The 52,093-nt window shown below is 71.1% G+C and carries 51 protein-coding genes, 3 tRNA genes and 2 pseudogenes; 27 read left to right on the top strand and 29 right to left on the bottom strand.

Translation table 11 applies throughout. The features are described from left to right. On the top strand, nt 1-394 hold a 394-nt coding region (locus ACIPXC_RS30535; RefSeq protein ID WP_401624513.1), incomplete at its 5' end, for a hypothetical protein. Between the two features lie 88 nt (nt 395-482). Here the strand turns inward: ACIPXC_RS30535 and ACIPXC_RS30530 are convergent. The 7 genes from ACIPXC_RS30530 to ACIPXC_RS30500 all read right to left on the bottom strand — a co-directional run bounded on the left by ACIPXC_RS30530 (nt 483) and on the right by ACIPXC_RS30500 (nt 6,589). Continuing rightward, nucleotides 483-1,886 (bottom strand): tyrosine-type recombinase/integrase, encoded by a 1,404-nt coding sequence (locus ACIPXC_RS30530; protein ID WP_401444578.1) that lies wholly within the window; start codon nt 1,884-1,886, stop codon nt 483-485. Next, complete coding sequence (locus ACIPXC_RS30525; RefSeq protein WP_150261958.1) at nt 1,880-2,053, bottom strand: AlpA family transcriptional regulator; 174 nt, start codon at nt 2,051-2,053, stop codon at nt 1,880-1,882. Before ACIPXC_RS30525 ends, ACIPXC_RS30530 begins: the two co-directional genes overlap by 7 nt. 20 nt (nt 2,054-2,073) lie before the next feature. Next, entirely contained in the window at nt 2,074-3,543 is a 1,470-nt protein-coding gene (locus ACIPXC_RS30520) for a replication initiator (protein WP_401624511.1), read from the bottom strand. A 134-nt stretch (nt 3,544-3,677) separates the two neighbouring features. Continuing rightward, nucleotides 3,678-4,436, bottom strand: a complete 759-nt coding sequence (locus ACIPXC_RS30515; protein WP_401444576.1) for a DUF2637 domain-containing protein — start codon at nt 4,434-4,436, stop codon at nt 3,678-3,680. A gap of 47 nt (nt 4,437-4,483) precedes the next feature. Then, nucleotides 4,484-4,669 carry a hypothetical protein gene (locus ACIPXC_RS30510; RefSeq protein ID WP_401444574.1) on the bottom strand — a complete coding sequence of 62 codons (186 nt, stop codon included), beginning with the start codon at nt 4,667-4,669 and terminating at the stop codon, nt 4,484-4,486. Nucleotide 4,670: 1 nt separating this feature from the next. Further along, complete coding sequence (locus ACIPXC_RS30505; RefSeq protein ID WP_401624509.1) at nt 4,671-6,095, bottom strand: cell division protein FtsK; 1,425 nt, start codon at nt 6,093-6,095, stop codon at nt 4,671-4,673. A gap of 125 nt (nt 6,096-6,220) precedes the next feature. After that, nucleotides 6,221-6,589, bottom strand: a complete 369-nt coding sequence (locus ACIPXC_RS30500; protein WP_401444570.1) for a hypothetical protein — start codon at nt 6,587-6,589, stop codon at nt 6,221-6,223. 186 nt (nt 6,590-6,775) lie between these two features. On the opposite strand from ACIPXC_RS30500, the gene ACIPXC_RS30495 reads away from it, so the two are divergent. Further along, complete coding sequence (locus tag ACIPXC_RS30495; protein ID WP_401444568.1) at nt 6,776-7,252, top strand: GntR family transcriptional regulator; 477 nt, start codon at nt 6,776-6,778, stop codon at nt 7,250-7,252. A gap of 1,584 nt (nt 7,253-8,836) precedes the next feature. Here the strand turns inward: ACIPXC_RS30495 and ACIPXC_RS30490 are convergent. The 4 genes from ACIPXC_RS30490 to ACIPXC_RS30475 are packed head-to-tail and all read right to left on the bottom strand — an operon-like array spanning nt 8,837 to nt 11,900. Beyond that, the gene (locus ACIPXC_RS30490; protein WP_401624507.1) at nt 8,837-9,694 is read right to left on the bottom strand and encodes a hypothetical protein; all 858 of its coding nucleotides are present in this window, start codon (nt 9,692-9,694) and stop codon (nt 8,837-8,839) included. Further along, nucleotides 9,675-10,568 (bottom strand): aldo/keto reductase, encoded by an 894-nt coding sequence (locus tag ACIPXC_RS30485; protein ID WP_401624505.1) that lies wholly within the window; start codon nt 10,566-10,568, stop codon nt 9,675-9,677. Before ACIPXC_RS30485 ends, ACIPXC_RS30490 begins: the two co-directional genes overlap by 20 nt. Then, nucleotides 10,565-11,749 (bottom strand): cupin domain-containing protein, encoded by a 1,185-nt coding sequence (locus tag ACIPXC_RS30480; protein ID WP_401444560.1) that lies wholly within the window; start codon nt 11,747-11,749, stop codon nt 10,565-10,567. Before ACIPXC_RS30480 ends, ACIPXC_RS30485 begins: the two co-directional genes overlap by 4 nt. A 19-nt stretch (nt 11,750-11,768) precedes the next feature. Beyond that, entirely contained in the window at nt 11,769-11,900 is a 132-nt protein-coding gene (locus ACIPXC_RS30475) for a hypothetical protein (RefSeq protein WP_008740613.1), read from the bottom strand. Nucleotides 11,901-12,571: 671 nt separating this feature from the next. On the opposite strand from ACIPXC_RS30475, the gene ACIPXC_RS30470 reads away from it, so the two are divergent. Then, on the top strand, nt 12,572-13,930 hold the full coding sequence (locus ACIPXC_RS30470; protein WP_401444557.1) for a hypothetical protein: 1,359 nt from the start codon (nt 12,572-12,574) through the stop codon (nt 13,928-13,930). Here the strand turns inward: ACIPXC_RS30470 and ACIPXC_RS30465 are convergent. Next, entirely contained in the window at nt 13,900-14,433 is a 534-nt protein-coding gene (locus ACIPXC_RS30465) for an NUDIX hydrolase (protein ID WP_401444556.1), read from the bottom strand. The genes ACIPXC_RS30470 and ACIPXC_RS30465 overlap by 31 nt on opposite strands. A gap of 1,099 nt (nt 14,434-15,532) precedes the next feature. Continuing rightward, complete coding sequence (locus ACIPXC_RS30460; protein WP_401624503.1) at nt 15,533-15,991, bottom strand: SCO4225 family membrane protein; 459 nt, start codon at nt 15,989-15,991, stop codon at nt 15,533-15,535. A gap of 577 nt (nt 15,992-16,568) precedes the next feature. Between ACIPXC_RS30460 and ACIPXC_RS30455 the strand changes: the two genes are divergently transcribed. The 9 genes from ACIPXC_RS30455 (at nt 16,569) to ACIPXC_RS30415 (ending at nt 25,279) form a co-directional block, all read left to right on the top strand. Continuing rightward, on the top strand, nt 16,569-16,997 hold the full coding sequence (locus ACIPXC_RS30455; protein WP_401624501.1) for a DUF6344 domain-containing protein: 429 nt from the start codon (nt 16,569-16,571) through the stop codon (nt 16,995-16,997). Nucleotides 16,998-17,626: 629 nt separating this feature from the next. Then, nucleotides 17,627-17,938, top strand: a complete 312-nt coding sequence (locus ACIPXC_RS30450; RefSeq protein ID WP_401624499.1) for a hypothetical protein — start codon at nt 17,627-17,629, stop codon at nt 17,936-17,938. 177 nt (nt 17,939-18,115) lie between these two features. Further along, nucleotides 18,116-19,267: an acyl-CoA dehydrogenase family protein gene (locus tag ACIPXC_RS30445; RefSeq protein ID WP_401624497.1), complete on the top strand. Its 1,152-nt coding sequence runs from the start codon at nt 18,116-18,118 to the stop codon at nt 19,265-19,267. Continuing rightward, nucleotides 19,264-20,211 carry a bifunctional MaoC family dehydratase N-terminal/OB-fold nucleic acid binding domain-containing protein gene (locus ACIPXC_RS30440; protein ID WP_401624495.1) on the top strand — a complete coding sequence of 316 codons (948 nt, stop codon included), beginning with the start codon at nt 19,264-19,266 and terminating at the stop codon, nt 20,209-20,211. The genes ACIPXC_RS30445 and ACIPXC_RS30440 overlap by 4 nt, the downstream gene beginning before the upstream one ends. Continuing rightward, on the top strand, nt 20,211-21,242 hold the full coding sequence (locus tag ACIPXC_RS30435; protein ID WP_401624493.1) for an acyl-CoA dehydrogenase family protein: 1,032 nt from the start codon (nt 20,211-20,213) through the stop codon (nt 21,240-21,242). The genes ACIPXC_RS30440 and ACIPXC_RS30435 overlap by 1 nt, the downstream gene beginning before the upstream one ends. Further along, nucleotides 21,239-21,622, top strand: coding sequence for an acyl dehydratase (locus ACIPXC_RS30430; RefSeq protein ID WP_401624491.1), 384 nt, complete (start codon nt 21,239-21,241; stop codon nt 21,620-21,622). The genes ACIPXC_RS30435 and ACIPXC_RS30430 overlap by 4 nt, the downstream gene beginning before the upstream one ends. Next, nucleotides 21,619-22,785 carry a lipid-transfer protein gene (locus ACIPXC_RS30425; RefSeq protein WP_401624489.1) on the top strand — a complete coding sequence of 389 codons (1,167 nt, stop codon included), beginning with the start codon at nt 21,619-21,621 and terminating at the stop codon, nt 22,783-22,785. The genes ACIPXC_RS30430 and ACIPXC_RS30425 overlap by 4 nt, the downstream gene beginning before the upstream one ends. 158 nt (nt 22,786-22,943) lie before the next feature. After that, nucleotides 22,944-23,477, top strand: coding sequence for a SigE family RNA polymerase sigma factor (locus ACIPXC_RS30420; protein ID WP_401624487.1), 534 nt, complete (start codon nt 22,944-22,946; stop codon nt 23,475-23,477). 152 nt (nt 23,478-23,629) lie between these two features. After that, nucleotides 23,630-25,279 carry a long-chain fatty acid--CoA ligase gene (locus ACIPXC_RS30415; protein ID WP_401624485.1) on the top strand — a complete coding sequence of 550 codons (1,650 nt, stop codon included), beginning with the start codon at nt 23,630-23,632 and terminating at the stop codon, nt 25,277-25,279. 19 nt (nt 25,280-25,298) lie between these two features. Here the strand turns inward: ACIPXC_RS30415 and ACIPXC_RS30410 are convergent, their stop codons facing one another. The 3 genes from ACIPXC_RS30410 to ACIPXC_RS30400 form a co-directional block, all read right to left on the bottom strand. After that, nucleotides 25,299-25,874, bottom strand: a complete 576-nt coding sequence (locus ACIPXC_RS30410; protein ID WP_401624483.1) for an antibiotic biosynthesis monooxygenase — start codon at nt 25,872-25,874, stop codon at nt 25,299-25,301. A 13-nt stretch (nt 25,875-25,887) separates the two neighbouring features. After that, on the bottom strand, nt 25,888-29,283 hold the full coding sequence (locus ACIPXC_RS30405) for a PAS domain-containing protein (protein WP_401624481.1): 3,396 nt from the start codon (nt 29,281-29,283) through the stop codon (nt 25,888-25,890). A 120-nt stretch (nt 29,284-29,403) separates the two neighbouring features. Continuing rightward, nucleotides 29,404-29,829, bottom strand: coding sequence for an SSI family serine proteinase inhibitor (locus ACIPXC_RS30400; RefSeq protein ID WP_401624479.1), 426 nt, complete (start codon nt 29,827-29,829; stop codon nt 29,404-29,406). Between the two features lie 186 nt (nt 29,830-30,015). Here ACIPXC_RS30400 and ACIPXC_RS30395 point away from each other — a divergent pair. From ACIPXC_RS30395 to ACIPXC_RS30385, 3 genes are all read left to right on the top strand, one after another. Then, a tRNA-Ser gene (locus tag ACIPXC_RS30395) sits at nt 30,016-30,106 on the top strand. Between the two features lie 258 nt (nt 30,107-30,364). Continuing rightward, nucleotides 30,365-30,437: transfer RNA gene (locus ACIPXC_RS30390), tRNA-Arg, on the top strand. A gap of 235 nt (nt 30,438-30,672) precedes the next feature. Next, nucleotides 30,673-31,038, top strand: a complete 366-nt coding sequence (locus tag ACIPXC_RS30385; protein ID WP_030956977.1) for a PH domain-containing protein — start codon at nt 30,673-30,675, stop codon at nt 31,036-31,038. An 18-nt stretch (nt 31,039-31,056) separates the two neighbouring features. Here the strand turns inward: ACIPXC_RS30385 and ACIPXC_RS30380 are convergent, their stop codons facing one another. Continuing rightward, on the bottom strand, nt 31,057-31,944 hold the full coding sequence (locus ACIPXC_RS30380) for an SMP-30/gluconolactonase/LRE family protein (protein ID WP_401624476.1): 888 nt from the start codon (nt 31,942-31,944) through the stop codon (nt 31,057-31,059). A 131-nt stretch (nt 31,945-32,075) separates the two neighbouring features. Between ACIPXC_RS30380 and ACIPXC_RS30375 the strand changes: the two genes are divergently transcribed. The 10 genes and pseudogenes from ACIPXC_RS30375 to ACIPXC_RS30330 all read left to right on the top strand — a co-directional run bounded on the left by ACIPXC_RS30375 (nt 32,076) and on the right by ACIPXC_RS30330 (nt 41,636). Next, a complete protein-coding gene (locus ACIPXC_RS30375; RefSeq protein WP_401624474.1) occupies nt 32,076-32,510 on the top strand; it encodes an Lrp/AsnC family transcriptional regulator in 435 nt (144 codons plus the stop codon). Further along, entirely contained in the window at nt 32,507-33,400 is an 894-nt protein-coding gene (locus tag ACIPXC_RS30370) for a DUF2797 domain-containing protein (RefSeq protein WP_401624472.1), read from the top strand. Before ACIPXC_RS30375 ends, ACIPXC_RS30370 begins: the two co-directional genes overlap by 4 nt. Before the next feature lie 157 nt (nt 33,401-33,557). Continuing rightward, nucleotides 33,558-33,896, top strand: a complete 339-nt coding sequence (locus tag ACIPXC_RS30365) for an antibiotic biosynthesis monooxygenase family protein (protein WP_401624470.1) — start codon at nt 33,558-33,560, stop codon at nt 33,894-33,896. Further along, nucleotides 33,880-34,761 carry an amidohydrolase family protein gene (locus ACIPXC_RS30360; RefSeq protein ID WP_401624468.1) on the top strand — a complete coding sequence of 294 codons (882 nt, stop codon included), beginning with the start codon at nt 33,880-33,882 and terminating at the stop codon, nt 34,759-34,761. Before ACIPXC_RS30365 ends, ACIPXC_RS30360 begins: the two co-directional genes overlap by 17 nt. A 138-nt stretch (nt 34,762-34,899) precedes the next feature. Further along, nucleotides 34,900-35,667, top strand: a complete 768-nt coding sequence (locus ACIPXC_RS30355; protein WP_401624466.1) for a response regulator transcription factor — start codon at nt 34,900-34,902, stop codon at nt 35,665-35,667. After that, nucleotides 35,667-37,259, top strand: coding sequence for a sensor histidine kinase (locus tag ACIPXC_RS30350; RefSeq protein ID WP_401624464.1), 1,593 nt, complete (start codon nt 35,667-35,669; stop codon nt 37,257-37,259). Before ACIPXC_RS30355 ends, ACIPXC_RS30350 begins: the two co-directional genes overlap by 1 nt. Nucleotides 37,260-37,284: 25 nt before the next feature. Continuing rightward, nucleotides 37,285-38,610: a glycosyltransferase gene (locus tag ACIPXC_RS30345; RefSeq protein ID WP_401624462.1), complete on the top strand. Its 1,326-nt coding sequence runs from the start codon at nt 37,285-37,287 to the stop codon at nt 38,608-38,610. Next, nucleotides 38,607-40,805, top strand: coding sequence for an ArnT family glycosyltransferase (locus ACIPXC_RS30340; RefSeq protein ID WP_401624460.1), 2,199 nt, complete (start codon nt 38,607-38,609; stop codon nt 40,803-40,805). Before ACIPXC_RS30345 ends, ACIPXC_RS30340 begins: the two co-directional genes overlap by 4 nt. Before the next feature lie 179 nt (nt 40,806-40,984). Beyond that, nucleotides 40,985-41,173: pseudogene (locus ACIPXC_RS30335) on the top strand (TetR/AcrR family transcriptional regulator); the annotation flags it as partial. A gap of 172 nt (nt 41,174-41,345) precedes the next feature. Continuing rightward, nucleotides 41,346-41,636 carry a hypothetical protein gene (locus ACIPXC_RS30330; RefSeq protein WP_401624458.1) on the top strand — a complete coding sequence of 97 codons (291 nt, stop codon included), beginning with the start codon at nt 41,346-41,348 and terminating at the stop codon, nt 41,634-41,636. A gap of 47 nt (nt 41,637-41,683) precedes the next feature. Here ACIPXC_RS30330 and ACIPXC_RS30325 read toward each other — a convergent pair whose 3' ends face one another. After that, entirely contained in the window at nt 41,684-43,279 is a 1,596-nt protein-coding gene (locus ACIPXC_RS30325; protein WP_401624517.1) for an MDR family MFS transporter, read from the bottom strand. An 85-nt stretch (nt 43,280-43,364) separates the two neighbouring features. Further along, nucleotides 43,365-43,805, bottom strand: a complete 441-nt coding sequence (locus ACIPXC_RS30320; RefSeq protein WP_401624456.1) for a MarR family winged helix-turn-helix transcriptional regulator — start codon at nt 43,803-43,805, stop codon at nt 43,365-43,367. Between the two features lie 117 nt (nt 43,806-43,922). Here ACIPXC_RS30320 and ACIPXC_RS30315 point away from each other — a divergent pair, with 117 nt between their 5' ends. Further along, the gene (locus ACIPXC_RS30315; protein ID WP_401624454.1) at nt 43,923-44,162 is read left to right on the top strand and encodes a hypothetical protein; all 240 of its coding nucleotides are present in this window, start codon (nt 43,923-43,925) and stop codon (nt 44,160-44,162) included. Between the two features lie 77 nt (nt 44,163-44,239). Here the strand turns inward: ACIPXC_RS30315 and ACIPXC_RS30310 are convergent, their stop codons facing one another. From ACIPXC_RS30310 to ACIPXC_RS30265, 10 genes and pseudogenes are all read right to left on the bottom strand, one after another. Beyond that, the gene (locus tag ACIPXC_RS30310) at nt 44,240-45,037 is read right to left on the bottom strand and encodes a hypothetical protein (RefSeq protein ID WP_401624452.1); all 798 of its coding nucleotides are present in this window, start codon (nt 45,035-45,037) and stop codon (nt 44,240-44,242) included. Nucleotides 45,038-45,247: 210 nt separating this feature from the next. After that, nucleotides 45,248-46,090 carry an RNA polymerase sigma factor SigF gene (locus ACIPXC_RS30305; protein WP_030956999.1) on the bottom strand — a complete coding sequence of 281 codons (843 nt, stop codon included), beginning with the start codon at nt 46,088-46,090 and terminating at the stop codon, nt 45,248-45,250. Nucleotides 46,091-46,320: 230 nt separating this feature from the next. Next, nucleotides 46,321-47,091: pseudogene (locus tag ACIPXC_RS30300) on the bottom strand (RNA polymerase sigma factor SigF); the annotation flags it as partial. 446 nt (nt 47,092-47,537) lie between these two features. Continuing rightward, entirely contained in the window at nt 47,538-47,699 is a 162-nt protein-coding gene (locus ACIPXC_RS30295) for a hypothetical protein (RefSeq protein WP_360865104.1), read from the bottom strand. Between the two features lie 362 nt (nt 47,700-48,061). Further along, nucleotides 48,062-48,391 (bottom strand): hypothetical protein, encoded by a 330-nt coding sequence (locus ACIPXC_RS30290; RefSeq protein WP_401624449.1) that lies wholly within the window; start codon nt 48,389-48,391, stop codon nt 48,062-48,064. A 106-nt stretch (nt 48,392-48,497) separates the two neighbouring features. Further along, nucleotides 48,498-48,582: transfer RNA gene (locus ACIPXC_RS30285), tRNA-Ser, on the bottom strand. A gap of 92 nt (nt 48,583-48,674) precedes the next feature. Then, on the bottom strand, nt 48,675-49,103 hold the full coding sequence (gene tadA / locus ACIPXC_RS30280) for a tRNA adenosine(34) deaminase TadA (RefSeq protein ID WP_401624515.1): 429 nt from the start codon (nt 49,101-49,103) through the stop codon (nt 48,675-48,677). A gap of 59 nt (nt 49,104-49,162) precedes the next feature. Continuing rightward, nucleotides 49,163-49,711, bottom strand: a complete 549-nt coding sequence (locus tag ACIPXC_RS30275; RefSeq protein WP_401624447.1) for a hypothetical protein — start codon at nt 49,709-49,711, stop codon at nt 49,163-49,165. Between the two features lie 272 nt (nt 49,712-49,983). Next, on the bottom strand, nt 49,984-50,163 hold the full coding sequence (locus ACIPXC_RS30270) for a hypothetical protein (RefSeq protein WP_401624445.1): 180 nt from the start codon (nt 50,161-50,163) through the stop codon (nt 49,984-49,986). 84 nt (nt 50,164-50,247) lie between these two features. Beyond that, nucleotides 50,248-51,192 carry a universal stress protein gene (locus tag ACIPXC_RS30265; RefSeq protein WP_401624443.1) on the bottom strand — a complete coding sequence of 315 codons (945 nt, stop codon included), beginning with the start codon at nt 51,190-51,192 and terminating at the stop codon, nt 50,248-50,250. 163 nt (nt 51,193-51,355) lie between these two features. Between ACIPXC_RS30265 and upp the strand changes: the two genes are divergently transcribed. Beyond that, nucleotides 51,356-51,991, top strand: coding sequence for a uracil phosphoribosyltransferase (gene upp / locus ACIPXC_RS30260; RefSeq protein ID WP_401624441.1), 636 nt, complete (start codon nt 51,356-51,358; stop codon nt 51,989-51,991). Nucleotides 51,992-52,093: the final 102 nt, after the last annotated feature.

The raw sequence follows: 52,093 nt of genomic DNA, 5'->3' as shown, positions 1-52,093 counted from the left end.
CCAACCAGGCAGCGACCGAACAAGTGAACCTGAAACCACGTCAACCCGCCATGACCAGCTAGTCAGCCACTCCCGCACAGCGGGGGAACTTCAGATCGAGGCGTGCTTCGTCTCTCAGCGCAGCCCGGGTGACCTGTATCTGTTCAAGGGCAGCGAAGTCGCCGAGGTGGACTCCGGGGGCGACAAGCTGCGCTGGGGCCCGACCAGCATCGCCGAATGGCGGCCCGCGTACCCGTTCGACAGCAACATCAACGCGTGCTTCGTGGACCTGCGCAGTCCGGGAGACCTGTACATGTTCAGGGGCAAGTACGTATGCCTTGTGGACGCGGACGGGGACGGGGTTCGCAAGGGGCGTCAGACGGTGGCCAGCTGGCGGTCGCAGTACCTGTTCTGAGCGAGGCGTGATCGCTCGGCCGCGTTGATGCCAGGGCCTGTCCGGCGGGTCTCACGCGCAACCCATCGGACAAGCCCTGGAGGTCGGTCTACGCGTTTTCGGAGCAGTCGGAGTCGTTGAGGGCCCGTTCGATCTGCTGGTTCGCGTGGTGCTGGTTGCGGCGGATTGCCTTGGCGTAGAAGCGGAACAGTACGGCGATGCTGTGGCCGGCGCGGCGGGCGACCTCGGCCGGGGAGACCCCCGACTCCAGCCACAGGGAGACGCCGGCGGCCCGGAGGCCGTAGGGCACCTTTGCGAGAGGAGTCTTGATTTCGTGCGGGGTGAGGACGGCGAGGCGAGCGGCCTTCCAGATGTCGCCGTACTCCTTGCTGAGCAGGCTGCCGCCAAGGGCCGCTCGGAAGAGTCGGCCGTCCTCGGCCGTGCCGAACTCCGCGATGTGGGCGCGGATCAGACGGACCAGGACGGGCGGGATCGGTACCTCGCGGGTGGCCTTCCGGGCGCGCTTCTTGAGGCCCCGGGAGTCGTAGGACTCCCCCGAATCGGTCCAGCCGGATCCGACGCGCGGGGAACTGGACGAGAGAACGACTTGGCCCCAGCCTTCCTCGGGCAGGGTGAAGTCCGATTCGCGCAGGCTCACGGCTTCGCCGGGGCGGGTGGCCGCGTAGTAGAGGCACCCGAAGAACGCCTTGAGGTGGCGGCCGCGGTCTCCCCGCTCGCCCATGGCGTTGATGAGCCTGCGGGCCAGGGCCGGGCCGGGGACGTATCGGAAGTCGATCTCGTCGTCCGTCTCGGGTGCCGTCCAGTCCACCTTGGTCAGGGGCAGGGAGGACAGGCGGTTCAGCTCGACGGCGTAGCGCAGGCAGTTGCTGAACACGGGCACCTTGCGGTTCACCGTGTTGTCCGCCGCAGCAGTCCCGTCCATCTTGCGGGCCAGCGCGTCCAGGGCGGACCGTACGACCGTCGGTGTGTTCAGGGCCGAGATGTCCACGGACTTCCGGCCGATCCAGTCGAGGGCCGCCACGATGGCTTCGGGTGCTTCCTCGGCATCGATGCGGGCCACGAGTTCGCCGTCCTGGTCGAGGACGAGGCGGAAGGCCCAGGAGTAGAGGGCGGTCCGCAGAACCCGGGGAGCGGGGGCGCCGCGGTTGTCCTTCACCAGGCGCGGGGTGACCGTGGCGAGGGCGTCCGCGATGCTCGCGCGGTGCTTGGCCGAGGCGTTCGGCCACTTCATCGCCACGTACTCCCGGGCGTGTGCGAACCAGGTGGGGGACTGGGCCGCCTGCACCTCCGAGGCCGGCAGGCCGGTCTCGGTGTCGAACTGTTCGCGCTTGCGGAGCGCGGCCAGCAGCTCGGAGCGTCGGCCGTCCGCCTGAGCCTTGATCTTGTAGCTCTTCGAGAACGGCTGAATGCCGACCCGCCAGCGGAGTTGGTAGGCCGCAGCGCGGTCGGGGCGCTTGCGGATGCCCCAGATCTGTACGTCGTACGTCAGCACGCGGGCACCTCGCAGCCTTCGAACCACGCGTCGAGGTCGGCCCGGCGGATGCGGATCTGCCCGTTGGGGAGCTTGAGGCAGCGGGGCGCATTCCCGCGAGCGCGGAGCCGGTAGAAGGCGGCCCGAGACATGCGCAGCTCGGCCAGTGCTTCGACCATGGTCAGCATGCGGGTGGTCGGTGCGGCGGTCACTGCCAGACCTCCCCTTCGGTCTTGGCCCGTTCCTTGTCGGCACGGGTCTGGTTGATGTCGTGGCGGGTCTGGGCGGCGAGGAGTTCTTCGCCGGGGCGGTAGCCGGAGGCGAGGTAGGCCCAGGAGGACTCGGTGACGAGCACGGTGTCCGGGCCGGGCGCGGGGTGGCCGGCGCGGGCACGGGCGGCATCGGCCTGGGCGAGGCGCCAGGCGCGGCGGACGTCGCGGAGGGCTCCGAGGGTGGTGGAGTAGGCGCGGGACTTGGTGGAGAAGTGGCCGCGGAAGCCGAGCATGTGGGCCCACTTGCAGAGCTTGAGGTCTGCGAATTCAGGCAGGCCGCCGAGGTCCCAGGCGGTGCGGATCATCTGCCGGACGTGCCGGTGCACGGGCAGGTCCCGCAAGGGTTCGGCCTGACGGGTGCCTTCGCAGTCGGGGCAGAGATCCTTGACCCGGCCCCCGACAGTCCCCCGACCGGAACAGGTCCGGCAGACCAAGGAGCGGTCCACGGTGCCGGATTCCTCGGCGCTCTTGGTGGCGTACTTGGCGACGTACCCAGCCACGGCCGCGTCGGTGAGTTCGCCGTCCCCCAGCGCGGTGATCTCCCGTACGTCGAGCATGGCGCCCCAGCGGATCTCGTGGTCTCCGACGGTGTCGGAGGTGACGGTGAGGGCGGTGCGGGGTACGGCGGTGCGGATGGCGTGGGTGAGGTCGTCCACGGTCGCCCAGGGTGGCGGGGCGCTGGTGTGGCCGTCGGGCCCGTCGATGCGGACGACGGCGTGGAAGTGGACCAGGCCGCGCTTTTGGTACTCAGCGACCTTGGCGAAGGAGACCCGCAGGGCGGCCTTCATCTCCTTCTGGGTGATGCCGAAGTGGGCGGCCAGGGCCCGGCGGAGGTTGAGCGTGAAGCGTGCCCAGAGGGCTCCGGCGTGGGCGTTCCAGAGCACGGCGCCGGTGTAGTCGTACGTCTTGGGGGCCAGGGGCGTGCCGAGTTCGGGGGCGTCCTCCGGGTGGTGGTTGCCGCAGCGGCAGGCGCGGGGCTTGCCGTCCTTGTTGGTGGGGCGGTTGTGGACGGGGCCGAAGGAGGGGGCGGTGAGGGTGAGGAAGACGCGGGGGTGCGTGCGGACGGATTCGGGGACGTCCTTGCCGCCGCAGAGTCCGGCGCGGACGAGGTGGAAGGTGTCGGCGGCGTAGGTGCGGGAGCAGGCGGGGCAGCGGGAGGCGCGGCGGTTTCCGCAGGTGGTCAGGAGGCGCCCGGTGGATTCGTGGTCGGTCGAGTACGAGCGGATCGTTTCGCCGGTGGTGGCGTTGCGGGTGTGGGTGTGGCCGACGAGGTTGACGGGGCGGGTGCAGCCGCGCAGGCGGGTGATCTGATCGCGGGCGCGGTCGAAGTCTTCGAGGTTGGCCAGTTCGATCAGGTCCCGGACAGCGGGGCTGATCACGTGCCGCAGGTCGAGGTTGCGGGGCATCGGCAGGAGGATCCTTTCCGCTGGTGGAGGGGGCCCCGGGCAGCACCACAAGATGGGTGTGGTGCTGCCCGAGGGCATGGAGGACCAGGCCCAGGGGCCAGGAGGGGAGAGACGGAAGGCCGGCGGAGGGTGGGTCAGGCCGTCAGCGCGGCATGTGCGGCGGTGGCCAGCGGGAGGCCAACGCCGAGACGAGCCTTGAGCTGGGGCACGGTGATCGCCTGACCGTGTGCCGTGTGGTGGGCATCGGCGATCTCACGGGCGGCGTCCAACAGGGCCGGAGGCACCTGGACCACCGGAGCCGGAGCAGGAGCAAGAGCCGCCGGGGCGAGGGCCGGGGGTGCCGCTGGTTCAGAGACCGGCTCCGGGGCGGGGTCAGGCTCCGGGGCGGGCTCGGGCGTGGCTTCGGCCGTGATGTCCTGCGGCACCGGTTCCGGGGTGGGCTCGGGGGCCGGAGCCGGGAGCACAGCCGAGACCGGTACGGGGGCCGGGATGGCGACGGCGTGGAAGTGGCGCAGGAGGGCGGGGCCGACAGCGCCCCAGCCGAGGAGGAGCAGGGGAGCCACAGCGTCCACGCAGGCGCGGCCGTAGTGCCCGGCGATGATCGGTTCGGCGACGTTGAGAGCGAGGGTGAAGAAGCCGGAGGCGTGCATCAGGCGCGTTGCCGCGGTGAGGTCTTCGGCGGGTACGCCGCGCAGGGAGAGGTAGCGCAGGGCGACGAGGAGGCCGAGGACGGACAGGTCCACCATCGGGGCGATCAGGGGTGCGATCGGGTCGGGGATGCCCAGGCGCAGGGCCAGGCTCCAGACGTTGCCGAAGGAGAACACAAAGGCCAGCAGGGCGATGACCGCCATGACCACGGTCACGGTGCGCTGTGTCATCCGGTCTTCTGACATGAGGGTTTTCACCTCCTTTCAAGGGGAGTTGGAGCCGGTGGCAGTGGTCAGTTATTGACGCCACGGCCGGGCAGGCGGGTGATATGGCGGCCGAGGGAGAACGCCAGGACTCGGCGTTCGTGGATATCGGCGAGGGGGTAGACGGCGGTAGCGATTCGTATGGCCCTATCGATGTCTTCGCGAGCGATGCACGAGCGAACGGCGTCGATGTAGATGGCGATGTTGTTGCCCATGTCAGGCCGCCATCAGTTCCGGGCCGTCCTCGTCGTCGCCGTGCTGGGCGAGGTCTTCGACTGTGCGGCCGGTGAGGGTTTCCAGGAGCTTGAAGGGGTCGCGTACCAGGTGCGCGGTCTTGGCGGCGATGTCACCGGCGTATTCGTCGGGGACGTAGGGGGTGCGGATACGGACGAAGCCGGGACGCCCCTGCGCGGACATGACCGCCACGCCGACATAGGCGGGATCCTGGAGGTTGATGGGGTTGGCGTCGGGCCACTGGCGGATGTCCTCGCCGAGGGCGGCCACCGCGGCTTCGGCGGTCTTCTGCGCGAAGGACAGACCGACGGGGCACACGTCCCGGATGAAGGTGGGGATCGCATCCCCGGTGGTCTTCTGCGTGGTGAGGATCGTCAGGATGCCGAACGCGCGGCCCTTCTTGACGAGGTCTTCCGCCAGCCGGGCGTTCTCCGCAGCGAGGGCGGCCAGGCGCTTGGTCGCGGGGTCGGATCCCTTGTGGTCGCGGAAGTAGGTGTGGGCCTCGTCAATGTTGACGACGATCAGCGGCCACTTCTGCGAGGGGCCGACGTGCCACATGTTCTTCACGCCCAGGACGCTGGTCATGCACGCCGAGCGGGCACGGCGCAGCTGAACGAGACGCTTAAGCTGCTTGTTCGCCGACTCAAGGTCGTCACCGGCGAAGGCGAACATGCGCTGGACGAGTTCGGCGTAGTCGCCTTCCCGGGCATGGGTCACCTTGCCGTCGAGGGTGACGAACTGGATGGCCGGCGAGGGCGCCCAGTCGCAGATGAGCCGGTGGGTCAGAGAGGTCTTCCCGAAGCCGGGCAGGCCGCCGACCGTGACCCCGGGCACGTCCTTGAGTGAGACCGACACGGGCATGCCGAACTCATCCACGCCCAGTTCCCACCGGGCAAGTTCCTTCGGCGGGCGGCCGGTGGGTACGTGTTCAGTCCCGGTGATCAGCGGGTCCACGCGGACGCCACGGATCAGAACCTGTCCCGGCTTGTCCCCGGGCAGGGCGGAGACACGGGTCATGCCCCAGGCGTCCGCGAGGTAGGGGGCCGCCTTCTGGAACTCGACCAGGCTCACCTTCGGCAGGCAGTTCGCCCACGCCATCACACCGAACTCGTCCGGCGTGACCTTCAGCGCCGGGGTCAGCACCCGGGGCTTGTGCTGCTTGGTGCCGTCCGTGTTCGCGAGTTCGGCCATAAGGGTGGGCATCTTGTCCGTGACGGACAGTCCGGCCATCTGCGCCAGGCGCCTCCAGCCCCGGCGAATACGCACCGCCTGCCGGATACTGACCCGCATCATCGGGGACGCCTTGAGGTAGCGGACCACCCACACCACGGTCCACAGGGCGATCAGCCCGAGCCCGAGCCCCATCACGGCGCTGAGCCAGCGTGAGGCTTCGTTCATTTCTTCCATCAGTAACTTCCTTCAGCAGAGACGGGATTCCTGCGGGGCGGGGAGATCCCGCCTGGACCACAACGGCGGCCACCAACGCCACGGGGAGCGGGGGAAGCGGTAGCCGCCGTTGCGGTCGGGTCGGTTCACGCGGCGATGTTCTCCGGGATCGCCGGGGCGTCGGCCAGCGTCAGGGCCTCGCAGCGGTAGGCCACGCCGTCCTGGAGCTGGTCGTTGAAGATCCGCGCCCACGGGGTCGCGAAGAGGTTGACCGGACGGACGAACCGGCCCGGGTGCAGACCGTTCGGCAGACCCGAGCGCGGGACGGTCACCTTCATCGTCTCGGCGCGCTCGTCCTCCATCAGGAAGAGCGTCAGCGTGAACAGCGGCTCACCGGTCTCCCGGTCCACCGCACGCTCGCCGGTCTCCTGGTTCTTCCACTTCGGCACCGGCGGCGTACCGGTCATGACGTTCGTGGTGTCGAGCACGTGCACGCGGAGAGTGGTCCTGGCCATGGGTGATCAAACCTTTCGTCGTGGCCGCTGAGGTGCGGCGCTGAAACCATTGATGCATAGCACTGCTAGCAGTGTCAAGTGCGTCTGATGGGTTGGATGTGCAGATGGGGGTCGATGGGGCCAGGAGTGGTGCCGGAAATGTCAGTCCGGTGTGCTAGGCGTGCTAGAGGTGGCTACCCTGGAGGCATGACCCCTGCCCGCACTGCCAAGCCCGATCGTCGGCCGCCGTATCAGCACGCAGCCGACGAGCTCCGGCGCGAGATCAAGGCAGGCCGGTTCAAGCCGGGCGAACAGCTCCCCTCGTATCGCGAGCTGCAAGACCGCTTCGGCATCGCGAGCATGACCGCCCGCAGCGCCGTGAACGTCCTGCGTGATGAGGGACTCGTCTACACCGTCCAGGGGCGCGGCAGTTTCGTTGCCGACGCTCCGGAACTGGCCCACGACATCCCCGCCGACTACGAGGCCCCCGCTTGGTACCTGGCATCCAAGCGAAGCGAGGCCCCGGTAGGGGTTCCCAGCGGTGAGGTGATTCCCACCGAGGCCCTTACCGAGATCCTTCGGTCGCTGAGGGACGAGATCCGCGCGCTGAGTGCGGACCATCAGCAGCTAAAGCGGGAAGTCGCCGAACTCAAGGCCGAGCGGCAGGCTGCGGAGCGGGAATAGCGGTACGCCGCAGTTCCGCCACGTCGTCGATGAGCACCGCGGCTTCCAGGCGCATCCGCCTGACCGTCGCCAGCATCTCCGCGACCATGGCCTGAGCTGAATCCCCCTGCGTACCCATCGACTTCACATTCCCCCGCTTCGAAATCTGCCCTGCCATGCTGCCCCCGTTCAGCCCGTCATCCTCGCGTGCCTGCACCACCGATCGTTCAGGCGGGCCGTTCATCCGCCCTTGGCTCAATGGGCCATGAAGCGGCGCTGCGCCGCTAGATGAGTGCCCGTCAGGCGGGATGAGCTCAGAAGATACATCCCGGAATCCCGCCCCCCGGGTGGTCGTGCAAGTGCCCCGTACCGCCTGGCGGGCCGCCGAGAAGGGTGCGACGCCACCGGTATCGCTGCATGCCATCGGTCCCACCTCCACACGGTCGTGCGCAGCCCTGATCCAAGACTCCGGAGAATCCGTGAATTCGGAAATCACGGATCGCGTGCTAAGCGTCGCCCACGTTTCGGCGGGTGAAAAAATCGGCTCCCGTGTGACAGTCGCACCGGTGATATGCATCCCATTCCTCCTCTCCTTCGGGTGCCGGCCGCACGCGGGTCGGTGAGGACAAGGATCCGGAGAATCCCCGGTTGGGCTAACCGGGGATCGTCGGATATATTGCGCGCTGCCATTTGCTGGCCCGGGTGGAAATTCGATGTACTCCACCCCGATAAGTACCCTTTGTGTCGTGCCCTGGGTCACATTCCCCGCCTTCCTGGCGCATGGCCACCGGACGCTCCGGCGCGGGCCACACGCAACCAGCGAAAGCGGACACCCCCTCAGAGCGCCCATCGCCAACCCCTCCCCAAGACCTGTGGACAACTTCGCCGCCCATCAGACACGGCGCAGCCTGTGGATAAAGTCCGGCGATCCCGCGAACGGACCAGGTCAAGGCAGGGTGAAACGGAGAGTTACGGCGAAAGCGTGCCAGACATGCCAAAACAGCCCATCACCTACCGGCCGAAGCGGCCGAAGGGATGAGCTGTCCAAAGTTTCTTTACTGGATCAAGGCGGCCCGCTGGCGCGGGCCGCGCGGCGCGGCGGCCCCAGGCCGCCGCTGGCTCCATGTCTCCGCCACCGCCCGCGACGGCCCCCGCCCACTCGCGCCGCAAAAGCCCGAGAAGCGGTCGAGCCAGACCCCGGAAGAACCCCGACCCGCTACCCCACGGCAAGCACGGCCAACAGGAACGGGACGCACCCCAAGCCCGCACAGGTCACCGTGGATCGCCGCTAAACCAGCAGTGGCCGGGGCGGCCGGCCTCCACGGCTTTACCCACCTGTTCGGCTCGGGGCCCGCGTCGGGCAAGTCCAGGGGGCCACTCGTTCAAATTCCGGGCAGGATCAAAGCCTGCCCGAGTTGCCGGACAGCGTACGGCCCCCTGAACATGCCCGACCCCAACCCGAACAGGACACCGGCCAAAGCCGCTCCGGCCGACCGCGATGCCAGGTGCGGCAGTCATCGTCAAACGCCAAAGACGGGACGGGAGTTGACGCACGCGAGCCCCAGCGCGGAGGGGGTGCGCTGGGGCTCGTGCAGGAGGCGCCGATCAGTCGGTCGGATGGGCGGGGGACGGGACTGGAGGACGGACCCCCGTCAGGTGTTCCGCGCGTCGGCGCAAGAGCGGCGCCAGCTCGACGTACCAGCCGCGCCCCACGGCCTGAAGCATCTCGGCGAGGGCGATCTGTTCGCCGATCCGGCCGGCGGGCGTGTCGAGTACGTGGGCGAACTCGGCACGGATGCGGTCGGCGACGGCGGGGACGCGGAGGCTGTTGACGTAGAGCATCGCCGGGTCGTAGCCGACGGGGACGGCGCCCCACCGCTCCCAGTCCAGGATGACGAGCGGGTCATGGGTGAGGTTGGCCCACTGAAGGTCTGCGTGTCCGGTGACCCGTTCGGTGATGGCCGGGGCGGGGATCCCCAGGAACTCGGGGAACACCCGGTCAGCCCAGGACTGGCGGATGACCTCGCGGGGCGGTTCGGCGGCGCTGAGGGCGTCCAGACTCTCCCGCAGGGTCGTCCACCAGGAGTCCGGCAGCCCCGGATCCTCGGTGAGGTCGGGAGTTTCCGGCGAGATGACGGGCTGGGCGATGTAGTCGATCAGTTCCGCTTCGAAGACGTACTCGCCGCCGTCCCAGCGGTACAGGTCGTGGAGGTGAGGGCGGGAGACCTTGTCGGACACCCGTTCCTCGGCGAGGGCGATCCCCTCGTTCCGGGTGGCGGGGGTCTTGGCTGCCTCGCCGCAGTGGACTCGGAGCCAGTGGCCGCCCCCGGTGCGACTGCCGATGGTGCGGCCGAGCCAGCCCCAGGCAGGCGGCCCCGTCGTCGTGGCGGCGAGGTGGGCAGCGGCGTGGGCCAGGGCGTCCTCCATGCGTGCCCTGGTGGTCTCATCCTTGGGCGAGTACATCGGTGACCTTCCTGAGGTGGCCCGGATCGAGCGGGGCGGCAACGGTGGCCTTTGCGGCGGCCCAATGAGGGGCGGTGCCAGCAGACAGCAGTACCACGTCCAGGCTCGGGCAGGAGGCCGCAGCGAGGAGACAGGCGGTGCCCGGCGAGGCCCCCGGGCGGATGAACTCGGCGAGTTCGGGCGTGACGAGGCCGGGCAGTTCGCCGCCGTGCAGAGGCGAGGAGCCGAAGGTGATCAGGCCCGCCGCACGGGCCAGGACGAGAGGGCCCCGGCCGTCGAGGGCGAGGGCGATCGGCCTTGCCATGACGAGGCTGACCGGCTGTTGGACGGCCCGGAGGTGATGTTCACCCGAACCAGCGGCTTCGATGGCCAGGCTCAGGAGTTCGGACACGGAGAAGGCGTCGTGGAGGAACCCCGACCAGGTGGCCACGCCGTATCCGCCGATCCTTCCTGCGGCAGCGAACTCCTCCAGCACCGCGAACACACCACGAAGCGCCGGATGAAGCTCCGAGTGACAGAGGCCGGCGTGCTCCGGGTTGTGTACGAACACGAGGTCGATCCGGCCGAGAGCGGCCAGGGACCTTTCCGTCTGCCAGCGGACGAAGCCGGGGTCGAGGCTGTGTCCAGCCCGTACCTGGGCGGCAGTGAGGAGCCCGGCTCGAAGAGCAGCCGCGCCTTCATCCGGGCCGAAGAAGCCTGTCTTCGTCGCCACCATGGCGCGCGGATGGTCGGCGATGACGGGGCCGAGCGCCTGGTGGGCGCTGCCGTAGTTGGGGGCGGTGTCGATCCACACGAGCCCGTCGCCGCACGCGGTTCGAGCCGCCGGTTCAACGGCGCGCACCCGGTACGTTCCCAGTCCCAGGGAAGCGGTCACGAGGAGCCCCCGACCACGGCGACGGCCTGACCGGCAACGAGCGCGGAGACGACCTCCGCCACCTGGGCGAGGGTGAGATCGGACTCGGCGGCCAGGTCCGCGAGGGTGGCCGGCGGACCACCCGCAAGGAGGCGGAGGACCGGTGCGACGGGGAGAGCGAAGGTCCACTCCTTCCCCGCCCCGACGAAGGTCACGGCCTGGTCGTCCTGGTCGATCCGGGCACGCGGCACCGTGGCCTGCACCGTGATGCCCGGTTCGGCGGGCACGGCGGTGAGGTGTGGCAGTGACAGGCGCGGGCGCCCGGGGTGCGTCGCGTCCAGAGACCTTTCCCAGCGGTCCAGAACCGCAGGGTCGTCCAAGGCGGCCAACACCTCCTTCCGTACGGCAGCCAGGTAGTCCGCCCGCTCCTCCGAGGTGCCGAAACGCGGTACGTCTGCCCGGACGGTCGCGCTCGCTCGGAGGTCATCGCACAGCCAGCCCAAGAACTCGGCGCCAGTCTGCGTGGCGAGCCCGAACGTGAGGTGGAGTGAAGCGGTGCCCTGGTCGGCGCTCACGGCGTGCCACCAACCGCGCGGCAGATAGAGCACGTCGCCGGGCGTCAGGACGATGTCCGCGATCGGGTCGCCCGTCGGGGTCTCGGGTGCTTCCACGTCGCGCCAGGCGGGGGCCTGGCGGGTGGGGCCGTAGATCTTCCACCGCTTGGAGCCTTCGAGCTGGAGTACCACCACGTCGTGGTCGTCCCAGTGGGTGCCGAAGCCTTCCTCGGCGGTCCACGAGGCGTACGCGTTGACCTGCACGGGGGTGCGGAAGAACCGTTCGAGGCCGGCCGCAGCTTCCCGGACGGGCGGGTGGATCTGGTCGATCGCGTCGATGACCAGGGACGCGCCCTCAGCGAGCCGGGCGTGGAACTCGGCAGGCTGGGGCTGGTACCAGGACACCCCGCGTCGGTTCGTACGGAGGATGGAGTATGCCGTGGCGGGGACGGCTTCCCCGGCGCGGGAGAGCCGCATCCGAGGCGGTTCGAGCCGGTGAGCGGCCACGATCTCGTTGAGGTCGTCCCAGGTCAGCGGTGCGGGAAAGCTGGTGCCGTTGGAGCGGATCACTGTGTGGGCACGGAAGCACGTCTGGGCGAGGAACGTGTCCCCGCCCAGACGCTCCGCCCACGATGCGGAATCAATCACCGTGGGTCTCCTCGGTCGATCAGGTGTCGTTCATGTCCGACTTGCCGCCCGTGTTGTCCGAGGCTTCCTCGGCACGCGAGCGGGCCGCGGCGATGCGGCGGACACCGATCAGCAGACCGCTGTTCTGCTCGGTGGGAGCGTTCTCGTTCATCCCGTACTCCTTCCTGACTTGATGGGCCCCACCGGGGTTCCGGCGAGGGATCTTGCGGGTGGTGCATCCGCCCCGGGATGTGCTCAGGAAGTTCAGGGCGGAGATCTGTGGGTCAGCGGCCGGGATCCCCGGCGAGGGCCAGGGCGACCACCAGGACGCTGACGACGGCGACGTACAGGAGGACGGCGAGCTGTTGGCGCCAGCCCCAGGGGTCGCGCATTCTCAGTCGGGCTTGAGGTAAGGCGTCCACTACGCGGCCCCCGGCTTGACCGCCACCGGGCGCAGGGCACGGGCGGATACCGGCTGGCCGCCGCAGCGCGGGCACTCGCACGGCGGGTAGCTGCTGGGGTTCGAGAGGATGTCGAACGGGTCGCCTTGCAGCACCCGCGTGCTCGGCGACCACGTCCGGCCCGAGTCCCGTGACACCCGCAGGCTCATCAGGACGCGGGGTTCGGTGCCCAGGTCCGAGGTCGCCCGGAGGGCCGTTCGCTGTGAGTCAGGAGTGCCACCGTGTGTCTCCAAGGCGGTCGTCCTCTGTCGCTTCGCCATGTGCAGAAGCTTCGCCAGCGGGGGCGGTGGCCAGAAAGGTCCAGCGGATTACCCAACTTGGGTAACATCACGTTCGGTTGAGACCTTGAAGCGATCCGTAGTCTCCCTCCGGAGCGTGTCCGATGCCCGAGCCACGTCGCACGAAGGAACTCCCGCCCAGCCTGCTGACCGATCCCCAGATGATCGACGCCTGCCGGGTCCGCGACTTCACGCGGGTGTTCCGGCTGGTCAAGACGAGGGCGGGTATCTACCCATCGATGATCGCCCGGCAGTGCGAGCTGACCCCGAGCCGCGTCGGCGAAGTCATCGCTGGCCGGCGGCAGCTACTCCACATGGATGTGATCGAGCGGATCGCGGACGGCCTGCGCATCCCCGGCCACATGCTCGGGCTCGCCCGACGCGGGTGGGAGACGCCGCCCGCCTTGATCGTGGCCCAGCGGGAACCGCCCGAGGCCGTCAGCGACAGCGCAGGGCCGAAGCCGCTCAGTGCTTTGCCGGGCGTGGAAGTGGACAGCATCCTGGCACTGGCCGCCGGGACGAATCCCAGCCCGTCCACGCTGCACGCCTTACGCTCCTCGATCGAGGACTACTGGCGCCGGGACGACGAGCACGGGGGCGAAACCCTGAGACCGGCCGTCGTCGGCCAGCTGCGATACGTCGAGGGATTGCTGAAGGATCAGCGGCCGACGCCGATACAGAACGGCCTGTACGGCATCGCGGCGGAGCTGGCGCGGCTGACCGGATGGACGTACTTCGACGCCCGGCAGTACCACCAGGCCCGCACGTACTTCTCGGAAGCTCTGCAACTGGCCAGGGAGATTGACGACCATCCCTTCATGGCCAACGTGCTGGCCTGCATGAGCCTTCAAGCGACCTACCAGGACAAGCCGGCGGACGCGCTGGCACTGGTGTCCGCTGCCCAGGACCAGGCCCGAGCGGCCATCGGCACGACGCCGAGAGTCCGGGCCATGCTGGCCATGCGCGAGGCGTTCGCCCACGCGACCTTGGGCGATCGGACCGCGACCCACACCGCGATCTCCGAGGCCCACAGCCAGTTCGGCCGGATCAAGGCGGACGACCCGGACCCAGCATGGGTGACCTACTTCGATGAGCCGAAACTCATCGTGGACACCGGCATCGCACACGGCCGACTCGGCGAGGCAGCGATCGCCGAGCCGCTGATCGCGGATGCCCTGGAGCGGGAGGACCCGGCGAACCAGCGGGGCCGGGCCTTCCATGCCTTCTGGTTGGCTCGTACCCAGCTCCAACGGGGCAAGCTCGACCAGGCGTGCCACACGGCGATAGAGGCGCTGGTGCCTGCCGCAGCGGTGTCGTCCGAGCGGGTGGCCGGGCACCTCCGCGAGTTCTACGAGCAGCTTGCGCCCTATCGCGAGGTGCCGGCCGCGGTTGCCTTCGAGGCACGTCTACGGGCGGTGCTTCCCGCTCCGGGTCAGCGCACGCCTTCGTCCATCAGGACGTAGAGGAGGCCGACGAGGGAGCCGCTGCTGACGATCTCGCGGCGGTCGATCATGCCCCGGATGCTCGCCAGCGGGATCCACTCGATCCGGTCCGACTCGTTCTTCTCGGTCGGCGGCCCGTCGTACGTGGCGCCGTCGGCGCGGAACAGGTGGTGCTGGGAGTCGGTGATGCCGTTCGCCGGTTCGGCGTAGACGAGGGGCTTCATCGGGCCGGGTCGCCAGCCAGTCTCTTCGAGGACTTCGCGGGCAGCAGCCTCGCCCGGGGTCTCGTCCGCCTCGACCAGACCCATGGGCAGTTCCCAGGCCCAGGCGTCCGTGATGAACCGGTGGCGCCACATCATCAGGACCTCTTGGCGATCGTTGATGACGGCGGCCACGGCCAGGTGGCGGAGCTTGACGACGTGGTGTTCCCAGCGGTGTCCGTCCGGCGTCTCAACGTCGGTGAGCCAGAGGTTCACCCACTTGTTCTCGTAGATCGGACGCTCCCCGTGGATCTTCCACTGCATTGCTGCGGCCCCTCTCGATCGGCCTCCAGCATCGCAGAGCTAGGCGGAACTACAGCCAGGTTCGGGCAAATTCACGTCACAGTGACGAATACGGCGGGGCCTCGGACGCCTGCCCTGATCCGACGGGGTCGGGGTGGTCGTGGCAGGAACGTGAACAGCAGCGACTTGCGGCGCAGCGTGTTCGCGGCGAGCCGGAGGCGGTGATCTCGCTGAGGTTCTTGCTGGTGCGGCGCCTACCGGCTGATAGTGGCAAAGGAGTGATCAGAGGTAACGGCCGGGATCGGTGATCGTTGATGTCCGGCGCGGGTCGACGTTGCACATTCCAACTTGACCTTGCATCTGAGGCTGCATGGGTCCATTGGATCTTGCATGGGGCTGTTGTCGCACAACATCGGAACGTGTCGTGCGACAGGGGCGGCGAGGGGGGACGCTCGCCGCTAGCTCGGCTGAACGGATGGCAGCGAGAAGCTGGAGGGTGTCGTGCGTCGCGGGGCATCCCGCAGCTCGTACGGTGGGGGCAAGCGAGGCCGGTGGGTCGCGGGTTCGAATCCCGTGCCATTCCTCGGAGTGGCTAGCTCAGTTGGCAGAGCAACCGGTCTCGCCCCTCAAACCAAGGCACGCTGACAACGGACATCGCCGACCGCGACGCTCTCGCGTCGTCCGGCTGTGGTTCCGTATGGCGGAGCAATGGGGGCTTGGACTGCAGTCGGCGAAGATGCAAGGTCAGGCTGAGCAGCCGGCCGGGCATGGCTCGGCAAGGGCAGGACTGCTAGGCCATCCTCCGGCGACCACGTGGAAGGGCGTCCTCGTGGACCAGGTGTGGACCGGTAGGAGCGGCGAGGGCCCCCGAGGGCGGGGAACGAGCAGGTCAGGCACGACAGAGACGCTGCCCACAGCACTCTCTTGAAAACCGTCGTGGCGCAAGTCACCGTGGGTTCAAATCCCACACCCACCGCTTGCAGGTCAGAGAAGTAGCAGGTCAGAGGGCGGGTACCCGAATCGGGTGCCCGCCCTCTCTGCTCGTCCTGTCTCACCCTGGAACACCCGTATCCCGATGTTGACCAGGGCGCATGGGCATCTGTGAGCCAGGATCACGACGCTAGGCCCGCGCACTCCTGGCGTCGCGCCGCCGCGCCACGTAGCGGAGCAGGGCCCAGATCGCCGCGGCGTTGACCAGGGCGCTGACCAGCACAGTGCCGTAGAAGCCGAATTCGGACCACATGTCGAGCTTGCTGTCGACGGATGTGTCCGGTGCCACCCAGTCCGCGGGGAGCGGGTCCGACTCCGAGGGGTAGTCCGTGGGCAGCTTCGTGGGCGGCTGAGAGCCGTACTGGGGATGGGGATCCACGGGCGGGGTCGAGTCCAGGGCGTCCGCCGCGGGCCCGAAGGACGTCAGCAGCAAGACGCTGACCGGCGCCGTGGCCAGGATCGGCCAGACTCCGAAGAACCCGATGTCGCCCGTCCGGCTGCCGACCGCAACGTAGACCAGCATCGCGACCACCAGCGCCAGGTATCCACCGGGCACCCACATCTCAGGCTTCGACCAGCGCCGCACCATGACGTTCCCCGTTCCCTTACGCTTCGTTCGACCTGCGCCCAGTCTCGAAGCTGCCGAGGACCGCCACCTGAGTGCGCCTACTCATCCTGCTCAGCCGTGCGTACCTGGTCAGAGCCGTGCGCGGCAAGCATGCGGAGGACACCGCGCAACGTATCCCCCATGTCCGGCACAGGGGCGCGGCCGTTGCGCCACCGCTTCCGGGACGGTCCCGGATCCCGAAGTGCAGCGCATCCCCTGAGCTGGGGTGATGCGAGGACCACGAGAACCCAAGAGGAACGGTCGGGGCCACTTTCGTGCCCGGGGATCCCGGTCGGGGGAGGGCGCGCGGTGCAATTCTCGGGTTGCCGGTGGGCCGGCGGTGTGCGGGGTGGTGACCCCGGGCCGGGCCCGGTGCCGGGCGGCCAGGGAAGCCCGTCCCGCAGGGGGTGTGAGACGGGAGGAAAGGCCGGATTGGGCCTTCTGAGTGGTGTTAGTCAGAAGATCGGCGCGTGTGATGAGCGCAGTGCGGTTGCCCCCACATCATGACGAATGTATTCAGATCCGCCCGTCGGAACATCGCGAATCGAGGCACTCAGTCATGGCTCACCGCAACGCCCTCACGTCGATCTGGACCTCCGTCCTCGCCGCCCTTGTGGCGGTCCTCTCCGTCCTCGGCTTCGGCGGCAAGGTGGCCCGGGCCGCTGCCCCCGCCGCCGGCGGTTCCGCGGCCACCGCCGCCACCCCGGTCCGCCGGCCGGCCGTCTCGGCCCCGCGGAGCTGGCGGCAGATGATGCGGGGCGGTTCGCTGCCGCCGACCCTGAAGCAGCGCATCCGGGCCGAGGCCCACGGCAAGACCCCCGGTGTCCGTCGCTCGACCACCGCCGCAGCCATGGGTGCCGCGCCTGGAACCGCTGCCCGCGCCGTGACGCCCGCTGCGGTACCCGCCCCCCGCGCTTCCCGCACCCCCCGCGCCGCACGTGCCATGGGTGCGGCAGGTGCCCCCGAGACGCTGGCGCTCGCCGCGTAGACCCGTACGGGCAGGCCGGACGAAGCAGGACCGCAGGCAACGGAGCACGGCGCACAGGCCAGAGCGCGACAGTGCAGGCCAGAGCGCGAGCGCAGGCACAGCAGAACCGAAGGCAAAGCGGGATCGTCTGCAGAGCAGGGCCGCAGGAGCGGGACCGTGGGAGCAGGAACGCAGGCAGGCGCTGGAGCCCGGTCGGTCATGACCGTGGATCGCGCCGCGTAGCGCCCCGGCAGCGGGGCGCGGATGGATCACCCCGGCGTGCGCCGGGGAGCGTGCAGGGGGCGTAAAGCCTGGCACGGCAGGGCTGCAGGCCCGGGAGACGGTGGGGTTCCCGGACGGCGCGGCCCTTTTCGGCATGCCGGGGAGCGGCGGTCTGGCGGAACGCTTCATCCCTTGTGTGACGCGGGGTGCGGTCGGGTCTGGAGTGCCGATCTGAGGCTTCGGGGGCGTGAATCGGGTTTATCCGATGTTGGTCATACTTGAGGGGGAATCGGGGACTCCGGTGTGGTTCGCCGGGGATTCGGTGGGCAACTCTGGTCTCGCGACGTCGTCAGCACAACTGAACGACCGAGGCGGTCGGCCAACTGCCCGGAGTGAGTCCCACTTCCGTTTCATGGAGGAATCAAGACATGGCAAGCATCCGTACCGCCCGCGTCATCGCCGCTGCCGCCGCCCTGCCCCTCGCCGTCGCGCTCTTCGGCGGGGTGGCCTCGGCCGACAACGGCTCCTTCGCGAACGACGGATCGAATGCGAGCGTCGCGGACATCATCGGCAGCGGCGTGGGCGGTGACAACAACGGCAACTCGTCCACCTCGCAGCAGGTGGCCACCGGCTCCGGTGCGTCGAACCAGAGCAACTCCGCGCAGGTCAACGGCTCCGCCTTCACGGCGGTCAACCAGGTCAACGCGAACGTGGCGGTCGGCTTCCACCCCTGGTGGTAGCAGCGGCACCAGCCGCTCCGAAACCTGAGGGCGCCCGTGCGACCGGACCGGCTGGGGTCCGGTAGCGCGGGCGTCCTCGCGCGTGCCCCGCTCCCTTCCTTCCCGACCTTGACACCACGGGCGGATCTGACGGACAGTCAGGTACCTCGATGATGTGGACGCCGGGAGGCCTGCGCCGTGCACCTCGCCCCGACCGAAGGCCAGTTGCGGCTCCGTGCCGAACTGCGCGCGTACTTCAAGGAACTCCTGCCCGACGGGCTCCCCGACGACCCCGCCCGCCAGCGCGAACTGCTCCGCCGCATCGGCTCCGACGGGCTGCTCGGCCTCGGCTGGCCCGTCGAGTTCGGCGGGCAGGGGCGCGGCGCGGACGAGCAGTTCGTCTTCTTCGACGAGGCGTACCGGGCTGGCGCTCCCGTCTCCATGGTCACGCTGAACACCGTCGGCCCGACCCTGATGAAGTACGGGACCCGGGAACAGAAGGACTACTTCCTCCCCCGGATCCTCGCGGGTGAGATCGTCTTCGCCATCGGGTACTCCGAGCCCGAGGCCGGCACCGACCTCGCCTCACTGCGCACCCGGGCGGTCCGCGACGGCGCCGACTGGCTGATCCACGGACAGAAGATCTTCACCTCCAACGCCCAGAACGCGGACTGGATCTGGCTGGCCTGCCGCACCGACCCCCGGGCCCCGAAGCACAGGGGCATCTCGATCATCCTCGTGCCCACCGACGGCCCCGGCTTCTCGTGGACCCCGATCGACACCGTCGGCGGGCTCACGACCACGGCGACGTACTACGACTCCGTCCGCGTGCCGGCCGGCAATCTTGTCGGCCCCGAACACGGTGGCTGGGGGCTGATCACCAACCAGCTCAACCACGAGCGCGTGGCCCTCGCCGCGATCGGCATGCAGGCCGAGGACTTCTACGCGAGCGCCCTCCGGCACGCCCGCACCCCCGACCCGGCCACCGGGGAGCGGCCCGCCGACCTGCCCTGGGTGCGGTCCCGGCTCGCCGAGGCCCACGCCCGGCTGGCCGCCGTACGCCTCCTCAACTGGCGTCTCGTCCAGGACGTGGGCAGCGGCAGTCTGGCCCCCGGCGACGCCAGCGGCGTGAAGTTCCTCGGCACCGAGTCCACCGTCGAGGTGTACCGGATGTGCCAGGAGGTGGTGGGTGAGGAGGCGCTCGTACGCGGTCCCGCGGGCTTCGCGGGCGGCGAACTCGAGCGGCTGAACCGGGCCGCCCAGATCAACACCTTCGGCGGCGGGGTGAGCGAGGTCCAGCGGGAGATCGTCGCCATGATGCGGCTCGGCATGAAGGGGAGGAAGCGATGACGGCGGACGCGACCGGCACGGCCGAGGAGGCGGCCCGGTTCCACACACGGCTGGCGGCCTTCGAGGGACGGCCGGCCGCGGTCGACGGCCAGGGCAAGGACGCGGTCAACGCGCCGATGATCCGTCACTGGTGCGAGGCGATGGGCGACACCAACCCCGCCTACACCGGGCCGGACGCCATCGCTCCCCCCACCATGCTGCAGGCCTGGACCATGGGCGGGCTCTCCGGCCACTCCGAGCGCTCCTCCGCCCACGACGAGCTCTTCGCCCTCCTCGACAGCGCCGGCTTCACCTCCGTGGTCGCCACCGACTGCGAACAGGAGTACCTCCGCCCTTTGCGCCCCGGCGACACGATCACCTTCGACGCCGTGATCGAGTCCGTGTCACCGCGCAAGACGACCAAACTCGGCACCGGCCACTTCGTGACGACCCGCATGGACGTCCGGGTGGGTGGGGAGCCCGTCGGTACGCATCGCTTCCGGATCCTGAAGTACGCCCCCGCGGGCCGGCCGGCGAAGCAACCCGAGCCCCGCGGGAAGACCGGGACACAACGCCCCCGCCCCGTGGTCAACCGCGACAATCAGGGTTTCTGGGAGGGGGTGCGGGAGCACCGGCTGCTGATTCAGCGCTGCACCTCCTGCGCCACCCTCCGTTTCCCCTGGCTTCCTGGCTGCAACAGCTGCGCGAGCCCGGACTGGGACACGGTCGAAGCCTCCGGCGACGGCACCGTGTTCAGCCACGTCGTCATGCACCACCCGCCGTTCCCGGCCTTCGATCCGCCCTACGCCGTCGCGCTGGTCGAGCTCGCCGAAGGGGTCCGCATGATCAGCAACATCACCGGTGTTCCGTACGACGAGGTGCGGATCGGCATGCCGGTCCGACTGGAGTTCCAGCGCGTCGACGACGACCTCGAACTCCCCGTCTTCCGCAGGAGCGAGGCCTGATGGACTTCCACCCCACCGAGGAGCAGGCCGCTGCGGCCGGTCTCGCCGCCCGGATCTTCTCCGACCTCGCCACCCACGAACGCCTCGCCGCCATCGGCACCGGCAGTGACGCCGAACTGTGGAAGGCCCTCACCGCCGCCGGACTGACCGCCGCCGTCGAGGAGGTCGGCCTGCTGGGGCTGGTCCTGCTGCTGGAGGAGCAGGGCCGCACCACCGCCCAGGTCCCCTACGCCGCCACCTGCGCGTACGGGATCCTGCCCGTGGCCGCCCACGGCAGCCCGGAGCAGCGTGCCCGCCTGCTGCCCGTGCTCGGCAGCGGGGAGGCCGTGGCCACCGGAGCCTTCCCGGCCCGCGGCCGGATCACCGCCGAACGCTGCCGGCTCACCGGCACCGTCCCCGCCGTCCCCTGGCTGCGCGACGCCACGCACCTGCTGGTCCCGGACACCGACCGGGCTCTGTGGCTCGTACGGACCGACGCGCCCGGCGTGCGGACGTCTCCCGTCGAGACCACTGCCCCCTGGGCCGCGGGCCGACTGGCACTCAGCGGGGCCGAAGCCGAACGCATCGGCTCCGCCGGCGCCTACGAGCACACCCTCGCCGCCGCACGCACCGCCTTCGCCGGGCTCCAGGCGGGCGTCTGCGCGGGCTCGCTCGCCCGAGCGGTGGAGCACACCTCCACCCGCGAGCAGTTCGGCCGGCCGCTCTCCACCCACCAGGGGGTCATGCTGCGCGCGGCCGACGCCTACATGGACACCGAGGCGATCCGGGTGACCACCTACGAGGCGGCCTGGCGCATCGACCGCGGGCTCCCGGCACACGAGCACGCGCTCACGGCGGCCTGGTGGGCCTCGGAGGCAGGAAAGCGGGTCGTGCACGCGGGCCAGCACCTGCACGGCGGTACGGGCGCCGACCTGGACCACCCGGTCCACCGGCACTTCCTGTGGGGGCGCCAGCTGGACGCCTACCTGGGCTGCGGCAGTGAGCTGCTGGCCGAGCTGGGAGCTTCGATAGCCGAGGGAGAACAGGCATGAAGGTCGGCGACACGCTGCCGGCGCTGGAGATCGCGGTCACTCGCACGCTGATCGTCGCGGGCGCGATCGCCTCCCGCGACTACCAGGACGTGCACCACGACGCGGCGCTCGCACGCGGGAAGGGCTCCCCGGACATCTTCATGAACATCCTGACCACCAACGGTCTGGTCGGCCGCTACGTCACCGACCACCTCGGGCCCCGGGCGGTGCTGCGCAGGGTGGCCATCCGCCTCGGCGCCCCCAACCATCCGGGGGACACGATGACCCTCACCGGCACCATCACGGCCGTGCTCGGCAACACCGTCGAGATCCGGGTCGTCGGAGCCAACCGCATCGGCCACCACGTGTCGGGAACGGTCGTCGCGGAGGTGGCGGCATGAGCGTCCGCACCCGGGACCGGCTCGGCGGCCGGGCCGCGATCGCCGGCATCGGCGCGACCGAGTTCTCCAAGTACTCCGGCCGCAGCGAGCTCAAGCTCGCCGTCGAAGCCGTGCACGCGGCCCTCGACGACGCCGGGCTCACCCCCGCCGACGTCGACGGCATGGTCACCTTCACGATGGACACCAGCCCCGAGATCACCGTCGCGCAGGCGGCGGGCATCGGGGAGCTGTCCTTCTTCTCCCGCATCCACTACGGCGGGGGCGCCGCCTGCGCCACCGTCCAGCAGGCCGCCCTCGCCGTCGCCACCGGAGTCGCGGAGGTCGTCGTCTGCTATCGCGCGTTCAACGAGCGCTCCGGACGCCGCTTCGGTTCCGGCGTCCAGCAGCGCGAGCCTTCGGCGGAGGGCGCGGCGCTGGGCTGGTCGCTGCCCTGGGGGCTGCTGACCCCCGCCTCCTGGGTGGCCATGGCGGCACAGCGCTACCTGCACGCCTACCACCTCACCCCCGAAGCCTTCGGGCACGTGGCGGTCACCGACCGCCGGCACGCCGCGAACAACCCTGCCGCCTACTTCCACGGCAAGCCGATCACCCTCGCCGACCACGCCGCCTCGCGCTGGATCGTCGAACCGCTGCGACTGCTGGACTGCTGTCAGGAGACCGACGGCGGCCAGGCCCTCGTCGTCACCACGACCGAACGGGCCCGCACCCTGCGACACGCCCCCGCCGTGATCACCGCGGCGGCGCAGGGCGCCGGACGCCGCCAGGAGGGCATGACCTCCTTCTACCGTGACGACCTGACCGGCCTGCCGGAGATGGACGTGGTCGCGCGCCAGCTGTGGCGCACCAGCGGGCTGAGGCCCTCCGACATCGACGTCGGCATCCTCTACGACCACTTCACGCCCTTCGTGCTGATGCAGTTGGAGGAGTTCGGCTTCTGCAAGCCCGGCGAGGCCGCCGATTTCGTGGCCGCGGACGCGCTCCCGCTCAACACCCACGGCGGCCAGCTCGGAGAGGCGTACCTGCACGGCATGAACGGCATCGCCGAAGCCGTCCGCCAGCTGCGCGGCACCTCCGTCAACCAGGTGGCCGGGGCCTCGCACGCACTCGTCACGGCCGGCACGGGGGTGCCGACGTCCGGGCTGATCCTCGGCGCCGACGGCTGAGACCCCGGCGCCGACGGCTGAGACCCCGGTCCTTGCCCCGGCCCTGCCCCCTCCACCTTCAGGGGGTGGGGATGGCCCCAGTCCTACAACCTGAGATGGATCCCCCATCGGCACCTGCGGGCGATCCCAGGGCGGGCGGGCGCTCCTAGCGTGGAGACATGACCCCGCCTGTGTGCACGCTCGCCTCGAATCCGACGCCCTACCCGTCGTTCTCGGCGTACGTCCGGACCCGCGGCACGGTCCTGTTGCGCACCGCGCGCTCCCTCACCGCCAACCCATGCGATGCCGAGGACCTGCTCCAGACGGCCCTCGCCAAGACGTACGTGGCCTGGGACCGCATCGAGGACCACCGTGCCCTGGACGGCTACGTCCGGCGGACCCTGGTCAACACCCGCACCTCCCAGTGGCGCAAGCGCAAGGTCGACGAGTTCGTGTGCGACGAACTCCCGGAGACCGAGGCGGCACCCTCCTCCGACCCTGCCGAGGCCCAGGCGCTGCGCGACGCGATGTGGCGTGCGGTGACCCGGCTGCCGGACCGGCAGCGAGCCATGGTCGTCCTGCGCTACTACGAGGACATGAGCGAGGTGCAGACCGCCGAGCTGCTGGGGGTTTCGGTGGGCACGGTCAAGAGCGCCGTCTCCCGCGCCCTGGGCAAGCTCCGTGAAGATCCGGAACTCACCCCGGTCCGCTGAGGCGGGCGATGTTTCACGTGAAACGAGGGGATGTTTCACGTGAAACACCAAGCGGTTTCTACCCTCGGGTAGTGACAGACCGGCCGGTACGTGCGCAGAATCTGCTGCATCCGTAGCCGCCGCAGCGCCGCAGCGCTCACCGGGAGGACGCTTTGCTCAGCACCATGCAGGACGTACCGCTCCTCGTCACCCGCATACTTCGTCACGGGATGACGATCCACGGAAAGTCCCAGGTCACGACCTGGACCGGGGAGGCAGAGCCGCACCGTCGCAGTTTCGCCGAGATCGGCCTCCGCGCCACCCGCCTCGCCGGCGCCCTGCGCGACGAGCTCGGGGTGCAGCAGGACGACCGGGTCGCCACGCTGATGTGGAACAACGCGGAACACGTCGAGGCGTACTTCGCGATCCCCTCCATGGGCGCGGTCCTGCACACCCTGAACCTGCGGCTTCCCCCGGAGCAGCTGGTCTTCATCGTCAACCACGCCGCCGACCGGGTGGTCCTGGTCAACGGCACGCTGCTGCCCCTCCTCGCGCCGCTGCTGCCGCACCTGCCGACCGTCGAGCACGTCGTCGTGACCGGCATCGGTGACCGCTCGGTGCTCGACGGCCTGAACGTGCGCGTGCACGAGTACGAGGAGCTCCTCGAAGGCCGCTCCGACAGCTACGACTGGCCCGAGCTGGACGAGCGCCAGGCGGCCGCGATGTGCTACACCTCCGGCACCACCGGGGACCCGAAGGGCGTCGTCTACTCCCACCGCTCGCTCTACCTGCACTCCATGCAGGTCAACATGGCCGAGTCGATGGGGCTGACCGACAAGGACACCACCCTCGTGGTGGTCCCGCAGTTCCACGTGAATGCCTGGGGCCTGCCGCACGCCACCTTCATGACCGGCATCAACATGCTGATGCCGGACCGCTTCCTGCAGCCCGCCCCGCTGGCCGAGATGATCGAGCGGGAGAAGCCCTCGCACGCCGCGGCCGTTCCCACCATCTGGCAGGGGCTGCTGGCCGAGGTCACCGCCAACCCGCGGGACCTGACCTCGATGAAGCAGGTGACCATCGGCGGCGCGGCCTGTCCGCCCTCCCTGATGGAGGCCTACGACAAGCTCGGCGTGCGCGTCTGCCATGCCTGGGGCATGACGGAGACCTCCCCGCTGGGCACGATGGCGCACCCGCCGGCCGGGCTGAGCGCCGAGGAGGAGTGGCCCTACCGGATCACGCAGGGCCGCTTCCCCGCCGGTGTGGAGGCCCGTCTCGTCGGCCCCGGCGGCGACCTGCTGCCCTGGGACGGGGCGTCGGCCGGCGAGCTGGAGGTGCGCGGCAACTGGATCGCGAACGCCTACTACGGTGGTGTCTCCGGCGAACCCTTCCGGCCCGAGGACAAGTTCAGCGCCGACGGATGGCTCAAGACCGGTGACGTCGGCGTGATCAGCCCCGACGGCTACCTCACCCTCACCGACCGCGCCAAGGACGTCATCAAGTCCGGCGGTGAGTGGATCTCCAGCGTCGAGCTGGAAAACGCCCTCATGGCGCACCCCGAGGTCGCCGAGGCCGCGGTGGTGGCCGTTCCCGACGAGAAGTGGGGCGAGCGGCCGCTGGCGACCGTCGTCCTCAAGCCCGGTGCGACCGTGGACTACACGGCGCTGCGCGAGTTCCTCTCGCGGTCGATCGCCAAGTGGCAGCTGCCGGAGCGCTGGACGATCATCGACGCCGTGCCCAAGACCAGCGTCGGCAAGTTCGACAAAAAGGTGATCCGGCAGCAGTACGCGGACGGTGCACTGGAAGTCACCAAGATCGCCTGACGCCGTCGGCCCCGACGGGTTAGCCCCGCGTGAGCCATGGCCGCAGCAGCCTGCTGACGGCGGGCATGGCCACGTAGGTCATCAGCGAGCTGAAGACGACGGCGAAGGCTGCCGTTCGCAGCACGAAGTGCAGATCCACCAGGTACGGCCCGAGTACCGCGTTGCCGGCGAGCGAGATCGGGAAGATGGCCAGCCCCGAGCTGATCGCCATCTTCCACCGCGGCGGCGCGGGCCGGGTCGTACCCGGCTTGGCGAACCAGGTCTCCATGCCGTGCAGTTCCCGCCGGGCTATCTCCGTGTGGTGGTGGCCCAGGCAGTTGGAGAACCACTGGGCCCGCTCCGGGGAGTCCTGCCAGCGCTGGAAGGCGGCCTGGTTGCGGAAGCGGTGGACCAGGAACCACGGCCCGCCGTCCGTCGCAGGGCGGAAGAGCCCGTAACCCAGGTGGTCCGGAAAGCCGGCGGCCGTCTCCAGGATCCCGTGGGCCCAGGCCTCGAACGTCTCCTCGTGCCCCGGCTCCACCTGTCGCGCGATGAGCAGGTTCACCTCCCCGTTGTCGGCGGGGACGGTGTGCTCGGTCGTGTTGATGATGGCCATCGGGCCAGGATCGCTAGTTGGTGCCGATCTTGGCGAGCAGGTCCACGATGCGACCCTGGACGTCCGTCGTGGTGGCCCGCTCGGCGAGGAAGAGCACGCTCTCGCCCGAGGCCAGCCGCGGCAGTTCGGCCGGATCGATGCCGGTCGCCGTGTAGACCACCAGCGGGGTGCGGTTCAGCTGTCCGTTGGCCCGCAGCCAGTCCACGATCCCGGCCCGCCGACGGCGCACCTGCATCAGGTCCATGACCACCAGGTTGGGCCGCATCCGCGTCGCCAGCTCCACGGCGTCGGTGTCCGCGCCCGCCCGGGCGACCTGCATCCCGCGCCGCTCCAGGGCCGCGGTCAGCGCGGTCGCGATCTCGTCGCGTTCCTCGATCAGCAGGACCCGTGAGGGGTGCTGCTCGCTGTCACGCGGTGCCAGCGCCTTCAGCAGCACGGCCGGATCGGCACCGTACGCCGCCTCGCGCGTGGCGTGCCCCAGCCCGGCCGTGACCAGCACGGGCACCTCGGCGGCCACGGCGGCCTGCCGCAGCGACTGCAGCGCGGTCCGGGTGATCGGCCCGGTCAGCGGGTCGACGAACAGGGCGGCCGGGAAGGCGGCGATCTGCGCGTCCACCTCCTCACGGGAGTGCACGACCACCGGGCGGTAGCCGCGGTCGCTGAGCGCCTGCTGGGTCTGCACGTCGGGCGCCGGCCACACCAGGAGCCGGCGCGGGTTGTCCAGCGGCTCCGGCGGGAGTTCGTCGTCCACGGGCTGAGGCACGGGCCGGTTGACGACCTCGACCGCACCGCCCGGGCCGTCCAGCGGCTCGGGACCCTCATCGGAACCCGCCTCGGGGGCCCCTATGGCGAAGGCCCGGCCCTGCGCACCGGGCTCGGCGAGCCGACGACGGCGCCCGGAGCCGGAACCCGTGGCGGGCCCGGCCGCGGCGGGGTCGACAGCGATGCCCTGGCCGAGGGTGCCCAGAGCACGCACGCTGATCGGCTGCGCGGCCTGCCCCTGCCCCTGCCCCTGCGCCGGTGCGTCCTGCGCCTGGCGGGCTCCGGGGACCGTGACCTGGCCGGAGGCCCCGTCGTCCTCGGAACCGGTACCGGCCGCCGGAGCCGGCCACGCCGGGGCGCCGGCCAGCGCGCGCCGCCGCCCGGTCGGGTTCTCGGCGGACGCGTCGGACGGTGCAGCGGGTGTCTCGGGCTCGGCGCCCGGGGAGCCCAGCGCCCGGCGGCCACGCCGCCCGGACGGTGCCTCGGCGTCGGGTCCGCCCTCGCCCTCGGAGACGGCCACGGACGTGTCGGCCCCTGCCGGGGGCTGGGGGGCGGAGGGAACCGGAGACGGACCGGCGGGCAGCGCGAAGCCGCCCTCCGGAGCGATGGGCCGTGCCGGTGCCGGCGTCGGGCCGAGCCCTGTCGCCGGCACCGGCCCGCCGACCTGCACCGGCCCGCCGACCTGCACCGGCCCGCCGACCTGCACCGGCCCGCCGGGCTGCGCAGGCCCGGCAGGACCCAGCGCCCGCCGCCGGCCGGCGGGGTGCTCGGTCACCGGAACCGGGGGCACCGCGGGTACGGGCGGGAGCGCGGGCATGGCGGTGCCCTGCGGCTGGACGGGCCGACCGGGGCCGCCCAGGCCCTCGGGGCCGCCTTCACCACTGTCGTCACCGGCCCGGCCGCGCCTGCGCCCGGTTCCGAGGCCTGCGGGGTTCACCGGGGACTGCGCCAGCTCGGGACCCGAGGCCGGGGCCGCCTCGCCCGCCCGCCGACGGCCCGAGGGCAGCGCCAGCGCGCCCCCGCCCTGACCGGCCTGCGGACCCGAGGCCTCGTCCTCCAGGAAGGCGTCCACCCCGCGCCGGCCCCGTCGGCCGCCGGAGACCCGGCCGGGGGCGGCACCCTCGGCCGTCCCGGAGCCGTCCGGCCCGTTGCCCGCCGGGGGCTCCTCCGGCGGCTCGGGCAGGGTCACCGTCCCGGCACCCGCGCCGAGCGGCAGTTCCAGCACGTAGGCCCCGCCGGGCGCGCCCGGGACCTCCACCGTCTGCAGTACACCGCCGTGCGCGGCCACGATGCCCCGGACGATCGGCTCGTGGACCGGGTTGCCGCCCTCGTAGGGGCCGCGCACCTCGATCCGTACGACATCGCCGCGCTGCGCGGCGGCCACCACGATCGTCGAGTCGCTGTAGCCGCTGCCCTGACGGGTCTTGCCGGTGGCGTCCACCCCGGCGACGTCCGCGACCAGGTGCGCGAGCGCGGTCGAGATCCGCTCGGCGTCCACCTCGGCCTCGATGGTCGGCGCGTGGACGGCGAACTGCGCACGACCGGGCCCGATCAGCTCGACCGCGCCGTCGACGCCGGCCGTGACCACGCCGTTGATCAGGACCTTCTTCTTCGCGAGCTTGTCGCGGCCGGAGTCCAGGCGCTGGAAGCCGAGCACGTTGTCCACCAGGGTGGTCATCCGCGAGTACCCGGCGGCCAGGTGGTGCAGCAGCTGGTTGGCCTCCGGCCACAGCTGTCCGGCGTCGTCGGCCGCCAGCGTCGACAGCTCGCCGCGCAGCTCGTCCAGCGGCCCGCGCAGGGAGTCACCGAGGACGGCGATGAGCTGCGCGTGCCGTGCGGCCAGGGCGTCGTAGGGCCGCCGGTCCGTGAAGGTCATGACGGCGCCCACGAGCTGCTCCCCGTCCCGTACGGGAGAGGTGGTCAGGTCGACGGCGACCGGCTGCCCGGCCTTGTTCCACAGCACCTGCCCGCGCACCCGGTGCTTGCGTCCGCTGCGCAGGGTGTCGGCGAGCGGGGACTCCTCGAAGGGGAAGGGCGAGCCGTCGGCGCGGGAGTGCTGGACCAGGCCGTGAAGTTCGCGGTTGCCGAGGTCGGTGGCGCGGTAGCCGAGGATCTGAGCGGCCGCCGGATTGACGAGCACCACGCGGCCTTCGGTGTCGGTGCCCACCACGCCCTCGGCGGCGGCGCGCAGGATCATCTCGGTCTGCCGCTGGGAGCGGGCCAGCTCGGCCTCGGTGTCGACGGTCTGCGAGAGGTCCCGGACCACGAGCATCAGCAGCTCGTCACCGGTGTAGGCGGGTTGCGGCTCACGGTAGGCGTCGCGGCCGTCGAGGTGGGCGCTGGTGACCTCGACGGGGAACTCGGAGCCGTCGGTGCGGCGGGCGATCATCCGCTTGGGTTTGGTGCGGCCGCCGGTGCCCTCGCCCGGCCGGCGCATGGAGCCGGGGATCAGCTTGGAGTCGAACTCGGGCAGGAGGTCGAGCACGCCCCGGCCGACGAGTCCGGTGCCGGGGCTCTCCATGACCTCGAGCGCGATCGAATTGGCGTTGACGACCGTGCCGTTGGCGTTGACGAGCAACAGCGCGTCCGGAAGGGCGTCGAGTATTGCTGCGAGGCGAGCAGCGCCTCGGGATGGCCTGCTGCTCACGACGAGCTTCCTCCCTGACCAACGACTACCGGCAAGTCACGGGAGGAGTCTAAGGCCACGGGCCCGCGGCGAGGTGGCCGATGTGCGGCCGACGACGCCCCTTCCGGGCATCCTCCCAGGTCAGGAACGCCCACTCGGAAGCAGAGGTTCCAAGTCGTCCCAGCGCTTGATTTCGCAGCCGTCCGTCCGGCGGAAGGTGGCGTTCACCTTGTGTCCGTTCCACGTTCCGGTGATGCGCGCGGTCGCGGGTCCGCCGTACTGCTTGGTGCAGATCTGGTCCGGCGCTACGGGGGCGAAGGGGTTGCGCCCCTCCTCGGCGAGCTGGTCCAGCCGCGCGCAGGCGCCCTCGGCCTCGGGGTGGTCACCACCGACGGGACCGCATTTGAGCGTGTACTCCCGGTCCAGCTGCCGGTTGCCGGTGTCGGCCATTTTCATGGTCAGCCGGTCGGGCGTCGCCAGCAGCTGTCCCAGGGGCAGCGGGGGCAGCGGCCCGGTGGCGGCGGTGGCCAGGGCCGAGGTGACGGCGAAGGCGGCGAGACGCAGCATGGGGCACTCCAGGTCGTCCGTGGGTCATACGCCTGACCAACGACGAGAGCCCGCCGATGTTGCGTGCGGCGGGGCCTTTAAGGCTTTGCCCTCGGCCCGTTCCGCCTAGTACCGTGGGAGCGGATTGGTGAGGGGCCCTGCGCCTGTGTCATCATCTGCACGCACCTTCGTACGCGGGGGTGTGCTGGAGGCGTCGCCTAGTCCGGTCTATGGCGCCGCACTGCTAATGCGGTTTGGGTCTTACCACCCATCGAGGGTTCAAATCCCTCCGCCTCCGCAATTCATCGAAGCCCCGGTCCGTCAGGACCGGGGCTTCGATGCGTTCCGGGGTCCGTGGGTCCGCCGGGGTGTTCCGGCCGGCTCCGAGTGTTGCCCGACCGCAGTCCGCACCTTGCGCCGACTCATACGGACGATCTTCTTCAGGAGCGTTTCCGCAGGTCAGGTGGGGTTTGGGTAATGGATTTCGCGTCCCGGCGAGGTCCATGTATTGTTGTTCTCGCAAGGCCAACGGGGCGAAAAACCCCAGGAAGCCCAAGCACTCGTAGCTTAACGGATAGAGCATCTGACTACGGATCAGAAGGTTGCAGGTTCGAATCCTGCCGAGTGCACGCTGATCAGAGGCCCCGGACGGAAGTCCGGGGCCTCTGTCTTGTGCCCGGCATTCGTATGCCCGTCTTCCGTGTGTTGCGGATGTGCCGGGCGGGATGCGGGATCTCCTCCTTGATGGGGAGGGGTCCCCCGGAAGATGTCAGGGGCGGGATGGCTCCGGCGGGGGACGTCGACCACCCGGAGGCGTCGGTACGGTTCTTGGAGATCGTCCGAAGCTGGAAAACGGGGGCAATCATGGGACTGTTCGGGAATGCGCACACCGTCGACCCCGTGTCGGCGCAGCGGGACTACGCGCGGCTGCTGGGGCAGGGGGAGCAGGTGCACGCCGCCTTCCTGCTGATCCGGGACACGATCCTGTTCACCGACCGGCGCCTGGTGCTCGTCGACAAGCAGGGGCTCACGGGCAAGAAGGTGGAGTACCACTCCGTCCCCTACCGCAGCATCACGCACTTCTCCGTGGAGACCGCCGGCCACTTCGATCTCGACGCCGAGCTGAAGATCTGGATATCCGGCAGCCCGACGCCGATCGAGAAGACCTTCACCAAGGGCGTCGACATCTACGAGGTGCAGGCGATCCTGACGCAGTTCGTCGCCCGGTAGCCGGTTGTCCGGCCGGCCTCAGAGGACCCGGGGGAGGCCGGTCACCGACATCACCAGCGAGTAGAGGGAGGTGGTGGCGGTGATGAAGAGACGGTTGTTCTTGGGGCCGCCGAAGGCGATGTTCGAGACGGGCTCGGGGACGCGCAGGCGGCCGATCAGGGCGCCGTCGGTGGCGTAGCAGTGGACGCCGTTCTCCATCGCGGCCGCCCACAGGCGGCCCTCGTCGTCGAAGCGGATGTTGTCGACGCCGGGGCAGGTGGTGAAGACGCGGTCACCGGTGAGGGTGCCGTCGTCGGTGACCTTGAAGGCGCGGATGTGGCCCGCCCTGGTGTCCGCCGCGTACAGCTCGCACTCGTCGGGGGAGAAGGCGAGGCCGTTGGGGCCGAGGAAACCGTCGGCCGCCAGGCGTACTTCGCCGGTCGAGGGATCGGCCCGGTAGAGGTTGCAGGCGCCGATCTCGCCGGGCGCGCGGTGGCCCTCGTAGTCGCTGGTGATGCCGAAGTCCGGGTCGGAGAACCAGATGGAGCCGTCCGAGCGGACCACCGCGTCGTTCGGACTGTTGAGCCGCTTGCCGTCGAAGCGGTCGGCGATCACGGTGATGCTGCCGTCGGGTTCCGTGCGGGTCACGCGCCGGTTGCCCTGTTCGCAGGAGATCAGACGGCCCTCGCGGTCGAGGGTGTTGCCGTTGGAGTGACCGGCGGGTGAGCGGAAAACGGAGACCGTGCCGGTCGCCTCGTCCCAGCGCAGCATCCGGTCGTTGGGGATGTCGCTCCACACCAGTTGCCGCCAGGCCGGCAGGTACAGCGGGCCTTCGGCCCAGCGGCAGTCGTCGTAGAGCCGCTCCAGCCGGGCGTCGCCGTTGGCGCAGCGGCCCGTCTTGAAGCGCTCGTCCAGAATCTCGTACAAAGTGAGGTCGGCTATGGCAGACACGATTCCCCCTGAGAAGCAATCTCCGAATACTGTTCGGCCTGAGGCTGAGATTGCAGGATCATGTACCGTCTTCGCAAGGGTGGTCAGGGCCATGAGAGGAAGATTGCGTGGACGACATCGACCGGGCGCTCGTCCTGCGCCTGCAGCAGGACGCCGGGCAGTCCTACGCGGCTCTCGGTACGGCTGTCGGCCTTTCGGCCGGGGCCACCCACGAGCGCGTACGCAAACTGCGCGAGCGCGGGGTGATCCGGCGGACCACCGTCGATGTCGACCCGGCCGCGGTCGGCAGCGGGGTCCTCGCCTACGTGATGGTCGACTCCACCGCGTGGATGGGCGAGTCCGAAGGCGACTTCGCCGCGATCCCGGAGATCCAGGAGGCGCACATCATCGCGGGCAGCGCGTCCGTACTGGTGAAGGTCCGCACGGCCTCGACCGAGCAGCTGCAGGACGTCCTGCGCCGCCTCTACGCCATCGACGGGGTCAGCGGCACCCACGCGACCGTCGTCCTGGAGACCTTCTTCGAGCGGCCGCTCCCGCTGTGACCTGGTGGTGCACAGGGATCCGGTGGACGGACTCCGCGCCCGCCATCGGGTGGTACGGCCAGGAGCGCGGCGAGCGGGCGAGCGTCCTGGTGTACGGGCAGCGAATGGCCTTCGTCGCACGCGGGGAGCGGTGCTGCCTGGGCGTGCGGCGGGCCGGGAAACGGACGCCCTGTCCGACCTCCGCCACCGTGCCCGGCCGTGGCGGGAGCGCGCAGTGCCCGGAGTGCGCGCGCCTCGACCGGTCGTTCTCCGTGGCCGCCGACACCAACGCCGCCGATCCACGGACCTACCGGGTCTATCTGGCCTGGTTCGGGCCCGGCATGGTCAAGGTGGGCATCACCGCCGAGGAACGCGGCTCCGCCCGGCTGCTTGAGCAGGGGGCGATGGCGTGGACCTGGCTGGGGCGCGGGCCGCTGATGGCCGCCCGGCGCACCGAGGAGCTGTTGCGGGCGTCGCTCCGGGTGCCCGACCGGATCGCGTACGCGCGCAAGCGCGCCGTGCGGGCGCACCTGCCCGGCGTACCGGAGCGGGCGCGCGAGGTCGCCGAGCTGCACGGCCGGGCGGTGGCGCTGGGCGGGTGGCCGGGGTCCCTGGAGCGGCTGGGGTGCGAAGTCACCGACCACGCGGTGGTGTTCGGGACGGACGGCTGGGAGGGGCTCCCGGACCCGGACCGGGTGATCGGGGAGATGGTGGCGGACCGGGCCGTCGTGGGGCGGTTGGTCGGCGCCGCCGGGCCCGACCTGCACTTCGAGGACGGGCTCGTGGTCGACACCCGGCTGCTGGCGGGATGGGAGCTCGCCGTGCCGGGTGAAGGGGCGGTGACCTCGGTGCCGGTGACGCGGATCCCGTCCGCGGCGGCTCCTCCGGCCGGGCAGGACGGGCTGTTCTGACGTTGCGGACGCGGAGGACCGCGAGGGATCATGACGGCCCGTGAGCCGTCGGCACCTATGGGTTCCCTGGACGCCATGGTCAAGAATTGGATCCCTTTGGTCTCCTGGGGCTGATTCGGGTGGACATGCCGGGGGCGCTCCGCCGAGGGTGGTGGGCATGACCACTCAGCCGGTGGCGGCCTTCGAACCGCCCTATGTCATGGCCGTCTTCAGCAACGTCCGTACCGCGGACGACACCGGATTCGACGAACTCAACGACCGGATGGAGGGGATCGTCGAGACGATCCCCGGCTACCTCGGCTACGAGTCCGCGCGTACCCCTGACGGTCTGGGCATCACCGTCGCCTATTTCCGGGACCACGAGGCCCTCACGGTGTGGCGCGAGAACCTGGAGCACCAGGCGGCCATGAAGCGGGGCCGCGCCGACTGGTACCAGAGCTACACCCTGCACGTCGGTACCGTCGAACGGAGCCACGGCTTTGTCCTCAACGGCTGATGCGGTCCGCGCCTTCAGGGAGCGGCTCGGACTGCCCGGACTGGTCGATGTCCACACGCACTTCATGCCCGGACGGGTCCTGGAGAAGGTGTGGGACTACTTCGACGGGGTCGGCCCCCTGACCGGCGTCGAGTGGCCCATCACCTACCGCCACGAGGAGGAGCAGCGCGTCGCGCTCCTGCGGGAGTTCGGCGTCCGGGCCTTCACCTCCATGCTCTACCCGCACAAACCGGATATGGCCGCCTGGCTCAACGCCTGGTCCGCCGACTTCGCGGCGCGCACTCCCGACTGCCTGCACACCGCGACCTTCTTCCCGGAGGAGGGAGTGGACGGCTACGTCCGCCAGGCCGTCACCTCGGGCGCCCGGATCTTCAAGGCACACCTCCAGGTCGGCGGCTACGACCCGAACGACGACCGCCTCGACCCCGTCTGGGGGCTGCTGGCCGAGGCCGGCATCCCCACCGTGATCCACTGCGGCTCCGGGCCCGTCCCCGGCAAGCACACGGGGCCCGAGCCGGTCGCCCGCCTGCTGGCCCGCCATCCGCGGCTGCCACTGATCATCGCCCACATGGGCATGCCCGAATACGCGGAATTCCTCGACCTCGCCGACCGTCACCCGGCGGTGCGCCTCGACACGACCATGGCCTTCACCGACTTCTCCGAGCGGTTCAGCGGCTTCCCGCCCGCAGACCTCGGACGGCTCGCGGACCTCGGCGACCGCATCCTGTTCGGCACCGACTTCCCGAACATCCCCTACCCCTACGAGCACCAGCTCGCCGCCCTCGAACGGCTGGGCCTGGGCGAGGACTGGCTGCGGGCGGTCTGCCACGACAACGGCGCCCGGCTGTTCCGCCTCGACCGCTGATCCGCCCCTGCCCGCCTTTACCCGCCCGCCCGGCCGTCTCCTCGGCTCGGCTCGACGGGTCCGGGGCCGTTGCCCTTTCTCAGGAAATTCACAGGTTGGGGCAAGAACGCTCTCAGAGGCACCGGGGAACGTGTTCGCATGACCGCGACGACCACCTCCCATGCGTCCACGTCCACCGGCAACCACACGGCCCTGGTGCGGCCCGACGGCGGGCCCTGCCGGGTGCTCGTCGTCGACGACGAGCCCTCGCTCTCCGAGCTGCTGTCCATGGCCCTGCGCTACGAAGGCTGCGAGGTCCGCAGCGCCGGCGACGGGGCCGGGGCGCTGCGGGCCGCCCGCGACTTCCGCCCGGACGTGGTGGTTCTCGACGTCATGCTCCCCGACATGGACGGCCTCACCGTTCTCGGGCAGCTGCGCCGGGAGATCCCCCAGGTCCCCGTCCTGTTCCTGACCGCCAAGGACTCCGTGGAGGACCGGATCGCCGGCCTCACCGCGGGCGGCGACGACTACGTCACCAAGCCCTTCAGCCTGGAGGAGGTCGTGGCCCGTCTGCGCGGCCTGGTGCGGCGTTCGGGCGCGGCACACGCGGCCCGCGGCGGCTCGGTCCTGACCGTCGGCGATCTGCGCCTCGACGAGGACAGCCACGAGGTGGTGCGCGCCGGCCGGGACGTCCACCTGACCGCCACCGAGTTCGAGCTGCTGCGCTACCTCATGCGCAACCCGCGGCGCGTGCTGAGCAAGGCGCAGATCCTGGACCGGGTCTGGTCCTACGACTTCGGGGGCCAGGCCAATGTGGTCGAGCTCTACATCTCCTACCTGCGGCGCAAGCTGGAGAGCGGCCTCGGATTGCCGTCGATGATCCACACCCGGCGCGGTGCCGGCTATCTGATCAAGCCGGCCGAGTAGTGGCACAACGTGGGCGTCGGCGACCGGGCGGCCGCCGGCCCTGGTCGCTGCGGACCCGGCTGGTCGTCTCGGCGGTGGCTCTGATCGCCGTGGTGGGAGCGGCCATCGGCACCGTCACCACCCTCGCGCTGCGCTCGTACCTGGTCACCCAGCTCGACGAGCAGTTGGCCACCTCCATGAGGATGGCGGCCCGGGCACCGGGCGGGAAGGCCGCACGGGAGGGCGGTGCGGGCTTCGTCATGGCCCCCGGCAGTCCGGTGGACGCCGCCGCGATCCGGCTGGACCACACGGGAGCCGTCCTCGGGAGCGCCCGCAACACCCGCCACGAGGGGTGGTCGCCCGACCAGCTTCCGCCGTCCCTCACCGAAGCCCAGAGCGAGACCCTCGCCCGGGCCGCCCAGAAGGCCGCGCAGGGTTCGCCCGAGCGGGCGGTCGGTGCGGAGCTGCCGGGCCTCGGCGCCTATCGGGTGCACGTCTCCCCCGACCGGACCCTCGTGCTCGCCTTCCCGCTGCGGGAGGTCGACTCCACGGTTCGCACCCTCGTCGGGGTCGAGCTCTGTGTCACCCTGGCCGGACTGATCGCCGCTTCGCTCGCCGGGCAGGCCCTGGTCGGTGTCGCCCTGCGCCCGCTGAGCCGGGTCGCCGCCACTGCCACCCGGGTCTCCGAACTACCTCTGCACCAGGGCGAGCCGGCCCTCCACGAACGGGTCCCGGACGCCGAGGCCGACCCCCGCACCGAGGTGGGCCAGGTCGGCGCCGCCCTCAACCGGATGCTCGGCCATGTCTCCTCCGCCCTCACCGCGCGCCAGCAGAGCGAGATGCGGGTGCGGCGGTTCGTCGCCGACGCCAGCCATGAACTGCGTACGCCGCTGGCCTCCATCCGCGGGTACGCCGAACTCACCCGCCGGGGCCGCGAGGAGCCCGGCCCCGACACCCGGCACGCCCTGGGCCGGATCGAGTCCGAGGCCACCCGGATGACCGGCCTGGTCGAGGACCTGCTCCTGCTGGCCCGGCTCGACGCCGGCCACCCGCTGTCCGTCGGCGACGGCGACGGCGACACCGGCACGGGCAGCGACCTCGCCCCCCTCGTCATCGACGCCGTCAGCGACGCCCGGGCTGCCGGGCCGGAGCACCACTGGCGCCTGAACCTGCCCGAGGAACCGGCCCCCGTACGCGCCGACGCGGCACGCATCCAACAAGTACTGGTCAACCTGCTCGCCAACGCCCGTACGCACACACCGCCCGGCACCACCGTCACCGCCCATGTTTCACGTGAAACATCCACCGTCCGGCTGCGCATCGAGGACGACGGCCCGGGCATCGCGCCCGAGCTGCTTCCCCGGGTCTTCGAGCGTTTCGCCCGTGGTGATGCCTCCCGCTCCCGGGCCGCCGGTTCCACCGGCCTCGGGCTGGCCATCGTCCAGGCCGTGGTCACGGCCCACGGCGGGAGCGTCGCCGTGCGGAGCCGGCCGGGGCGGACCTGTTTCGAGGTCGTGCTGCCTCTCGCGGCGGACGTGGACGCGGGGGCGGCAGCCATGGGGGTGGCGGATCCGGACTCACAGACGGGCCACAGGCTCAGCACACTGAGGTGACAGGCGGCTCCACGAGGGTCGGAGCATGCCAACCGACACCTCTCCCGGGGCCCTTCCGGCACGGGCGCCTCTCGCGCCCGTGCCCGGCGAGCCCGTCCTCGACGTGGTGATCCCGGTCTTCAACGAGGAGAAGGACCTCGGGCCGTGCGTGCGCAGGCTGCACGACCACCTGACACGGACCTTCCCCTACCCCTTCCGGATCACGGTCGCCGACAACGCGAGCACCGACCGCACCCCCGAGGTCGCGGCCGCGCTCGCCGCGGCACTGGACTGCGTACGCAGCACCCGGCTGGAGGAGAAGGGCCGGGGCAGAGCCCTGCGTACGGTGTGGTCCGGTTCCGACGCCCCCGTCCTCGCCTACATGGACGTGGACCTCTCCACCGACCTGAACGCGCTGCTGCCACTGGTCGCCCCCCTGATCTCCGGTCACTCCGACCTCGCCATCGGCACCCGTCTGGCCCGCTCCTCACGGGTCGTACGGGGAGCCAAGAGGGAGTTCGTCTCCCGCGCCTACAACCTCCTACTGCGGTCCTCGCTCGCCGCCCGGTTCAGCGATGCGCAGTGCGGCTTCAAAGCCATCCGGCGCGAGGTCGCCGAGCGACTGCTGCCGCTGGTGGAGGACACGGGATGGTTCTTCGACACCGAGCTGCTCGTGCTCGCCGAGCGGGCCGGCCTGCGGATCCACGAAGTGCCCGTCGACTGGGTCGACGACCCCGACTCCACCGTGCACATCGTCAAGACCGCCACCGAGGACCTCAAGGGCGTCTGGCGCGTCGGCCGGGCGCTGGCCGTGGGGGCGCTCCCCCTCGACCGGCTCGCCCGTCCCTTCGGCGACGACCCGCGCGACCGCACCGCGGTGCCCGGGGTGGACAGCGGGCTGGCCCGACAGCTCATCGGCTTCTGCACCGTCGGAATCCTCTCCACCCTGCTCTACCTGGTGCTGTACTCCGCCTTCCGGGCCGGGGCCGGCCCCCAGCTCGCCAACGGCGCGGCCCTGCTGCTCTCCGCCGTCGCCAACACCGCGGCCAACCGCAGGCTCACCTTCGGGATCCGCGGCAGGGAGCGGGCCGTACGTCACCAGGCCCAGGGGCTGGTGGTCTTCGGTATCGGCCTGACCCTCACCAGCGGCTCCCTCGCCGCCCTCGCGGCGGCTACGCCGCATCCCGCGCACGGCACCGAGCTGGCCGTCCTCATCACCGCGAACCTCGCAGCTACCGTGCTGCGCTTCCTGCTCCTGCGCGCCTGGGTCTTCCCCGAGCGGCGCGGCACCGATCCATGCAGCCCCCGCACATCAACCGCGACCGCCACCGCCACGACCACGTCCACGACCACGACCAAGGAGGGCCGATGACCACGGCAGCACTCCCGCTCTTCCCGGCCGCCGTGGCCGGCGCCCCAGCCGCCCGGCCCCGCTGGGAACGACCCGCCCTCGCCGGGCTGCTGATCGCCACCGCGGCCCTGCTCCTGTGGGACCTGGGCGCCTCCGGCTACGCGAACTCCTTCTACTCGGCCGCCGTCCAGGCCGGCAGCGAGAGCTGGAAGGCCTTCTTCTTCGGTTCCTCCGACGCCGGCAACTCCATCACCGTCGACAAACCCCCGGCCGCCCTGTGGCCGATGATGCTGTCGGTCCGGCTCTTCGGACTGGGCTCCTGGCAGATCCTGGTTCCGCAGGCCCTGATGGGGGTGGCGACCACGGGTGTGCTGTACGCCTCCGTACGCCGCCAGTTCGGGCCGGGAGCCGCGCTGCTGAGCGGGGCCGCCTTCGCGCTGACGCCTGTGGCCGCGCTGATGTTCCGCTTCAACAACCCCGACGCACTGCTGACCCTGCTGCTCACCGTCACCACGTACTGCCTGCTGCGGGCCCTCGAAGGGGCGCACACCCGCTGGCTGGTGTGGGCGGGCGTCGCGGTCGGGTTCGCCTTCCTGACCAAGACCCTGCAGGCCTTCGTGATCCTGCCGCCGCTCGCTGCGCTGTACGCCGTCTGCGCGCCCACCGGGCTGCGCCGGAGGCTCGGGCAGCTGTTGCTCGCGGGGGGCGCCATGGTGGTGGCGGGCGGCTGGTGGGTCGCCGTCGTCGATCTGTGGCCCGCCTCCTCCCGCCCCTACATCGGAGGCTCGCAGAACAACTCCTTCCTGGAGCTGACCCTCGGCTACAACGGTCTCGGCCGGATCAACGGCAATGAGACCGGCAGCGTCGGCGGCGGAGCGGGCGGTCCCGGTGGTGGCGGTGGCGGTGGACGGTGGGGCGAGAGCGGCATCGACCGGCTGTTCTCGGGCAACATCGGCGGGCAGATCTCCTGGCTGCTGCCGGCGGCCCTGGTACTGCTCGTGGCCGGGCTGGTGATCACCTGGCGGGCCCGCCGCACCACGGACTCGGTGGAGGGCATGGCGCGCGCGGCCTTCCTGGCCTGGGGCGGCTCCCTGTTGATCACCGCGGTGGTCTTCAGCTACATGCAGGGCATCTTCCACGAGTACTACACCGTGGCCCTGGCGCCCTTCGTGGCCGCGCTGATCGGCATGGGCGTCGCCGTGCTGTGGGAGGAGCGGGGCAACGTGGTGGCCGCGGCCACCCTCTCCGGCACGCTCGCGCTGACGGCGCTCTGGTCGTACGTCCTGCTCGGCCGCGCCACCGGCTACCTGCCGTGGCTGCGCTGGGCGGTGCTGGTGGGCGGGCTGCTCGCCGCGGTCGCGCTGCCGTTCGCGGGGCGGGCCGGCCGGCGGATGCTGTGGGCCACCGCGGGTCTCGGCGTGGTGGCGGCCCTGGCCGGGCCGTTCGCGTACTGCATGACCACCGTGAGCACCGGGCACACCGGCTCCATCGTGACGGCCGGACCGGCGGTGGCGGGAGGCCGGGGCGGCCCCGGCGGGATGACGGGCGGCCCGGGCGGGTTCGGCGACATGCCGCAGGGCGGCCGCGGCGGCGGGCAGCAGCCGGGTGGCGCACTGCCGCAGGGCGCCGTACCGCCGGGCCAGGGCGGCCAGGGGCAGGGCCAGGGCCAGGGGCAGGGTGCACAGGGCCGGGGCGGCATGCCCGGAACGGACGGCCGTGCAGCCGAGCGTCCGGGCGGCTTCCCCGGAGGCTTCCCCGGCGCAATGGCCGGCGCGGGCCCGGGCGGACGCGGCGGCGGCGCCGGCGGACTGCTCAACGGCGCCCGTGTCAGCACCGAGGCCAAGGCGGCGCTGACGGCCGGAGCCGACTCCTACACCTGGGGGGCGGCGGCCATCGGCTCGCAGAACGCGGCCAGTTACCAGCTGGCTTCCGGCGTCCCCGTCATGCCGATCGGCGGCTTCAACGGCAGCGACCCCTCGCCGACCCTGGAGCAGTTCAAGGAGTACGTGCAGGACGGGAGGATCCACTGGTTCATCGGCCAGGGGGGCACCGCCACCGGCGGAGCCGACGAGGACGGCGGACATCGTGACGGCGGTGGTCCCGGGGGGCCCGGCGGTGGAACCAGCACGGAGATCGAGAACTGGGTCAAGGCCACGTTCAAGGAGTCCACGGTCGGCGGCGCCACCTTCTACGACCTGACGGCCCCGGCGTCCTGATCTCCCGATCCCCGATCCTCGATCCCCCGAGTCCCTGATCGCCGTCGTTCGGCCCGGGCTGGCGGACACCTCCAGGGGGTCTCCGCCGATCAGCTCGCAATGCCCGGCCCACCCCCTAGCATCAAGGGGGCGGACCGGGCATTCCGGGCTGGTCCAGCCGTCGCGAGGAGGGTGCCCGCATGGTGACCGCGGCCGATCCGGGCGAGATCCGGCCCAGCGTGTGGCTGGTGGCCGGGCCCGCCACACCCGCCAGACGCCGCACCGAGGCCCCCTCAGGGCTCGACCGGGAGCGGATCACCGCGGCCACCGCCCGGCTGCTCGACGCCGACGGGCTCAGCCGGTTCTCGATGCGGCGGCTGGCCGCCGGGCTCGGCGTCACCGCGATGTCCCTCTACCGGTACGTGGACACCAGGCACGATCTGCTCGAACTCGCCCTGGACCGGGTCCCTGGGGGAGCAGGCCCTGCCGGCCGGACCGTACGGCTCAGGCGGGCCGGGCTGGCAGGACGGGCTGAGGGATCTGGCCCGGGGCTACCGGCGGGTGCTGGCCGACCACCCGTGGGTGGCTCCGCTCAGCGCCGCGTACCCGAACATCGGCCCCCACGCCCGGGCCTTCGACGCCGCCCTCCAGCGGCTGGTGGACGCCACCGGCCTGCTGGACACCGCCCGGACCGGTGCCCACCTGGCGGTCCGGCAGTTCCTGCACGGCTGCGGGGGCGCGGTCCGGCGGGCGCCCGAGAGCGACTTCTGCCTGGCACTCGACGTCCTGATCGCGGGCATCGAGGCCAAGGCCGAGGTACAGGCCGAGACACCGGCCACGGCCAACGCCTGAGCGCCGCCCGGCTGTCGGACGGCGCTCAGGCGAGGCTCAGGCGGGGGTCAGGCCTTGACGGTGGTCTCCGCGACCTCGCCGGTCCCGGCGGTTCCGGCGGGCGAGGCACCGTCCGAAGCCGCTGCCGGGCTGTGGACCGCCGGCTTCGACTTCAGGGCGACCTCCTTGATGAACACCACCAGCACCAGCCCGAGGAGCGCGAACGGGGCGGCGTAGAGGAAGACATCGCCGACGCCGTGCCCGTACGCGGACTCGACCACCTCACGGATGGGCGCGGGCAGCTTGTCGAGGTCGGGGATCCCGCCCCCGGCCGTGCCGTTCTGGCCCATGGCCGCCGCGGCCTTCGGGCCGAGGGCTGCGAGCCCGTCCCGTACGTAGTCGGTGACCCGGTGGGCCATCACCGCACCCAGCGCCGAGACACCCATGGCGCCGCCGAGAGAGCGGAAAAAGGTGACGACCGAGCTGGCCGCGCCCAGGTCCTCGGGAGCCACCTGGTTCTGGGTGGCAAGGACCAGGTTCTGCATCATCATGCCCAGACCGAGGCCGGTCAGCGCCATGTAGACCGCGATGTGCCAGTACGGGGTGTCGTACCGCAGGGTGCCGAGCAGCCCCATTCCGGCCGTCAGCAGTACGCCGCCGGAGACGAGCCAGACCTTCCACTTGCCGGTCTTGGTGATCACCTGACCGGAAACGGTGGAGGAGACGAAGAGCCCGCCGATCATCGGAATCGTGAGGATTCCGGACATCGTGGGGGACTCGCCGCGCGCCAACTGGAAGAACTGGCTGAAGAACACGGTCCCGGAGAACATCGCGACGCCCACGAACAGCGAGGCCGTGGAGGCGAGGGTGATGGTCTTGTTGCGGAAGAGCCGCAGCGGGATGATCGGGTCGCTCGCACGGGACTCGACGAGGACGAAGAGCAGTCCGAGGACCACCGAGCCGCCCGTCATCGCCCAGGTCTGCCAGGAGATCCACTCGTAGGAGTCGCCGGCCTGGGTGACCCAGATCAGCAGCAGCGAGACGGCGGCGCTGATCAGGAAGGCGCCCAGCCAGTCGACCTTGACGTCGCGCCGTACGACCGGCAGCCGGAGCGTCTTCTGGAGGACGATCAGCGCGATGATCGCGAAGGGTACGCCGACGTAGAAGCACCAGCGCCAGCCCAGCCACTCGGTGTCGGTGATGACGCCGCCCAGCAGCGGGCCGCCGACGGTGGCGACGGCGAAGACCGCGCCGAGGTAGCCGCTGTACCGGCCCCGCTCACGCGGGGAGATCATCGCGGCCATCACGATCTGGGCGAGCGCGGAGAGGCCGCCGACGCCGATGCCCTGCACCACGCGGCAGGCGATCAGAGTGCCGGTGTTCTGGGACATGCCCGCGACCACGGAGCCGAGGACGTAGATCACCAGGGATATCTGGACCAGCAGCTTCTTGCTGAAGAGGTCGGACAGCTTGCCCCACAGTGGGGTGGCGGCCGTCATGGACAGCAGGGCGGCGGTGACCACCCAGGTGTACGAGGACTGGGTGCCGCCGAGGTCGCTGATGATCTGGGGCAGGGCGTTGGAAACGATCGTGGAGGACAGGATCGCCACGAACATGCCGAGCATGAGCCCGGACAGCGCCTTCATGATCTGGGGATGGGTCATGTCCACGGACGCGGACGGGGCCGGGGCCGAGGCCGTGGACGCGGGGCCGGCGGTCTTCTCCGACTGGGCCATGTCCTTCCTTTCTCTAGAAGCTCGATCGGAGTCGGGCCAGCAGGGTGTTCAGTACGTCGATGTCCTGGGCGGACCAGTCGTGGAGGGCTCTCTCCAGGGCGGCCGTGTACCGGGCGCCGATCTCGGTGAGCAGCGCCCGTCCGGCGGGGGTGAGCCGAAGGATGCGGCAGCGTCCGTCGCCGGGGTCCGGCTCGCGCTCGATCCAGCCGCGGGCGGTGATGTGGCTGACGTGCCGGCTGGTGACCGAGATGTCGACGGCCATGAGGTCGGCCAGCCGGCTCAGCCGCATCTCCCCGTGCCGGTCGAGCACCGTGAGCACGGCGGCGGCGCCGGGCGGGCAGTCGGGGGGCAGGTTACGGGCGAGCTCGCGCTTGACCGCGCCGATTCCGGTGAGCCGACGGGCCAGCTCCTCGTGCGGAGTGGTCCGCGTCGTCTGCGTGGTCCGTGTCGGCACCGGGCGACCTCCCATCTTGTTGCTTGAGGCAACCATAAGAGTCGGTGGTTGCTACAGGCAAATGAATCCGGGGGTGGGGCGGTAAAGGAATCGGAAAACCGGCTAGGGTCCTGCTCCATGGCTGACAACCCCAACGCACAGGTCCCCGAGGGCAACTACGACCCGGCGGGCAGCACCCAGATGTTCCGGGCCTTCGTCGAGGAGGCCGCACCGGCTCGGCAGGCGGGCCCGGGGTCGCGCCGGCAGCGTCGCGCCGAGCAGGAAGCCGCCAAGGGATCGGGTCCGGCCGTGAAGGTGGCGCTGGTCCTCGCGCTGGCGCTCGTGATCGGCGCGGCCGCCTGGGTGGTCCTGCGCTGAGACCGCTGACCGGCGGAGCCGACCGGTTTTCGGTGGCCGCGACCTGGAACTGACCGGTCCCGGGCGGCCGCGACCGGTCAGTGCCAGGTCGCGGTGACCTTCCGGGTGTCCACGTGCATGCCCAGCGGCACCCGCCAGGCCTCCAGGCACACCGTGTAGGTCTGCGTTTTCGAGGCTCCGCCCGCGATGGGAGCGGGGAGCGGCTGGGTCGTGGTGATCGTGGCCCAGTCCACGCCGAGAGCGCCGATGACGTGCGTCGCGAAGCTGACTGTGCCCGAACGGGCCGCGGTGGTGCCGGTGTTGGTGAACGTCACGGCGACCCGCTCGCACCAGCGGTCGGCCGCGGCGGACCGGACCGGCGCCGACAGCGTCAGCTGCGCCGGGGTGGCCGGGGGTGGCGCCGGGGGCGTGGTCCCCGGCCTGCTGGGCGGCCCGCCGGGGCTCGTCGGACCCGTGGGGCCGGTGGGGTCCGCGGTGCCCGGCGCACCGGGAGTGCCGGGTGGCGTGGGCGTACGGCCTGGGCCGCCGGTGGATCCGGGGGCGCTCGCCGAGCCGCCGGGGGCGGTGCTCGTGGCTCCGCCCGGGGTGGAGCCGCCTGCGCCGCCTGCGCCGCCCGCGCCCTCGGGTCCCGGGGGCGCGGCCGACGTAGCGGGCGGCGCGGCGGATCCACCCGCCGCGGACGGGCTGCCGAACTGCTGGAACTCCACCCCGCCCTGCGGTGCGACGTTCTCTCCCGCGCCCCGTTCGGGTCCCGGGGCGGCGGCGCCCACGGCGGAGAAGCCCTCGCGGCCCGGGCCGCCGCAGCCGGTGAGGCCGGCGGCGGTCGTGCAGCACAGGGCGAGCAGGGCGGTGGCCGCGCGCGATCCCTTTCGCATCGCGCCAGTGTTCCTGACGCTCCGTCAATTGGGAAGGCATCGGCAGCGGATGGCCCGCACCGCAGCCGCACGGGGCGGTCGAGCCGGGTGATCCGTGCGGTCGGGCGATCCGGTCGGTCGGGCGATCCGGCAGGGCAGCCCGGCCGGGCAGTCCGGCCAGCGGTCGGGGCGCGAACGGGCGGCCCGGATGCCGGACCGCCCACCCTCGCGTCAGTCCCCGATGAGGCCCACGCGCAGCTGCGCGAGCGTGCGCGTCAGTAGCCGGGAGACGTGCATCTGGGAGATGCCGACCTCCTCGCCGATCTGCGACTGCGTCATGTTCGCGAAAAACCGCAGCATGATGATCTGCCGCTCCCGGGGCGGGAGTTTGGCGAGCAGCGGCTTCAGGGACTCGCGGTACTCGACGCCTTCGAGCGCGGTGTCCTCGTAGCCGAGGCGGTCCGCGAGCGAGCCCTCGCCGCCCTCGTCCTCGGGGGAGGGCGAGTCGAGCGAGGAGGCCGTGTAGGCGTTCCCGACGGCGAGGCCGTCGACGACGTCCTCCTCCGAGACGCCGAGCACGGCGGCGAGTTCCGGCACGGTCGGCGAGCGGTCCAGCTTCTGGGCGAGCTCGTCGCTGGCCTTGGTCAGTGCCAGGCGCAGCTCCTGGAGCCGGCGCGGGACGCGCACGGACCAGGAGGTGTCCCTAAAGAATCGTTTGATCTCGCCCACGACGGTCGGCATGGCGAACGTCGGGAACTCCACGCCGCGTTCGCAGTCGAAGCGGTCGATCGCCTTGATCAGCCCGATGGTGCCGACCTGGACGATGTCCTCCATCGGCTCGTTGCGGCTGCGGAAGCGGGCGGCGGCGTACCGCACGAGGGGCAGGTTCAGCTCGATCAGGGTGTCGCGTACGTACGCCCGTTCGGGGCTGTCCGCGTCCAGGGTGGAGAGTCGCTGGAAGAGCGAGCGGGAGAGGGTGCGGGTGTCGATGGCTTCCGAGCGTTCGGAAACAGCCGGCGGTGTCACGGGCTTTACGAGCGTGAGCACCTTGGAGCTGCCCTGGTCTACGGACATGCCACCCCCTTGAGGTCGCGGACGGTCGCGTACGGCGCGCCCGTCAGAGGAACGCAGCTTCCACCTGAATACCGGAGGCGGGGCCGCGGCAAACGCGGTTCAAGCAGAATGTCACATGTCGGCAACACGCTGTAGCGCCATGTCGACATATAGTTCCGACGACAGAAGGGGGCAGAGTGTGATCAGCCCGTTCTGTCGGGAAACAGGCGAATGATGTACGCCCGTTGTGGTTACGCCTCGATCCTGTTTGCGGATCTCAGCCGGGCGAAGCTGCGCGCCAGCAGTCGCGAGACGTGCATCTGCGAGACGCCGAGCTCGGCGCTGATCTGTGACTGCGTCAGATTGTTGTAGTACCGCAGCAGCAGGATCCTTTGTTCACGCTCGGGCAGCTGTACGAGGAGATGGCGCACGAGGTCGCGGTGCTCGACCCCGGCCAGCTCGGGATCCTCGTAGCCGAGCCGGTCCAGCAGCCCGGGCATCCCGTCGCCCTCCTGCGCGGCCTCCAGCGAGGTGGCGTGATAGCTGCGCCCGGCCTCGATGCAGGACAGCACCTCGTCCTCGGTGATGCGCAGCCGCTCGGCGATCTCGGCGGTGGTCGGGGTGCGGCCGTGCAGGGTGGTGAGGTCCTCGGTGGCGGCGTTGACCTGCACCCACAACTCGTGGAGTCGGCGCGGCACGTGGACGGTGCGGACGTTGTCGCGGAAGTACCGCTTGATCTCGCCCACGACCGTCGGCATCGCGAAGGTCGGGAACTGCACGCCGCGGTCCGGGTCGAACCGGTCGATGGCGTTGATCAGGCCGATCGTGCCGACCTGGACCACGTCCTCCATCGGCTCGTTGCGGCTGCGGAAGCGGGCGGCCGCGTACCGGACCAGCGGGAGGTTCGCCTCGATCAGGGCCCCGCGCACCCGGGCGTGCTCGCTGCTGCCCGGCTGGAGGCCCTTCAGCTGGCCGAACAGGACCTGGGTGAGGGCCCGGGTGTCCGCGCCGCGGCCCGCGGTCCGAGGGGCTGCCGGAGGTGGCGGCGCAGAGGCTGCCGGTGGTGGCGGCGCAGAGGCTGCCGGTGGTGGCGGCGCAGAGGCTGCCGGAGGAGACGCGGAAGAGGCTGCCGGAAGGGGCGCGGAAGGGGCGGCCGGGGACTCCCCGGGCGGCTGTCCCTGGCGCGTTCCGGTGCGGGGCTCCTGCTGGGGCGGTACCTGGGGGTCCTGCTGGGGTGGCACCTGAGGCGCAGTACTGGCCGGCACGGTCACGCCACCCCTTCAGTCAACTCATCCGTCAAAAGCGGTCATAGCATCACAAGAGATGTGCACTGTGCGCAAGCACCGTATATCGCCGTGTTGACGGCAAGTTGGGCATATCCGGGCATTATGCCTGGCGGTGGGTACGCAAAAGCCCCCCACCCGTCGAGTGGGGGGCCGGAAGTCCGGGAACCGCTTCGGCGTACGGGTCAGCGCACCAGTTCGGTTATGAACTCGCCGATGCCGGAGGCGGCATCCGATATCCCCTGGAAGCCTATTCCCACGATCTCGGCGGCTCGCTTCGGCTGGGTGATGATCACGAAGAGGGCGAATACGGTGAGGGCACCCGTGATGAGCTTCTTGGTGTCCACGTGCGGGCGGCCTCCCCAACCGGTCCTTGCAAGTCGGGTGAGTCTAACCGGTCGGGTTTGGGCACTCACCTGTCCTTTAAGGACCAATGACCCGGTGCTCCGGGTCCTTTGCCGGTCGGCCGCCGGGCGGGGCGGACGCAGGATGGAGGGGAGCCCACCGGTTCTGGCAGGAAACCGGTGGGTGGGGGACAGGGCCTCACTGCGGGGTCCGGCCGCGTGCTTCCCCCTGACTGCGGCCGGGCCGGCAGGTCCGTCCTCGTCGGGGGAAGTGGCGTGTCCCCCCGATGCCACTTCCCCCGCAAACGCGTCGAAGGTCCCGGCCCCGGTCGGGGCCTTCTTCGTGTGCGCCCGCGGAGCGGCGGCTACTGGATGGCGCCGGCCAGGTCGGTGAGCGGCTGTACGGGGGCGATCACGGGAGCCAGCTGGTTGGGCAGGTCCGTCAGCGCGTTGAGCCCGTTCGCGCCGTCGCCGACCTTCCCGACGACCTCCTGGACGGAGGCGGGCTGCACCCCCGCGGGCGTACCGGGCGACGGGATCGGCACGTCCGGGAGGGCGAGCGGGGAGATCGGGGCGGTGTCCGCGGAAGCGGCGGGTGCGGCGAGGCCCGCGGCGGCCCCCGCGAGGGCGAAGGCGGCGAGGATGCGCTGGGTCTTGGTCATGCCGTGACAACGGCCGAGGGGGCGGGCGGTCACGCCGCTGTCCTCCGGAGGGCCGAGCGGGAGCGCACCGGAAAAGTCCGAGAGCCCCGACAAAAGGCCGAGAGCCCCGACCCTTGCGGGGCGGGGCTCTCGATCGGAGCGGTAGTGGAGGGATTTGAACCCCCGATGGGTTGCCCCATACTCGCTTTCGAGGCGAGCTCCTTCGGCCACTCGGACACACTACCGAGATGGATCCTAGCCTAAGGAACCCCATCCGCTGAAATCGGTGCGCGCCGGCCCCTCCCGCAGGCCCGTTCCCGGGCGTGCCGGACCCGGCTCACAGCTGGCGGAAGAAGTCCGTCAGCTGCCGTGCGCATTCCTCGCCGAGCACCCCGCGCACCACTTCCGGCCGGTGGTTGAGCCTGCGGTCCCGTACGAGGTCCCACAGCGACCCGGCGGCGCCGGCCTTCTCGTCGTCCGCGCCGTAGACGACCCGGGCGATCCGTGCCTGCACGAGCGCGCCCGCGCACATGACGCACGGCTCCAGGGTGACCACGAGGGTGCACCCCGGGAGCCGCCATTCCCCGAGCTCGGCGGCGGCCCTGCGCAGCGCCAGGACCTCGGCGTGCGCCGTGGGGTCACCGCTCGCCTCGCGTTCGTTGTACCCGGTGGAGAGGAGTTCCCCGTCCGGGCCCAGCACGACGGCGCCGACCGGCACATCGCCGGCCGGCACCGCCCGGGCGGCCTCCTGGAGCGCCAGGCGCATGGAGTCCCGCCACGGGTCCCGCACGGGATCGACGGGATCGGTGGTGTTCGCGGTGAGCACTAGCGGACGGCCTCCAGGACCTCGGTGGCGCCGAGGGACTCGGCGATCTCCGTAAGGGCGTCGCCGTCCAGGGTCATCAGCTGCTTGTTGGTCACGCCGAGGTCGTCCAGCAGCCGGGGGTCGCCGAGCGGGCCGGCCGGTACCGGCTCCGAGCCGGGCCCGCGCGCCCCGTCCTCGTCGGCGTCCTCGTCCGTGAACGCGGTGATGGATTCCTCCTCGCCGTCCTCGGTGCCGTCCAGGTCCAGCTCGTCGAGTTCGTCGTCCTCCTCGTCGCTGCCCAGCAGCTCTTTGGTCAGCATCGAGCCGTAGGAGCTGCGGGCGGCCGCGGCGGCGTTCGACACGAAGTACCGCGGGTCCTCCTCGCCGTCCACGCGGACGACGCCGAACCAGGCGTCCTCCTGCTCGATGAGGGCGACCACCGTGTCGTCGTCGACAGCGGCGGAACGGGCGAGATCGATCAGATCACTGAGGGACTCGACGTCGTCGAGTTCCATGTCGCTCGCTTCCCACCCGTCTTCGGTGCGCGCGAGCAGTGCGGCGAAATACACCGTGACTCTCCCACTGGTCGTAGGCGTGCCGGTTGGAGGTCCCCCCGGCCGGAGGATGGGACGAAAGCGGCCGTGCTGCTCGCCGCCCTGCCCCGCCCAATCGGCATCGTGGCAGAAACGGCGGCGTTGCGAGAGGTCTTCCGCGCTTGCGTCGTGCCGCGCCGTCCCCCGCCGGGGCCGGTCCGGGGCCGTGGCGGCGGGGCGTTCCGGGGTGACGAGGGCCGTGCCGGTTGCCCGACCGGCCGCTCGTGTCGCGCCGCGCGGTCCCCGCGTCACCAGCGGAACGTGCGCATGCGCATCTGCTGGCGCATACGGGCCGCACGCGCGCGGCGGGGCTGTACGCGATCGCGCAGCGCGCGGGCCTCCATCAGGTCACGCAGGAACTGCGCGCGGCGTGCTCGGCGCTGCGCCGCCGTCTCCGGAGCGTCGTCGCTCGGCTGCGTGTCGGCCATCGGCCACCACCCTGGGCTGGTCGGTCGTTTCCCCCTGCACCCACCTTCCCCCGGACAGGGCGTTTGATGCCACCCCTGTGCAGGTCAGACGTCGTCCTTGAGGGTCGGGACGATCGCCACCGGGCCGTGCGCGTGGTGCAGCACGGCATGGGCCACGGAGCCGATCTGCAGCGACATGGCGGTGCGCCGCGGGTGGTGGCGGCCGACCACCACCAGGGCCGCCGACCGTGAGGCGTCGACCAGCCGTCCCGCCGCGTCGCCGGGGACCGCGGCCTGCTCCACGGAAACGTCCGGGTAGCGGGTGCGCAGCGGCGCCAGGCGCTCGGTCTGGGACCGGAGCATCTCCCGCTCGGCCGGTACGCCGTCCCCCTCGTCGGCGAGTCCCTCCGGTGGGATCACCTCGAAGGGCCGGTCGATCACGAGGGCCGGCGCGGGCGGGACGGCGTACGCGGAGACCACCTGGACGGTGGTCCCCCGCACGGCCGCTTCCGCGAAGGCGAAGGACAGCACGTCGTCGGGGGTCTCGGCGGCGTGCAGACCGAGCACCACGCGTCCGGCGGACTCCTCGGAGGTGGTCGCGGCGGCGTTGCGCTCGGCGTGCGGGACCACCACCACCGGGCACGGGGCGGTGGAGGCCACCGCCCTGCTGCTCGATCCGAGCAGCAGGCTGGCGAAGCCGCCGCGTCCCCGCGAGCCCATCACCAGCATCAGGGCGCCGGAACCGATCACGCGCAGCGCCTCGGGGACGGAGCCCTCCAGCGACTCGTACCGGACCCCGTCGGGCAGCGTGGGGCCCTCGCCCAGCACGCCCCGGACCCATTCGCCCACAGGGTCGGCGAACTCGTCGGGCTGCCGGGCATCGTGCAGTGACGCCCGGCGGCCCGCGTACAGCTGCGCGTGGTCGGGCAGTACATGGACGATGAGGAGTTCCGCACCGTGCCGCAGGGCGGCACCCCGCGCCCACTGGAGGGCCACCAGGCTGTGCTCGGACCCGTCGACGGCTGCGATCACCGGTGCGTTGCTGCTCATCAGTCCAGCGTGCTGGGCGTCCGCGCGGGCCGCATCCGCAGGCCGCCGCGGGCATGGTCGGCGCTCGGGACGCGAAGGGGGCGCGTCAGCGCGTAGCCTTTTGGGTGCAGGTCGCGTCGAGCGGCCGTTTTTGCTGGTCGCAGGCTGAGTTTTGGAGGATGTTGTGCGTTTGCAGGTCGTCGATCACCCCTTGGTGGCGCACAAACTCACCACCCTGCGCGACAAGCGCACCGACTCCGCGACGTTCCGGCGCCTCGCGGACGAGCTGGTGACGCTGCTCGCGTACGAGGCCACCCGCGACGTGCGCACCGAGCAGGCCGACATCGAGACGCCGGTGGCCCCGACCACCGGCGTGAAGCTCTCGGCCCCCCGGCCGCTGATCGTCCCGATCCTGCGGGCCGGCCTCGGCATGCTCGACGGCATGGTGCGGCTGCTGCCGACCGCCGAGGTGGGCTTCATGGGCATGGTCCGCAACGAGGAGACCCTGGAGGCCTCCACGTACGCGACCCGCATGCCGGAGGACCTCTCCGGACGCCAGGTCTACGTCGTGGACCCGATGCTCGCCACCGGCGGCACGCTCGTCGCGGCGATCCAGGAGCTGATCAAGCGCGGTGCCGACGACGTCACGGCCGTGGTGCTGCTGGCGGCGCCCGAGGGTGTCGAGGTCATGGAGCGCGACCTGGCGGGCACGCCGGTGACGGTCGTGACGGCCGCGGTGGACGAGCGGCTCAACGAGCACGGCTACATCATCCCGGGTCTCGGCGACGCCGGCGACCGGATGTACGGCTCGGCGGAGTAGTCCTCGGGCGCCGCGGCGGCCCGCCCGGGGCGCCCCGGGCCCGGGCGGGGGCGGACCCGTGCCCGGCCGGGCACGGGGCGGTGGGCGGATACGCGGGGTCAC

Source organism: Streptomyces sp. NPDC090021 (assembly GCF_044748225.1).
Classification (GTDB): domain Bacteria; phylum Actinomycetota; class Actinomycetes; order Streptomycetales; family Streptomycetaceae; genus Streptomyces.
Note: the sequence above shows the minus strand (reverse complement) of the source record. Positions and strands in the feature narration are given on the sequence as shown.

Coding starts and splice junctions, on each gene's coding strand:
- ACIPXC_RS30525 (WP_150261958.1), bottom strand. CDS start 2,053: ATGCTGACCATGGTCGAAGCACTGGCCGAGCTGCGCATGTCTCGGGCC.
- ACIPXC_RS30520 (WP_401624511.1), bottom strand. CDS start 3,543: ATGCCCCGCAACCTCGACCTGCGGCACGTGATCAGCCCCGCTGTCCGG.
- ACIPXC_RS30515 (WP_401444576.1), bottom strand. CDS start 4,436: ATGTCAGAAGACCGGATGACACAGCGCACCGTGACCGTGGTCATGGCG.
- ACIPXC_RS30510 (WP_401444574.1), bottom strand. CDS start 4,669: ATGGGCAACAACATCGCCATCTACATCGACGCCGTTCGCTCGTGCATC.
- ACIPXC_RS30505 (WP_401624509.1), bottom strand. CDS start 6,095: ATGGAAGAAATGAACGAAGCCTCACGCTGGCTCAGCGCCGTGATGGGG.
- ACIPXC_RS30500 (WP_401444570.1), bottom strand. CDS start 6,589: ATGGCCAGGACCACTCTCCGCGTGCACGTGCTCGACACCACGAACGTC.
- ACIPXC_RS30495 (WP_401444568.1), top strand. CDS start 6,776: ATGACCCCTGCCCGCACTGCCAAGCCCGATCGTCGGCCGCCGTATCAG.
- ACIPXC_RS30490 (WP_401624507.1), bottom strand. CDS start 9,694: ATGTACTCGCCCAAGGATGAGACCACCAGGGCACGCATGGAGGACGCC.
- ACIPXC_RS30475 (WP_008740613.1), bottom strand. CDS start 11,900: ATGAACGAGAACGCTCCCACCGAGCAGAACAGCGGTCTGCTGATCGGT.
- ACIPXC_RS30470 (WP_401444557.1), top strand. CDS start 12,572: ATGCCCGAGCCACGTCGCACGAAGGAACTCCCGCCCAGCCTGCTGACC.
- ACIPXC_RS30465 (WP_401444556.1), bottom strand. CDS start 14,433: ATGCAGTGGAAGATCCACGGGGAGCGTCCGATCTACGAGAACAAGTGG.
- ACIPXC_RS30460 (WP_401624503.1), bottom strand. CDS start 15,991: ATGGTGCGGCGCTGGTCGAAGCCTGAGATGTGGGTGCCCGGTGGATAC.
- ACIPXC_RS30455 (WP_401624501.1), top strand. CDS start 16,569: ATGGCTCACCGCAACGCCCTCACGTCGATCTGGACCTCCGTCCTCGCC.
- ACIPXC_RS30450 (WP_401624499.1), top strand. CDS start 17,627: ATGGCAAGCATCCGTACCGCCCGCGTCATCGCCGCTGCCGCCGCCCTG.
- ACIPXC_RS30440 (WP_401624495.1), top strand. CDS start 19,264: ATGACGGCGGACGCGACCGGCACGGCCGAGGAGGCGGCCCGGTTCCAC.
- ACIPXC_RS30435 (WP_401624493.1), top strand. CDS start 20,211: ATGGACTTCCACCCCACCGAGGAGCAGGCCGCTGCGGCCGGTCTCGCC.
- ACIPXC_RS30430 (WP_401624491.1), top strand. CDS start 21,239: ATGAAGGTCGGCGACACGCTGCCGGCGCTGGAGATCGCGGTCACTCGC.
- ACIPXC_RS30425 (WP_401624489.1), top strand. CDS start 21,619: ATGAGCGTCCGCACCCGGGACCGGCTCGGCGGCCGGGCCGCGATCGCC.
- ACIPXC_RS30420 (WP_401624487.1), top strand. CDS start 22,944: ATGACCCCGCCTGTGTGCACGCTCGCCTCGAATCCGACGCCCTACCCG.
- ACIPXC_RS30410 (WP_401624483.1), bottom strand. CDS start 25,874: ATGGCCATCATCAACACGACCGAGCACACCGTCCCCGCCGACAACGGG.
- ACIPXC_RS30400 (WP_401624479.1), bottom strand. CDS start 29,829: ATGCTGCGTCTCGCCGCCTTCGCCGTCACCTCGGCCCTGGCCACCGCC.
- ACIPXC_RS30385 (WP_030956977.1), top strand. CDS start 30,673: ATGGGACTGTTCGGGAATGCGCACACCGTCGACCCCGTGTCGGCGCAG.
- ACIPXC_RS30365 (WP_401624470.1), top strand. CDS start 33,558: ATGACCACTCAGCCGGTGGCGGCCTTCGAACCGCCCTATGTCATGGCC.
- ACIPXC_RS30355 (WP_401624466.1), top strand. CDS start 34,900: ATGACCGCGACGACCACCTCCCATGCGTCCACGTCCACCGGCAACCAC.
- ACIPXC_RS30345 (WP_401624462.1), top strand. CDS start 37,285: ATGCCAACCGACACCTCTCCCGGGGCCCTTCCGGCACGGGCGCCTCTC.
- ACIPXC_RS30340 (WP_401624460.1), top strand. CDS start 38,607: ATGACCACGGCAGCACTCCCGCTCTTCCCGGCCGCCGTGGCCGGCGCC.
- ACIPXC_RS30325 (WP_401624517.1), bottom strand. CDS start 43,279: ATGACCCATCCCCAGATCATGAAGGCGCTGTCCGGGCTCATGCTCGGC.
- ACIPXC_RS30315 (WP_401624454.1), top strand. CDS start 43,923: ATGGCTGACAACCCCAACGCACAGGTCCCCGAGGGCAACTACGACCCG.
- ACIPXC_RS30310 (WP_401624452.1), bottom strand. CDS start 45,037: ATGCGAAAGGGATCGCGCGCGGCCACCGCCCTGCTCGCCCTGTGCTGC.
- ACIPXC_RS30305 (WP_030956999.1), bottom strand. CDS start 46,090: ATGTCCGTAGACCAGGGCAGCTCCAAGGTGCTCACGCTCGTAAAGCCC.
- tadA (WP_401624515.1), bottom strand. CDS start 49,103: ATGCGCCTGGCGCTCCAGGAGGCCGCCCGGGCGGTGCCGGCCGGCGAT.
- ACIPXC_RS30270 (WP_401624445.1), bottom strand. CDS start 50,163: ATGGCCGACACGCAGCCGAGCGACGACGCTCCGGAGACGGCGGCGCAG.
- ACIPXC_RS30265 (WP_401624443.1), bottom strand. CDS start 51,192: ATGAGCAGCAACGCACCGGTGATCGCAGCCGTCGACGGGTCCGAGCAC.